Below are 55831 nucleotides of genomic sequence, written 5' to 3'. Positions count from 1 at the left end.
GCCGCGGTGGAGCTTCCGGGCGCCGCCCCGCCGATCTGGGTGGCGTCGGCGGCGGAGCTGGACGCGGTGACCTTCGCGCCCGACCACTCGCCCTGCACGAGTTCGGCGCCGTCGACCGGGTAGTCGGGGACCAGATTGTGGGTGCGCCGGGCGTCGCCGGCGGCGCGGACCGCCGAGTTGTGATTGTCGACCCGGCCGAAATCGGTCTCGCGATCCATCGGGGTGTCGGTCACCAGTACGGGCTGCGGCGGTAACCCGGCACGTCGCGCGTCTGCTTCGAGAAGCACTGGTGCCGTGGGGTTCTCACCGTCTCGGCGCACGCGCTCCAGAACTTCGGGACCGCCTCGGACGACGGGGATCGAATCCAAGGGTGTGGTGTAGGCGCCGGGGAATCCGGGTGGTGCGCCGGTGCCGCTGCGCACGTCGACGGGGGTGCCGGGTGGCGGCACGTCGACGCGGTAGATCTCGACCGCCGGATAGGTGGGCAGCAGATCGTTGTCGACCACCAGCCCCGCATCCGCCGCGCGCGGCCCGATGTTCGCGCCGAACGAGGCCACCTTGGTGAGCCCCGGCGAGCCCTCGATCGCGCGGTGCGCCAGTATCGGACGGGTGGAACGCGACGTCTCGGGGTCGAGGTCGTTGCGCAACACCAGGATTCCGATGCCCTGGTCGGCGAGGGTGGCGGCGAGACCGGTCGACGGCCTGCCGTCGGCGATCAGCCGCTGCACCGAATCCATCGCGCGAATCGTGCCCGGCGGATTGAGCGGAACCGAATCACGCACGGCCCATGGGGTACTCGCCAGGGCTTGCAGCGGTTCGTCGCGGGTGAGTCCCCAGATCTGACTGCCGAACGGCGCGCCGGGAACGACGAGCGCGCGGGTGCCGGCGGCATTGTCGGCCAGCCAGTCGGCGGTATCGGTCCAGTAGGCGGGCACCCGGTCGTAGGCGCCGCGCGGGGCGAGCCTGCCGGTCCACGCCAGTGAGGTCGCGAGGGTGAGCGCGGCCAGGATCAGCGCGGCGACCGCGACCATCCGATCGCGCTCGGGATGGGCAAAAGAGCTGCGCCACACCGGCATCGGTACGGAAGCGGGCAGGGCGACACGGCCGAGCAGGTGCGCCAGCCCCACCACGAGTGGCAGCCGGATCAGCGGTTCGAGCTTGTGCACATTCCGTAGCGGCGCACCGCCGGAGTCGAGGAAGATCCGCACCGATTCGGCGAACGGCCCACCGAGCGTCCCGACGTACCCCGCACAGATCCCCGCCAGCCCCACGCACAGGATCAGCGCGAATCTGCCCCGATACGGCATCGACGACCGCGCGAGTCCGGCCATTCCCGCCGCCGCGAGCAAGCCGGTCGCCAGCACCGCGGCGGGCTGGGTCACCAGCACCGCACCGGCGATCCGCTCCGGCGAGACGAACGGTGTCCAGCTATCGGTCCCGCGCAGCACCTCGCTCAACGCCGCCCACTGCGTCGTCACCCCCGACGACTCGATGAAATCGAGGAACGGCGGACTCACCTTGCCGAGCAGTAGCAGCGGCACCACCCACCAGAAAGTGGCAAGGACCAGCAGCGGAATCCACGCCCGGGTAAACCGCCACCACTGCCGATTCGGTCGATAGGTTGCCCACCACAGCGCCGCGGGCAGAAACGCCGCCACCGTCGCCACGGCGTTGACCGACCCCATCAACGCCAACGCCAGCGCACTTCCCGCGGGGGAAAGCGGGCCGCCCCGGCGCATCGTGGGGTTCTCTGCATCGGACGCCGCACGATCTCCGGGCGCGTCGGGCTGCGCCGATGTGCTCCGCCGCGCGTTCACGGCGACGCCGAGGGCGGCGGGCGCGAGCAGAACCCACGGCGCCAGCATCATCGGCAAGGTTTCCGAGGAGATCGAGCCGAGCGTGGTCAGCACTCGCGGCGACAAGGCGAAAGCGATCGCCGCGATCACGCGTGACCCGCGCGAGCCGATGCCGAGCGTTTCGCACAGCTTGACGATTCCCCAGAACCCGGCGAGCAGCAGCAACGCCCACCAGACGCGCTGGGTGACCCACGCGGGCAGGTGCAGGAGGTGCCCCGCGGAGAAGAAGGTGCCGTGCGGGAAGAAGTAGCCGTAGGCCTGGTTCTGGACCTGGCCCATCGGGGCCTGGCTGCTCCACAGGTGAGACGCCCGCGCGAGGAAACCGAGAGGGTTCTGCGCGAGGTCGTATTTGGTGTCGGCGACGGTGAAGCCGGGCGCCTGCGCGAAGGTCAGTACGAAGGCGGCTACTACCGAGCCGACGAGCCAGCGCCAACCAAGTGGCGCCCTGTCCGGTTGCCCCGATGCGGGGCGCGACGCGCGGGCGTCAGCCTCAGCGGCTGCCGTATTCAGGGGCGTTGAGCAGCGAGGAGTCTTTGTCACCGCTGCGGTCGATCGAGGGCGCCGTGTTCTGCTGGACGGCCGCCGTGATGGCGAAGACGGCGATCGCGCTCAGCAGGGCGCCGCCGACCGCGCTGGCAACAGCCGGAACAGCAAACTTCATCGCGCACTCCAATACGCTCGGCGTCGGGGCCTGTCTCCGGTCAACCTAGCAGGTCTAGCGGGCTCGGTCGGTCGTTGGGCAGCTCGCAACGCAGGGCGCCGAGCAGGGTGCGAAGTTTGGCGGTGGTCTCGGCGAGTTCGGCCAGTGGATCGGAGGCCGCCACGATCCCGCCGCCCGCGCTGGCTCGAAGGACGCGCTGATCGGCCGATAGTTCGCCGCCGCGAATCGCCACGACCCATTCGCCGTCGCCGTCATCGCCACACCAGCCCACCGCCCCGCCATAGAACCCGCGCCACGGTTCCTCGGTGGTGATGGTGTCGAGTGCGGCGGCGAAGGGCGTGCCGTTGACGGCGGGCGTCGGGTGCAGCAGCAGTGCCAGGTCGAGTGCGGTGGTCGACGTATCCCGCAGCACGCCGTGGATGGGCGTGGCCAGGTGCCAGACCTGTTCGGTGCTGAGGAGTTCGGGCGCGTCGGGGATGTGCAGCTGCGCGCAGACCGGCGCCAGTTGCTGACGGATCCACTCGATCACGAAGGCGTGTTCGTCGTGATTCTTGGCGCTGGACAGCAGTGCTCGGGCCTGTGCCGCGTCATCGGCGGGGTCGGCGAGGCGGGGGAGCGTGCCTGCCAGCGGATGCAGGCTCACGCGATCGCCGTGCCGGGTGACCAGCACTTCGGGCGTCGCGCCGATCAGCGTCTCGCCTTCCCGCCCCGCCGCGGACAGGTCGACCGCGTACACAGCGGCATTCGGATGCCTGGTGAGCAGGTGTCCGGCCAGCACCTCCGGGTCGAGCGGCGCGTCGGCCGCCAGCACCATCGACCGCGCGGCCACCACCTTGCGCAACTCGTTCGCGGGGTCACCGAGCTGCTCGACCAGCTTCGTCACCCGCGCCACATGCTCTGGTGCACTTGGCATCTCGGCCACCACCCGCACCCCGGGCAACTCCGGCAGTGCGGCAGGCCGCCACGGACCCGCGGTGTGCAGCACGCTCTCGGGCTGCCAGAGCGCGGCCGCCGCCCGCGGATCGAACGGCAGCGCGCCGACGATCAACTTCGGGGCGGCGGTCTGACGCAACGCCTCGACCGCCTGCCGAGGATCCGAATACGTCGCGCGCACGCCCGAGGTCCGCAATACCGCGTCGGGTCGAGCGAGCAGGAATTCGTTCATGGTGTCTCGACCATAACGCCGCGACCGTGGCCCCGATCCGGGAGAGCGACCGAACTCTCAGTGCTCGGCGCCACCACGAAGCCCAAGCGTGGCGAACCGCTACTGCTCCGGCGGCACCAGGAAGACCGGCCGATGACCGTGCTTGAGCACCGCTTCGGCGACGCTGCTGTGCAAGAGCGCGCGCAGCCCCGTAGAACCGCGCGTACCGGCGACGATGATGTCGACGTCGAGCTCATCGGCGCAATCCACGATGGCGTTCCAGATCGTGGTTGTGCACTCGGCGGTGCGGGGTTCGGCGTCGATTCCGGCCAGTTTCGCCAGGTGCACACCCTCGGCGTTGATCTTGCGGGCGTCGGAGTAGGCGATGTCCTCCATCTCCTCGTCGGGCACCCAGTCCGGCTGCATCACCCCGGCGAGCCCGGAGATGCGCGCGGCCTGGCGCACCATCGGTTCCCATGCGGTGAGCAGAATCGCGCGTTCGGCGGTGAGAAACCGCCCCGCGTACTCGATGGCTCGTTTGGCGTGTTCGGAACCGTCGTAGGCGATGAGCATCCGATCGCATGCCATGACGACCTCCTGCGCTGGTCGGAGCGGTTTTTCCATCAGGTTACCCCCGGATGGCGGGTATCAATCCGAACCGCGGTGGTGGGGTTCGCGCCGGGAGCGAGCTACCGTGGAGCGCATGCGGAAATCGCCTGTGGTCGTGTTCGCAGTCCTCGCCGCCGTTGCCACCGCCTGTTCGGGAGGTTCGTCGAACGAGACGTCGCCCGCGGCGAGTAGCAGCGCAGTGGCTGCCCCGTCTGCCGCCGGGGATCCGGGTTCGCCCGCTTCAGCGACCCCTACCCAAAGCAATTGTGGCGCAGACTATCTCGCCAAACTCTCCCAGCGAGAGAAGCTCGCCCAGTTGCTGACCGTCGGCATCACCGGTTCGGCGGACGCCTCGAACGTGGTGAGTTCGGAACAGGTGGGCGGCATCTTCGTCGGCAGCTGGACCGATCCGAGCCTGCTCGACCGCGCCGCGCTCGACGCGGTGAAGGCTCAGGCCAAGGTGCCGCTGATGGTGACCATCGACGAAGAGGGCGGGCGTGTCTCGCGCGCGAAGAACGTGATCGGTGCCGCGCCGTCGGCCCGCGAGGTCGCGCAGACCATGTCGCCGCAGGAGTACTACCAGTTCACCCTGACCAGGTCGAAGGCGCTGAAGGACGCAGGCATCACTGTCAATTTCGCGCCCGATACCGATGTGAGCAGCCAGTCGGCCGACAGCGTGATCGGCGACCGCTCCTACAGCGACGACCCGAAGGTCGTCTCCGAATTCGCGGGCGCCTACATTCGCGCGTCCAACGAGGTGGGCCTCGGCTCGGTCATCAAGCACTTCCCCGGCCATGGTTCCGGTTCCGGCGACTCGCACACCGGCGCCGTGACCACCCCGCCGCTGGATCAATTGCAGGACTCCGACCTGGTGCCGTTCCGCGACCTGGTGAACTCCGGCGCGGCGGTGATGGTCGGTCACCTCGACGTCCCCGGCCTGACCGAGCCCGACGTGCCCGCCAGCATCAGCCCGGCCGCGATGACGCTGCTGCGCGAGGGCAAGGGCTACGGTGCCCCGCCGTTCGACGGCCCGATCTTCACCGACGATCTCAGTGGCATGGCCGCCATCACCGCCCGCATGTCCATCGCCGACGCGGTGGAGGCCACGCTCGTCGCGGGCGCCGACAATGCGCTGTGGATCAGCAGCGATGCGGTGCCGCAGGTGCTCGACCGTTTGGAACAGTCGGTCTCGAGTGGCAAACTGCCCGCCGACCGGGTCGACACTTCCGTCCTGCGGATGGCGCGCTACAAGGGCGTAGCGCTGGGCTGCTGATCGCACCCGGCGACTGTGCGGCAAATGAACGCGGGTGAACTTACCTTGGAGTAATATAGGTGGTTCACCCTGCGGTAGGAGAGTGGATGGCAGGCGGGACCAAGCGACTTCCCCGGGCGGTTCGCGAGCAACAGATGCTCGACGCCGCTGTCGAGGTGTTCGCGCGCAAAGGCTTCCACGACACGTCGATGGATGCCATCGCCGCCGAGGCGAAGATCTCCAAACCCATGCTCTACCTTTACTACGGCTCCAAAGACGAGCTGTTCCGCGCCTGCATCCAGCGCGAGGGTCTGCGTTTCATCGAGGCCGTCGCGCCCGCGGGCAACCCGCAGCTGACCCCCCACGAACAGGTCCGCACCGCGCTGGAGGGCTTCCTCGATTTCGTCGACCGCAATCGGCAGTCCTGGCAGGTGCTCTACCGTCAGGCTATCGGTCAGCAAAATTTTGCCTCCGAAATCGACAACGCCCGTGAGCGGGTCATCGAGCTCACCGCGAAGCTGCTGGAATCCAGTGCCAAGAACGCCGACCCCGGCACCAATTTCGAGGTCGTCGCGGCGGCGGTGATCGGCGCGGGCGAGGCCATCGCCGACCGGGTGGCCAGCGGGCGGATCGAAGTGGCCGAGGCTGTCGACCTGCTCGACGATCTCGCCTGGCGCGGTCTGGCCGGTCGGAAGAAGTCCGAGTAACTGTTGCGGTCTGCCCGTCTGGCTGCGATTGTGCAGCGTTAGACGTAAATGGCAGACGGGGTGGCAGTGTTCGGAGTGTTGAAGCCGTGTGCGCACGGCGCGGCTGGATATGGCATCGACCCGGGGCAGTGGCAGGCGCATATGTGCGGGCTGTGTCTGGGTCTGCGGGACGGGCACGGTCAGTTGGCCCGCGCGGCGACCAACACCGACGCGATCGTGCTCAGTGTCCTCACGGAGGCGCAGGCGGGGGCTGGTGTGCGTACGACGGCGGCACCGTGTCCGTTGCGGGGGATGCGTCGCGCGTCGGTGGTCAGCGCGAGTGCGCCGGGGGTGCAGTTGGCGGCGACGGCGTCACTGTTGTTGGGGGCGGCCAAGATTCGCGACCATGTCGATGACGGTGACGTAGCGGCCATCGCCCGCAAACCGATGCGCGGGGTGTCGAATACGTGGGCGGCCCGCGCGCAGCGGCAGGCCGATCTGATCGGGCTCGACGTTGCGCCCATGCTCGCGGCGATCGCCTCGCAGTCCGCACTCGAAGCGCGAGCCGCCGGCTTCGTTGCCCCGATCTCGCCCGCGACTCACGCTGAACGGGGGCGATTACCCGGTGCGCGGTCGGCCGATGCCGATGCGGTGCGCGATGATCGGCGCATCCAGGCGGTCCAGATGATCACCCTCGACGAACTCACCGGGCCTACTCAGCTCTGCGCCGCGACACTGTTCGGGCATACCGCGACGTTGGCGGGACGTCCGGAAAACGTTGCGGTGCTGCAGGAAATCGGTCGCCACGTTGGGCGCATCGCGCATCTGGCCGACGCCATCGAGGATCTGGAGCGCGACCGGATCCGTGGGCGCTTCAATCCGCTCGAGGCTACCGGCACCGATCTGCCGCGTGCCTACGATCTGTTGCGCGAGAGCGAATCTCGTATCCGGCAGGCCGCGTCCGAAGCCGAGCTCGACCAGCTGCCGACGGTGCGCTGGGCGCTGCTCGATCCCCTTGCCGACTTGCTGCGCAGACTCGGTCGTGGTCTCGGCATCGCGGTCGGTCACGCGTGCCGCAATTCGGCTACCGCACAACAGCACTCGCCCTACGAGTTTCCGTCGCCGCTGGAGAAGCGCCCGGAGCGGCCGGGCAAGTTCGGGGCGGTCGGTCAGTTCATCGGCGTCTACTGCACCGGTCTTGCCTGCTGTGTCGACCACACCAACCCGTGCACAGGTCGACGCAACGTTGCCTGGCGCAAGAAGTGCGACTGCTGCGATTGTGCGGACTGCTGCAGCAATTGTGGCGATTGCGGCAAAGGCGACGGTTGCTGCTGCGACGGTTGCTGCTGCGATTGCAACTGTTGACGAAAAAGGCTCGCGCGGTGGCGAATCCGCCGACCGCGTGAGCCTGTTACCGTCGAAACCCTACTCGCACTTGACGACCGGGATCGGGTCGTACTTCACCGTTCGGGTATGCCGCGATACCTGCGCACCGGACTTGGCGTCGGTGATCACCCTGGTGTCGGAGATGGTGAAGCCGGGCGCACCCTCGGAGGCGATGCAGTCCTTGCCCTTGGGCAGCACTACCTCATTGGGTTCGGTCGGCTTCGACTTCTCGCCCGTAATCGATTCCACGTTCACGGTTTTGGTGCCCCACAACCGCACGGTGATGTCGGATCCGGTGGCGACCGCCTGAATGTAGACACCGGTCGTGCCGGTATTGCGGAATGCCAGGTCGATCGCCCCGTCGAACACGGTCGCTTCCCGTGCGGCCGGGTAGCGCGAGATGTAGTAGCTGTGCTCGGTGTGTCCGCCGTCTTCCATCCCGGCGAAGTAGGCCGCGTTGTAGAGCGTGGTGGCGAACTGGCTGATGCCGCCGCCGACCGCGGTACTGGGCCTGCCCTTGTCGATGATGCCGGACTCCACATAACCTTCCGCGGCGGTGCGCGGACCGGTGAACCCGTTGAGCGAGAACGTATCTCCCGGCTTGATCACCGCACCGTCGACCTTGGCGGCGACCGTGCGGATGTTCACCCCGGAGGGTCCACTGAAGCCGCCGGTGGTGAACTCGCCGATCGTCTCGTTGACCCCGAGCGCGCTCGCGGCCTCGGTGGTGAGCTTGGGCTCGATGCGCTGATACACCACCGGGCTGGTGCGCGGACCCGACTGCGTGAGCAGGGCAGGTAGCTTCTCCAGCGTCTTCGGCCAGTCGACCTTCTCGCCGACCACCGCAGGCACGACGGTCGGCTTACCCGCACCGACGGTGAAGGTGGCGTCCTTGGGTTCCACCTCGGACTTCGCCAATTGCGGTGCCAGCACGGCGATTACGGCGTCGTTGTCGATCTGGGGCGCCAGCCCGCCGTTGCCGTCGGGCACGAAGCCGAGCACCTCGGCGATCTGATCGGGGGTCAGCGTGGCCGTAACGTCCTTGCCGGACACGGTGATCGGTGACGCGACAGCCGGCGTCGCGATCTCGCGCAACGCCGCCTGCACGGCATCGGCGCGCACGGCGACCGGTGCGGCCACCACGGGCAGATCCAGTTCGCTGCTCGCGGCCCAGCGGTCGGTGATGGTGGCTCGCGCGCTCTCGGTGTCGAGCACGCGGCCCGGTACCGGCGCGACCGCTACGGGCCTGCCGTTCTCGAACCGCACGGTGCCTTCGACGGTCGGATTGTCGTGGACGCGGAAATTCGCGAGCTGTGCGTCCAGGGCCGCGGTGTCGACGATGCTCGCCACCGGCACCTCGCGGGTGCCGAACAGTGAGATCAGTCGGCTCACCGGGTTCAGGCGCTGGCTGCCGACGGCGGCCCAGGTGCGGTCGTAGTCCACCGACAGACCGGCTGCGGCGGGTACCATGCTCGCCTGCACATCACCGATCTGCACGGGTAGCGGTCGTTCGGCCTTGGGTCCGAGCTCGGTGTGCAGCAGGGCGTCGGCTTCGGCCTGATCCATCCCGCCGATCTCGATACCGGCGACGACGACACCGCGCGCTACCTCACCCGTGCTCAACGCGAGGTCGGCCAGGTAGGCGGCGGTGCCAACGGCCAGCACGGCGCCGACCGCGATCCCGATCCGCTTGACCAGCTGCTGGTTGTCCGGCGGGGTCGGCGGCTGTGCGCCTGCCGGGCCGGGGGTGGGTGACCAGCGATCGCGGGTCACGGTGTTCAGAGGCTGGGTCAGGGCGGTGGTGTCCGGATCGAAAGTGCGATGTGAATCGAGCAGCTTGCGTAATCCGACCTCGCCCCTTCGGTCGGCCGGTTGTCCGGCGGTCGACTCGCTGGGCACGGAGGTCCTTCCGTTAGGTTGGCCCCGATGTTTGCGGGGTCCGGCCCGAGGGTAACGCGCTTCGGCGCGCTCGGCAGCTCGGCAACCGGGTCAGAGGAAGCGAAAGGCTCCGTGTAGTTGCCGGGTCGGGGGTCTGGCAACTACACGGAGCCGATCTGTTTATCGTGGCCCAGAGCGGGGCGTTACAACCCATCCGGAAGAATTTCGGCGGGTGGGCCGACGCCGCCCTCCGGCACGACGCGACCGCGCGAGACAATCGACGTGAGAATCGACACCACGGGGCCGGACAACGAGGAGAACTGATGCAGCTGGGAATGATCGGCCTCGGCCGGATGGGCGCCAATATCGTGCGCCGTATCGTGCGCGACGGGCACACCGCCGTCGGCTACGAGCGCCACCAAGGGCCCATTCCCGAGCTGGAAGCCGAGCTCGGCGGCAAGTTCAGCGGCACGACCGACCTGGCCGAGTTCATCGGCAGGCTCGAAGTGCCCCGCGTGGTGTGGGTGATGATCCCCGCCGGTGCCACCGGTGCGGTGATCGAGAAGGTCGCCGAGCTGCTCGAGCCGGGCGACATCATCATCGACGGTGGCAACAGTCGCTACCACGAGGACATCAAGCGCGCGAAGGCATTGGAGCCCAAGGGCATTCACTACCTCGATATCGGTACCTCGGGTGGCGTGTTCGGCCTACAGCGCGGCTACTGCCTGATGATCGGCGGGAACAAGGCCCAGGTCGACTACCTCGAGCCGCTGCTGGAGACCATCGCCCCCGGCTACGAGTCGGCCCCGCGCACCCCTGGTCGTACCGGTGAGCCGTCGCAGGCGGAGAAGGGGTACCTGCTGTGCGGTCCGCACGGTGCGGGCCACTTCGTGAAGATGGTGCACAACGGCATCGAATACGGTGCGATGGGCGCCTACGCCGAGGGTCTCAACATCCTGCAGCACGCCAACGCGGGCTCGGAGTATCTGCACGGTGAGCACTCCGCCGAGGAGACGCCGATGGAGCACCCCGAGTACTACATGTACGACCTGGACATCCCGGCCATCACCGAGGTGTGGCGTCGCGGTTCGGTCGTCGCCTCCTGGCTCCTCGATCTCACCGCATCGGCGCTGGTCGCCGACCCCGACCTGGACTCCTACGGTGGCCGCGTCTCCGACTCCGGCGAAGGCCGCTGGACCGTCGACGCCGCCATCGACACCGCGGTCCCCGTCCCGATCCTCTCCGCGGCCCTCTACCAGCGCTTCTCCTCCCGTGGCCAGGCCCTGTACGCCGACAAGATGCTCTCGGCGATGCGAAAGGCGTTCGGCGGCCACAACGAGCTGCCACAGAAGTAGCCAGACGCGCATATTCCGAAAGGCGTTCGGCGGCCACAACGAGCTGCCACAGAAGTAGCCAGACGCGCATATTCCGAAAGGCGTTCGGCGGCCACAACGATCTCCCACAGAAGTAGCCCCTTATACGCCCGCAACCGGCTTTCGTCGCCAGACGGAGGCCGGTTGTCGCGTTTTCGGGTCGATCCGGGTGGATCGAAATCCTCGGATGTTACCCGCACCGGAGAGTAAAACGATGATGTTCCACAAAATGAGAACACGTTCCTATTTTTCAGGACAAGCGTCCAGTCTGACCTATACCTTGTGGTCAGAAGGGGGAAGCCCACCTGATGAGGAATTAGCTCCGGCCGTCTCGGCTGGGGCTTTGGAGGAAAAACATGTTCCGGACTTCGCGTATCGCCGCGGGCGTCGCCACCACCGCTCTGGTCGTCGCCGGTGTCGGTGTCGGCCTTGGATCCGGCGTTGCCGCCGCCGACGCTGACTGCGCGGTGAGCAGTCACGCGCAGAAGAGAGACGCGAGCACCGTCGGCGTCACCCACGTCTACGACAAGGTCGCCAGCGCCGAGCAGATCGGTGTCGGCACCTCGGTCACCTACAAGGTGATCGTCGGGACCACCGGGATCGGCAACCCGTATGTCAACACCATCACCGACTTCCCGCCGGTCGGCTTCGGGGCGCCGACCAAGACCACCATCACCGCCTATCACGCGGTCGGCGGCCAGGTCACCGAGGACGTCACCGCCACGCCCAACGCGGGCGGCTGGAAGGTCACGAGCACCGGCTGGTTCGTCAACTCCGGCAACCCGGTCACCATGACCATCACCTACCCGGTGCCGAGCGGCATCACGGCGGGCCAGATGGTCACCAGTGGTGGCGTCGGGGTGGCGGGCACCGTGGGTGTCAGCAATGAAATGCCCGGCCTCACTGCCTGTTTCACCGCGCGCGGCGCCAACGCGGGCGAGACCGTGATCGGCAGCCTCGGTGACAACGGGCTTGGTTCCGATGATGGCCAGCTGAGCTCCACCGGCTCGCTGAGCGACATCATCTCCGACGTGCTGCGCAATCTGATCGGTAGCTGATCGCGTAGCGCGTGGTGCGCCGGGACGTCTCTCGCGCTGCCGTCCCGGCGCACCATTCTCCTTCTGTGTCGCAAGCTGTTTCGAACTCTGTGAGGACTCGTGTTCACCTGTAAGCGGACGGTGCTCACCGCGCTCGCTGTCATCGCGCTGTCGGTCGCTTCGATCGGGACCGCCGGTGCCGACGGATCGAAACTGGACCGGATCGAGCGGCCCGGTCAGCGGCAACAGACGCTGCACGTGTACTCCGCGTCGATGGACCGGGTGATTCCGCTGCAGGTCATCACGCCGCACGACACCAGCGCGCCACGGCCGACCCTGTATCTGCTCAACGGCGCGGGCGGCGGCGAGGACATCGCGAACTGGTACAACCAGACCGACATCGTGCAGTTCTTCGGCGACAAGAACGTCAACGTCGTCACGCCCGCGGCGGGCGCCTTCTCGTATTACACCGACTGGCAGCGCGACGATCCGAAGCTCGGCCGCAACAAGTGGCAGACCTTCCTCACCGAGGAACTCCCGCCGATCATCGACGCCACTCTGAACACCACCGGCGTGAATGCCATCGCGGGCCTGTCGATGTCGGCTACGGCGGTGCTCAACCTGGCTATCGCCGCCCCGGATCGCTACCGCGCCGTCGGTGCCTACAGTGGCTGCGCCTCGGTCGATGACCCGATGGGCCGCGCCTACATCGACCTCGTTCTCGCCCGTGGCGGAGCCGACCCGGCCAACATGTGGGGTCCACCCGGCGACCCGGCCTGGCGTGCGAACGACGCCTATCTCAACGCGGAACGGTTGCGCGGCAAGGCAATCTACCTATCCAGCGCGAACGGCCTGCCCGGACCCGCAGAAACTCTCCCGCCCGGTGCGACGCCAGGAAAGGTCATCGGCATGACCGACCAGATCCTCCTCGGCGGCGCCATCGAGGCGGCCGCCAACTTGTGCACCCAGCGCCTAGCCGCTCGCCTCGCGGAATTGAACATTCCCGTCCACACCGAATTTCGCTCGGCGGGCACCCATACCTGGCGGTACTGGGAGCAGGATCTACACAAATCCTGGCCACTTCTCGCCGCGGCTATCGGTGCGAACTGACATTCGAATTGCTTCTAGCACTGGGTAATTCAAGTGGTCAAGCCCCCGGAAGCTATGGCTAACGCTCGGATCGAGGCACCCGATGTGGCTATTAGCTTTGCTCAGATTTCCCCCGAAAGGCTTGCTATGCATCGTCGAATGATCCGAGTCCTCGTCGCGACCGCGGCTGTCGCCGGTATCGCGGCAGGCGCGTCCCCCGCGCTGGCCGCCCCCGCCCAACCGGCCGTTATCGCCGAATCGGGTTCCGCCGGAACCGGTTCCGCGCTGGTGGACATTCCGCTCGGGTTCCTCGAGCTCATCATCTGTGGACCGTGGGCGTCCGCCGAGCCGCATCCGAATCCGATGTGCCGCTGAGGTCTGACAACGAACGGCGGGTGGTCTCCGGATAACCGGAAACCACCCGCCGTCGCTGTGATCAGTGCGGACTAGCGCTCGATGATCGCCACCACACCCTGGCCGCCCGCGGCGCAGACGGAAACCAGCGCGCGGCCGGATCCCTTCTCCGCCAGCATCTTCGCGGTCGAGGCGACGATGCGGCCGCCGGTCGCGGCGAACGGGTGGCCCGCGGCGAGCGAGGAGCCGTTGACATTGAGCTTGCTGCGGTCGATGGAGCCGAGCGCGGCGTCGAGGCCGAGGCGCTCCTTGCAGTAGGCGTCGGACTCCCACGCGGCCAGGGTGGCCAGCACCACGGAGGCGAAGGCCTCGTGGATCTCGTAGTAGTCGAAGTCCTGCAGGGTCAGGCCGTTGCGGGCAAGCAGGCGCGCGACCGCGTAGGTGGGCGCCATCAGCAGGCCGTCGGGACCGTGGATGTAATCCACCGCGGCGACCTCGGAGTCGACCAGGTGCGCGAGCACCGGCAGTTTGTGCTCGGCGGCCCACTCGTCGGTGGACAGCAGCACCGCCGACGCGCCATCGGTGAGCGGGGTCGAGTTGCCCGCGGTCATGGTGGCCTCGCCCGCCTTCACGCCGAACACCGGCTTCAGGGTCGAGAGCTTCTCCACGGTCGAGCCGGGACGCAGGTTGTCGTCGCGGGTCAGGCCGAGGAACGGGGTGATCAGGTCGTCGAAGAAGCCACGGTCGTAGGCGGCCGCCATGTTCTTGTGCGAGAGGTAGGCCAGCTCGTCCTGCGCCTCGCGGGCGACACCGAATTCCTTGGCGGTGATGGCAGCGTGCTCACCCATCGACAGCCCGGTGCGCGGCTCGGCGTTGCGCGGGATCTCGATGCCCAGCATCGAGGGACGCAGCTGGCCGACCAGCTTGAGCTTGTCCTTGGTGGTCCTGGCGCGGTTGGCGGTGAGCATCCACTCGCGCATGTCCTCGCTCACACCGATCGGCGCGTCGGAGGTGGTGTCGGAGCCGCCGCCGATACCGGACTCGATGCGGCCGAGGGCGATCGCGTCACCGACGGTGACGATCGACTGCAGGCCGGTGCCGCAGGCGAGCTGCAGGTCGTGGGCCGGGGTGTAGGGCGAGAGCTTCGAGCCGAGCACGCTCTCGCGGACCAGGCTGTGCTCGCCGACGCGCTTGAGTACCGCGCCGCCGACAACCATGCCGAGCCGTTCGCCCTGCAGCCCGAACCGGCTGACCAGCCCGTCGATGGCGGCGGTGAACATATCCTGGTTGGACGCCTTCGCGTACGCCTTGTCGGAGCGCGCGAACGGGATGCGGTTGCCGCCAACGATGGCAACCGGGCGCTGGGTCTTGGCGGCCTTGGCAGTGTTAGCTGCAGCCTTGGCCGTCGCCGAGCGGGCTTTGCTTGTCACTCGAGTTCTCCATGGTCTCGTCGGTTCCGGGTAACGCCGGCCGGTGGAACAGGCCCCCGTGCGGGTACAGCGTCGTATCGGTTTACATTAAACTTACTCCGGAGTAAGTTCGTTGTCGACACCGTACCCGCAAGTGTGCGCTCATACGGGGGACACTGGGCGGAGCACGATCACACAACTCGTCGACCACAGAGAAGGTAGGAACAGTGGCAGCCAAGAGCAAGGGTGCACCGAACCTCTACGGATCTTTCATCCACTCCGCCCCCGGCGCGTTCCTCGCGAGCAAGCTGGGCCTCCCGCAGCCTGCCGAGCTGCGCCGCTACCAGGCCGGCGAGCCCGCTCTGCCGGGCCCGGTCCTGCTCGGTGGCAAGGGCCGCCTGGCCGAACCGGTCCGCGTGCTGCTGTCGGATTACACCGTCGCGGACTCGCTCGACTCGGGCACCAAGTACGGCGCGCTGGTCTTCGACGCCACCGGCATCGACTCGATCGACAAGCTCGCGCAGCTGTTCGAGTTCTTCCAGCCCGCGATGCGCAACCTCGCCCCTTCGGGCCGTGTCGTGGTTCTCGGCACCACCCCCGAACTGGTCGGCTCGGTCGACGAGCAGATCGCCCAGCGCGCGCTCGAGGGCTTCACCCGTTCGGTCGCCAAGGAGCTGCTGCGCGGCGCCACCGGCCAGCTCGTCTACGTGCACCCCGAAGCGGGCGCCGCCGCGACCGGCCTCGAGTCGACCCTGCGCTTCCTGCTCTCGGGCAAGTCGGCCTTCGTCGACGGCCAGGTCATCCGGGTCGGTTCCGCCGATTCGGTCGCCCCGGCTTCTTGGGACAAGCCGCTCGCGGGCAAGGTCGCTGTCGTGACCGGTGCCGCGCGCGGGATCGGCGCCACCATCGCCGAGGTGTTCGCCCGTGACGGCGCCACCGTGATCGTCGCCGACATCCCCGCCGCGGGCGAGGCGCTGTCCGACACCGCGAACAAGGTCGGCGCCACCGCGCTGGCCCTGGACGTCACCGCCCCCGACGCCGCCGAGCGCCTGGCCGACTTCGCCACCGAGCGTTTCGGCGGCATCGACATCGTCGTCCACAATGCCGGCATCACCCGCGACAAGCTGCTCGCCAACATGGACGAGGGCCGCTGGAACTCGGTCATCAACGTCAATCTCGCTGCCCCGCACCGCATCACCTCCGGGCTCGTCGCCAAGGGTGTGCTCAAGGAAGGCGGCCGCGTGATCGACGTGTCCTCCATCGCGGGCGTCGCGGGCAACCGTGGCCAGACCAACTACGGCGCGTCCAAGGCGGGCGTCATCGGCATGGTCGACGCCGAGTCCCCGCTGCTGGCCGCGAAGGGCATCACCATCAACGCGGTGGCGCCGGGCTTCATCGAGACCGCGATGACCGCCGCGATCCCGGTCGGCACCCGTGAGGCGGGCCGCCTGATGAGCTCGCTGCTGCAGGGTGGCCAGACGATCGACGTCGCCGAGACCATCGCCTACTTCGCGAGCCCCGCGTCGAACGCGGTGAGCGGCAACGTGGTTCGCGTCTGCGGTCAGAGCCTGATCGGCGCCTGATGACCCAGACCATCACCCTCACCGAGGTTCCCAAGAACGGCGGCCTGTACGCCAAGGCGGCGCTGGGCGCCATCCCGCTGCCCGCCGCGCTGTCGGCTCGCAAGCCGACCCTGCCCGACCGTCGCGTCGTCGTTGACGGTGTGCGGGTCGACCCCGACCACTTGGCCGCCTACTGCCATGCCACCGGCCTGCGTTTCAGCGACACCCTGCCGCTGACGTACCCCTTCATCCTCGCGTTCCCGCTGATGATGGAACTGCTTGTGGCGCGGGACTTCCCGTTCACAGCGGTCGGTGCGCTGCACTTCCAGAACGTCATCGAGCGCACCCGGGAGATCTCGGCCGCCGAGCCCCTCGACTTCTCCGCACACGTCGAGAACCTTCGCGAACACCCGAAAGGTCTTCTGGTAGACGCGATCACGGAGATCCGGGTGGGCCGCGAACTTGTCTGGCGTCAGGTATCCACCCTCCTGCACCAGCAGCGCACCTCCCTCTCCGGCGGTCCGAAGCCGGCGCCTCCCGCCGACGAGGTCCCGCCGCCCCCGCTGCGCGTGCAGCGCGTCGATCAGAAAATGGTCAACCGCTACGCCGCGGCCTCGGGCGACCGCAACCCGATCCACGTCTCCGGAATCGGCGCCAAGGCAATGGGTTTCCCGCAAACCATCGCCCACGGCATGTGGTCCGCCGCCGCGATCCTCAGCGCCATCGAGGGCCGCGTCCCCGAAAAGGCCACCTACGCGGTCAAATTCGGCAAGCCGATTTTCGTCCCGTCCCCGGTGAACATCTACGCCGACCAGGTCGGATCCGGCTGGGACCTCTCCATCCTGCACCCCAAAAAGGGCTACCCCCACCTCACCGCCACCTTGCGCTGAGGTCTCCACCGACAAGGCCCGCACACTCCAGGGGGGTGTGCGGGCCTTGTTGTACTGTGAAGCGCAAAGGTGTGTCTAGTGTACAATTGACTTGATTGTCAATGGCAGACTAGACTATAATTTATGACGAAGCGGAACGACCTACTGAGGAAGATCGGCGATGCGGCGAAGTCTGCACGGCTGACCTGGGAGGTCGAGCGGGAGGGCGGTAACCACACCATCTACAACTTGGGAGGCAAGAAGATCCCGATCGGTCGGCATGCTGAACTCGGCAATCGCTACGCTGAGATGGTCTACAAACAGTGCGAGGAAGTACTCGGAGAAGGATGGTGGCGGAAATGAAATACACCGCCCATGCGGAGCGTGATGGACGCTTCTGGCTGATCCATGTGCCCGAGATCGACCAGTGGACTCAGGCGCGAAACCTGCGGGAGGTCGAGTCGATGGCTCGTGACCTGGTTGCCACGATGCTGGAGGCGAATCCGAATTCGTTCGAAGTCGAAGTCGAAGTCGAGTTGCCTGAAGCGGTTCGAGCGGAGTGGGAAGAGTCGAAGCGGCTGCTGACCAAGGTCGATGAAATCAAGGCCTCCGCGGCTGCTGCTGCCCAGCGGGCCGCCCGCAGGCTAGCTGACGAGGGCTTGACGCTGCGGGAAATCGGACAGGTCCTCGGCGTCTCCTTCCAGCGTGCGGGCCAACTCTTGAATCGTTAGGGCGCGGGCGGAGCTCCTTCGTCCTCACCTACGAAACCCTCAACATTCCCGACCGTATTCAGGTCTTCTACGAAGGCGGGCAGGTGCTCGACACCGGCTATGTCGGCGACAACGCCAACCAGGGCACCGGATCTCGGGTCGTTTCGTTGCCCGCGGGGTCGTCCTCGACAGTGAGCGTTCGGGTCACGGGACCGAATGACACCCAATGGGAGTACACGGTCAACTGCCCGTCGTAGCGACCGTCCATCCGGACCGAGATCGCAGACGCGGAGGGGCCGCATACCTGAAAAGGTATGCGGCCCTGAGTAAACAGCTATCCGGCAGACAATCAGCAGCACATTTTCCGGTACGTGCTGCGCGCGGCGGGAGAACTATGAATCTGGCTGCGCCTCAATCGTTTACGCGTCTGAACCTGTTACAGGTTTTCACGGTGATATCAATCATGGACTAAGCCGAGCGGTAACTGGGTACACAGCAAGGTTCGGCACAGGCGCGGTGATCTGCCTCGTCCTTTCGCCGCGGGGGCCAAGCCACGGTTCGTGCGATTGATCGATTGTCCAGCGGCAATGATCTTGTTCGAGTTCCTGCTCGCGGTGCTGAACGGCGGTCTTCGAGCAATCGATATGAGATCCCCGAAACGAGTCCTGTCGCCATGCGCGCGACGGGCAACCGCGCAGCAATGGTTCCGCGAATGCCCCGAATGTCGCGGGCTATGGAGGCGTCGCCGACCGTGTTAGAAATTTTCAGTCGGCAATAAAGTCGGCAATCATGGTTAACACCAAGGGGTTTCACTTCATGAAGAAGATTCGCACGCTCAGCTTCGGCATCGTCATCGCCGCCGGGATGGCCATGTTCGGCACGGGCATCGCCACCGCGGACGAGGTCCCGCCTGCTGCCACCGACCCCGCCACCGGCGGCACGGGTGAAGAGGCCGCAACCGGTTCGGCCGACAGCCTGGCTGCGATCCTGAAGGCGCTCACCAGCGGCTCGGCAGCGGCCGAGGACCCGGCAGGCACCGACACCGGCACCGATGTCGCCGACGAGACCGAAACCGGCACCAGCGGCACGGGTGATGAGGCCTCGACCGGTTCGGCCGACAGCCTGGCCACGATCCTGAAGGCGCTGACCAGCGGTTCGGCAGCGGCGGAGGAGGAGGCGGTGGAAACCCCTCCGGCTGCCTGACGTAGTACGCAATCGACGAATGCCCCGCGATGAGCGGGGCATTCGTCGTTGAGCTCAGCTGTGCCTGGCTGCCCGAAGTCCGTTGACGTAAGCGGCGACAATCCGCAGATCACCTTCGGACAACCCGGAGAGATCGACGATTCCCTCGGTGGATTGCGGTCGAACTTGCTCCGTCTCGATCGGGTCCAGCCCTGCCTGCGTCAGCAGCGGTTCGGCATAGAGGCCGACCGCCGCCGCCATGGCCTGCAAGGTCTCGGCCGTGGTGCTGGCGGGGACCTTCTGGCCGCGCTTGTATTGGGTCCCGTTCTCGACCTGCGTCCACAGGCTCGTACTGATCCGTGCTGCTTTCGCGGCGCGGTCCATCGACATCTCGCGCTCCTTGCGAGCAAGTCGCAGGGTGGCGCTGACCTCGGCGGGGACCACCGCGCTCCGTTGTCTCACCATGCATCGAGGGTAGCAGATTGTTTGCACTTATGCATGAAGTGCATGTAGTCACCAGCTGCGAACTTGCGAATCCAACGTCGCCGCGGCTGGTAAATCGTAACAGGGAAAAGGTGAGTTTGTTTGTGGGGACTGGTGACTGGGTACGGCGGCTTGCCGACTCGGCTTGACAGGCTGGTTGCAACAACGTTGCATACAACGTGTGTCCGATTGTGGGTCCCAGTAGGAGCCACTACTCGACACCGCCCCGGGCGCGCCACCCATTTCGGCCGCGTAGCAGGGTACGACCGGGGCTCCGGCCCGCTATCGACCGAAGGAGCAAGTACATGGGCCCATACGATGCCGTGACGGCGTCGAACCGCATGCGTGAGGATTCATGCGGCGTGACCCCCTTGGACAGGTGGCTCGACGACACCCACCTGTACCTGGATCGAGATGCCGCGCGGGACCTGGCCCGAATGCTCGGCGACATCCCGGAGCTGGCCGAGGACTTGTCGGACGCGCGCACGCGCCAGACTCGATTCGGCGCGGTGGACTACCGCACGCGCAATGGCGCACGGGAACAACGTCTTCCGTTCAATCCGGCCGCCGCTCGCGCGGCCGACCATCTCCAGTCGGTTGTGGTGGCTTGGGTTCGCTTGGTCTGCGAGCAGCGCGCCATCGACTACACCGGGGTCGCGAGCATCGGTGGCATGGCGGAGTGGTTGCAGCGCAACATCATCGCGCTGGCGATGACGGAAGGTGTGGAAGCCGCGCCTGCTGAGATCGCCGCGGCGATCGAGGCCGCGGAAGCGGTGGTGTGTCCGCCGGTCGATCTCGCTCCCGCCGACGCGGCTCTGGTCTTGCGCGCCAGGGCTGTTCGCCTCCATGCGGCCGCGATCGGCAAGCTCGCCGAGGAACTGGGTGACGGTTTCCGGAGCCTCACGGCTCGGCGTGTGCGCACACTCCGCAAGGCCGGCCTGATCAGCCCGGTCCCGGGACCCTGGTCGCCGGACTGGCCGGAGCTCTTCATCGTGGGTGAGGTTCTGGATGCGCACCGTGCCCTTCCGTCGCGGCAACGGGCGAAAGATGCATAGCGAACAGAGTGACCCAGCGGGGCGTCGGCAGATTGTTGCCGGCGCCCCGCTGGCGTTGCAGGCACCCGAACCGGCTCGATCCAGGAGCCCAAAGGGCTTAGGCCGCACGATATTCGGGACGGCATGGCTGCCGTCCGGTTTCGGAATACCCATCCCTACCTGGGATTCAGCGCCGTCTGAAAGTGAGTGTTGACAAGTTGTGGCCGATGACGCAAACTAGTGCCAGCGGGATTCGTCGTGTCCAAAAGTAGTTAGGCACACCGCGATTCGATGCCAGCGAGCGCTGACCCCGCGGATCCTGACCGGGATCTGGGTTCACGTCAACGCTAGAATGGACGCGTGCTCTCGACCGAGAGTCTCGACATTTCGGCTGCTGGGTGAGGTTCTCCTTGTGTCAGATGCATTCGATGCATTTACTCCCGACGATGCAGGTAAGCCCATCGGGGAGAGGTCTACTCGTGAAGGCGGGCGGCCCCGAGTAGACGACTCGATACCAGGTAGAAGGAACCGCGTCGGCCATGTCGACCTCTCCGACATCTGTGTAGAAGACCTCCAGGTCGTCGCTGGTGCGGTGGATCGTTGGCGTTCGCTCCGGCCGCCGACCCTTGTGACGCGTCCCACCTCTCGGTGACCTGACACGGCATCTGACACCGTCTCCGGTGGTGATGATGCGACGGGTCGTGGTCAGTTCCGAGTTGTGAGAGTTGTGTATTGCCATGGGTGATGAAGGTGAGTCGGATGCTTCGATGCCTGGCCGACAAGATATCGCGGTGCAGCGCAACGGGTTCAATGCCCAAGAATCTGCATTCAATCAAGGAATCCGGGTCGATTCGGCCGTGGTCTTCGACTTCGTGTCGTATTGGTCGGTAGCCGACCGTGCGGTCCTTATCCAAGCTGACCTCTCCGGTCATGTTCGAAACGAAGTCATCGCACACGCCGTCGCCCACATCGAGATGGCCGAATCACGCGAACTGGCAGCAGCACTCGACGGCCAGCGATGGCGCGGCCGGATCGAGATGCAGGTCCACGATGTTGTCGCACACCGTCTCATCCCTGTCGCCGACCTGCGTGACGCGATGGAGGTCGGCGACAACCTCACCGATGTCGCGGCGCTCCTCGGTGTCACCGAGTTCCTGCTCGGTTGGCGACTACAGCACCTGGCGAACGAGGAATTCGCGGTGATACCGGTGCACCTGCTGAACCGCCTTGGTTGGTTGCCCGGGATGCCGTCGGAATACCCCTACCGGTGCTTGCGGCCGACATCCAGCTCAGGCGAGATGCTGCGCCAGCTGGCGCCCGGCCGTCACCACCGGTAATCAAGTCCCACTGAGCCCTCGTTCCGTGAAAACGGCACGGGGGCTTTGTCGTTGGCGCTAACAGCCGACTTCGAACTCATGCGGCAGGCCCCCGGACGCGAACACTTTCCTCCAGCGGGTTCAGAGCCGGCCGCATGCCCGCCCCTGACGCGCCCGTCTCCCGCAGCTCGCTGTGGTCGAAAGGCGTTGTCGCAGCGCAGGGGCGCAACGGTCCCGTCCCGGCGGAGCACTCCGCCGGAACGGGACCTCCACTCACGACCCAGAGAGGTACGAACATGTCATTGTGGTCTCCGAAAGGATCGCCCCGCACGATCGATGTACTCGTGGTCGGCGGAACCTGGAATCCTGGCGGCGACGGTGTCACCGGTGCCTTCACCGACGCGCTGAACGAGGCGATGTTCACCCCTCGGATGGTCCCTTATCCCGCCGACTACGGGTCCCATGTGAGCTACGCCGAGAGTGTCGCCGAAGGTAAGCGTGCGCTCCTGGCCGCTATCGACCGATCGCCGAACCCTGTTGTGCTGGCGGGATATTCGCAGGGTGCGGCGGTTGCCGGCGACCTCGCGGCGGAGATCGGCCGCGGTGAACATCCGGGTCGTGAGGTGATCGCCTGCGCGCTGATCGCCGATCCGCGTAGACCGGCGGGCAAGTACCTCGGCGACACCGATCCCGGCGGCTACGGCGTGGTCGGCGAGCGACCGATCGACGGCATCCCCGCCTATTGGGCCGCGGCACCCGGTGACCCCATTACCGCACTGCCCGCGGGCAATCCCTTGCGGACTATCGCGGATCTGAGCGCCTTCTTCAGCTTCGCCAGCGCGAACTCGGCGGCCCGCTGGGCGCAGCGAATGCTCGACACCGCCACCCGAAAACAATTGCAGCGCTGGTGGTCACCGTCGAACTGGAGCCACTGGACCGGCGCTATCGCCTACGCCCGCGGCTACCTGTTCGACGGACGGCACACCAGTGACTACGTCCGCTACGGCCACGCCCGCGCACTAGCCCAGGCGCTGAACCGCGATATCGCCGAAGGGCGCATCTGAGACCCGCGAAAACCTGTGGGAAGGAACACATCATGAGAATCAGCAGCACCCCAGAGCCAGCGCTGGTCCGGTCGGTACTCGTCGCGGTCACCGGTGTCCTCGCCTATCTTCTCGGTCGCGAGATCGACGCAGCGTGGATCGAAACACTGCTAACCCTTTACGGATTGGCGACGCCGGTGATCGCGGGCGCACTCATCAGGCCCGCTGTAACCCCGGTGACCGGATCGGCGGGTGAACCCGATGGCATCGTGGTTAAGCCCTGAATTCGTGCAGGCGACCGGCATGGCACTGGCCACCGTCATCGGCGCGGTGACCGCGTGGCAGGCCCGCGAAGTCGCCAAGTTGCGCGAGCGGGTGGTCGCGCTCGAAGAGCAGGCCGCCGACGATCACCTCCGTTTCCGTGACGCGATCCGGCTGATCCGCGCACTTCAACGCCACATCGACGAACTGCTCGGCTTCCTGCGCCTGCACGTCCCAGGCATGGAGCCCCCGGTAGCGGATTACAAGATCCCCGCCACCCTCCAAGAAGAAATCTGACGGCGACCCCGCCGTTCCCGAACTGCATGCGGTCGGCCCCCGGAGAACACTCGACACGGTGCGGGATTCGAGCCCGCCGCATGCCGCGCTCCTGACGCGCCCGTCTCCCGCAGGTGGTCTGCGGTCGTAGACGTCGCCGCTGCGTCAGGAGTGAAGGTCCCGCCCTCGGCGCTTCCCCTCGTCCACGAGGGCGGGACCCCAAACCTTCACTCACACAAGGAGATACCCATGGCCTGGACAGGCGACCCGGTATGGCTGGCCGATGTGCTGCGCGATGCCGGGCTGGATGTCATCGAACACGAAGGCTGGCGCGAGCGAGGCCACGGCGACTTCCGTGACCTGCGCGGCGTGCTCTGCCACCACACCGCGGGCGGCGGCAAGAACGACTGGCGCATCGTCCAGGACGGCCGCGCCGACCTCCCCGGCCCCCTCGCCCAGCTCGTCCTCGAACGCGACGGCACCTTCCGCGTGATCGCGGCAGGTGTCTGCTGGCACGCGGGCCGCGGCTCCTGGCCCGGCTGGCCCACCGACAACGCCAACTACCACGTGATCGGCATCGAAGCCGTCTCCCGCGGCGACGGAACCGACTGGACCCCAGCACAACTCGACGCCTACAAACGCGGCTGCGCGGCCATCCTTGCCCGCATCGGCCGCGACGCCGAGGACTGCGTGGCCCACCGCGAGTACTCCCACGAAGGAAAAATCGACCCCGCCGGTATCGACATGGACGAGTTCCGTTGCGAGGTAAAGGCATTCATCGACGGAGAGGACGCTCCGATGAGCGCATCCGAAGTAACCCAGATCCAGGATTTCATCACCGCGTTCTGCGGCCCGATCGGCACCGACGTCAAGGACATCCGCGAGCAGCTGTGCGGTAGCCAGCAGCGCGACGCGGGCATGTTCGCCGGCTGGGAACAGCTCGACGGCATGACCGTAGTCGACGCCCTGGCCGACATCCTGGACCGCCTGAAGGCCCTCGAATCCCCACTCGAATGAACGGTCGACAATGTCTTTCGAAGATGTACGAGATGATGCGCAATTCGTGCGCTTCGCCGACGGAGAACTGGAAGGTCGGCAACCCAGCTATGACGACGGCGCGCTGTCGGTTTCACGTCCCGGCCGCCTAGCCCCGGTCCTTCAATGGTCGACGATGGCCAGCGGCGCTGGGCAAGCGCTGGGTAAGGCGATGTTCAAGACGAAGGCTTACGCAGGGGGCGGCGAGGTCGAAGAAGAGCATGGACCGACCGATGCCGGAGGCTTCCTCTCGACAGCTCCGGTCGGCTCACTATTTCCATTCCTGCAATGGAACAACTGGTACAACATTTACAAAGGTACGCGCAACGAAATCGAGGCAGCCGGTGGTGAAGCTGCGATCTCGGAGCTGGCAGGAGCCGTAACCGGACCCGTGAGCGCCGCTGTCACCGGTGCTGCCACCGCGTTGAACAGCACAGTAACCACAGTCGTGCAGACCCTGTCGTCGGCATCGAACGACCTGCGGCAGACCGCTCCGAGGGCCGTTCAGCCTCAGATACGTTCTCTCGAACAGCGTGTGGGCCCGGACATCGACCGGAGCACGACCATCAATGTGATCAATCCCCAATTTTCCGCGCCGAAGCTCACCAATGACCCACTGCGCGACCGACTTTCCACCTATCTCAGCCACGTGCGCTGACATGCCTGTGCCCGAAGAGTGAAGGGGGGTGATGAAAGTGCTCAACACCGTTGTCGACGTCCTCGAACTGCTCAGCGTGGTGCTTCCACTGCTGCTTCCACTGCTCGGACTGTAGTTCTATCCGTGAACCGAATATTTTGGAGAATCTCGTGCCAAGTTCCGATGATCCCAGTGGTCTCGCCGAACAGATCATTACCGAACTTCAGGCCTTGGTCAGTCGGCTGGCGACCTTGAGGGCAGATGTCAATGTGCTGGCCAACCTGGCTCAGGGGGTTGCGATGACGGTTGCCGACGCAATCCCGGCGCCGGAAGCCCCCGCTGGAACCCTCGAGGCTGAGGTGGCAGTCGGCCCGGCGCCGGAAGCGGCGTAATGACTTACCCCACGCCGGGGGAGTTCCCCGATTTCGAGCAGTTCATGGTCGACCTGTTCACTCCGATCGCCACCACTGTCACCACGTTGCCCGCGACGTCGTCGGACCTGCAGTCCACGCTGCCCTTGATCTGGGTGCGTACCACTGGTGGAACGCTCGACATCAACGCGATCACTTACAAGGCCAAAGTCAGCGTCGTAGCCTTCGGCGTCACTCGCACTCAGGCGCAGCAGCTTTCGGTGCAGATCCGCACCGCATTGCTGGAGGCTCCGGCTAGCCACGTCAACGGTGTCCTCGTCGACTACACCGAGGAGATCGTGGCCGAGGAACCGAAGTTCCATCCGCCGATCCTGCGACGCAGCCGCGGTCTGTCAGAGGTGCCCGACCTCGACCCGCTCAACCAGATGGTCGAGATCGCCTTCTGTATCGAAGCCCGCCGCCAGTAGAGGTCAACTATGGCCCCTGGCGGGGCTTTCGCCGGTACCACTCGGTGCCGGCTTCTTTCAATTGTGCCCGCACTCACGGGCGCCCGAATGGAGACACATGCCTGCCACCAACCTCACCGCGCTGAAGAACGCGCAGCGGTCGCTGCTGCTCAAGCCGCTGGACGCGGCCGTTTTCATCGCACCCCACTACACCGCGGCGCCGTCGGCACTGACCGACGCTACCGGTGCTCTGCAGACGCTTCCGCCCGCTTACCAGCCTGTCGGCCTGATCGACAAGAAGACCGGTGTGGCCTTCGCCCGCGGCATCACCGCGGCCCCGATCGAGTCCTACGGTGAACTGCAGCCGGTGCGCAACGATGTCACCAGTGACATCACCACGATCGAGTTCCAGCCGCAGCAGACCACCGCGCTGACCCTGAATCTGGCTACCGGCACCGCCCTGACGGCCATCAAGGCCAACGCCACGTCCGGCGAAGTGTTCTTCGCCCAGCCGGCATCCGAGGAGATCACCTACTACTCGGCGATCATCATCGGCAAGGACGGCAACGACGCCAGCCCGATCTACGTCTACAAGGTGCTGCCGAAGGTCGCGGTCAGCAAGTACGGCGGCGAGCAGTGGAACCCGACCGAGGTTCTCGCCCAGAAGCTGACCATGGTCGCGTTCAAGGACGACACCGCCGGCTACGCCATCGCCCACGGCTTCGGCGGTTCGGGCTGGAAGAAGATCCTGGCCCAGACCGGTATCCCCAACGCGGTGTAATCCGCCCCCGGCCGTTCTCCGACGGCCTCTTGAACTCCCGAGTCCCTGGCTCGGGCGTGGGGCGTGTCATGTGTCTCCGGTCATGGTACGCCCCACACACATTCCTTATCCATTCTTGCCGGAGAAGAAAGCGGGTCCACCGTGTCCGCCATCCCCACCGAGTACCCCGTCACCATGACCGACGGCGTCAACGACTACATCGTTTCCAGCGCCTCCGAATACGTGAACGCCGTCTTCAAGCTCGGCCACGCCGAGAAGGCCGAAGTGGCGAAGACCTCGCAGCGCCGCATTTCGAAGTCCCAGTAACACAACATAATCCGGAGAATTGACATCATGGCATCCACGCCCGAAGCGGCCGACCAGGACAAGGTCGGCGGTCGTTTCTACGAGCTGCAGCAAGAGCTCGCCCCGCGCCGACGTGCGCCTTACCGCCTGACAGACAACATCGCGATCGCGCCGGTGACCCGCAGCCAGGTCCTTGCCCTGCGCCGGACTGCCAGCGATGACGAACAGATGGCCATCGTGTTGGGCGACCAGTACGAAGCTGTCGAGAACCTGTTCGCTGATCGGCCGCTCGACGAGTGGTATGCCTTCCAGAAGGACCTCTACGCTCACCTCTTCGGCCAGGGCTCCTCGGAGCTGCCGGGGGGATCGCAGGGCTCGTAGAGTTCTGGGAACGTTTCGGTGCCGCGCTCGACTACGACTTGCTCGAGCGCGGCATCGACATCCGGGACTGCTTCGGGCCCACCACAATCCGCAACCGCGATTGGCGCACCATCTGGGCCTTCAAAGACAGGCTGCCGCACGGTTCGCAATACCGGTCGGCGCTGGCGATGGACCAAGAGCTCGCCGAGCAGATGCTCGCCGCTGAACAAGCCGAGGACAAGCTCGATCTGTACGAGGAGAAGGCCGAGTCCACCGGTCCCACGCCGGAGGGCTACACCATCGACAGCTACCTGCTGCTGTCGATTATCGACGCACTCCAAGGTGTGCAGGCCGCAGTGATCGCAACCGCCGGGGGCGACCCGCCTCGGGTTTCGCCGATGCCCCGCCCCGTCACCGCGGTGGACCTCGTCCGCGACGCTCAACGAGATGAGTCGATGCAAAACCTCATCGACGAGTTCACTGCATCCACCTGGGAGGACGAATGATCTACTCCGCAACTCTGCCGGCCCAAGCTGCCGGCGGGGCTGACACCACCACCTTGGCCGGGGTGTATTCCTCGGCCTTCTACAGCGGCGACACCGTGACCGACGTCCAGCTTGTCGCACCTCCGTCGTACGCCACGATCGCCGGTGCCGCGACCAACAACGCCACTTTCGCTGTTCGACAGCTCCGCAACGGTGTTGTGCTGCAGACCTTCGCGAGTCTTACGCTGACTGCGGGAACGAACCTGGCTGCGGAGATCCCGGTTACCATTCCGCTCACCTCGCAACCCGTGCTGCGTGCCGGTGATGTCCTCGATGTGCAGATGCGTCAAAACGGCACCGGTCAAATGCTCTCTGCGGGTTTGCATCTGTCTGTCTTCGTGAGCTGATTGCCCTCGACTCCTGTCGGGCATCAAGAACGATCGATCCTCGAAGTGTCCGGTAGCTTGTGCGTGTATGAGTGTCAATTCGGTTCCAAGACAAGCAGTTCCGCTCGCGTGGGAAGTGGCGATGGCAGCGACAGCCACCTTGACGTTCGTGTGCTGTCTATGGCTCATGTGGGCAGATGTGACAGCGTTCGATGACATCCAAGTGGTGATCCCTGTCGGGGTCGCGTTGGTATTGCCGGTGCTGGCGTGGTTGGTGCTTGCTCTCGTAGGCCACATGAAGTACCCGGGTTGGCGGCGGTTGGGGCTACTGGTGCCCATATTTATCGCGGCAACAGTGGCATTGACATGGGCTCAGGTCCCTGGTCGGATCGGCTGGATGATGTCGCGAGGTGCCATGGATCATGCCGCCGCCGCGTGCGACCAACTCGACAGTGGGCGGTCGGGAGTTCCGTATAAGAGCGAAAAGATCGGCGCCTACACGTTCCATCACGTCGAGCGCGAGTCCGATGGGGCATGTCAATTCGACTTGCTCAAACATTACCCGTGGGCCCGTAGCGGATTTCTCTACCTACCGAATGGTAGTCGCGCGGACGGTGAATATGGCCATGACTATGTGCATCTCGGAAATTCGTGGTACTACTACCGGCTATGAAAGGAAATAGATCATGTCCAGGGGAGAAACCGGCGAATCTCGCGACGGCCGGAAGTTGCTGAGGGACTTTATCAAAATGCCGCCTCCCGTGGACGTACGCGAGGTTTCGCGACGCCGGGACGCAGACGGCGACCTTCCGGAGCCGGGTCCGCTCAAATCGCAGATCGTCCAACTGGCCGCCGATGCCGAGTACGACTACTACAAAGCGATGGTGCAGCGGAATAACGGCATATTTGAGGCGGAAGCCGGCAAGAAGAACCTGGTGTCAGTACGCCACGAGACGAGCACCTATGCCAACGATGGTAAAGGTGTTTACGACGATACCGCTGTACTGCTTTGGGTTGATGACGGTGGCACGAAACATGTCAGTCGTTACCGGGTGAATACCGACCCCACGGCGAAATACCTCAATGACAAGTATGCAACTGAAGATGTAAATAACGACACCCTCAGGGAATTGGGTCGGCTTCCTGCAGGTAGCTACTATCTCGAGCATCGATGGGATCGCAAGAAGAACTCAACAGTCGGTGACGGCAATGTATTCGGAATGCCAGCGGGTGCAGAGGCGCAGGCCGAGTACGACACGGATCGCGATGGCTTCTTTTACGAAAATTCCTGGGGGAAAGGTGGGGAGTCCATGTTCTGGCATAGTGGGCGTACCGGCGACGTTGCCAGCGCAGGATGCCAAACTATGCATCCCGACGATTGGGCTCGCTTTGTAGAGGATATGGATGCATCGGCGGTTGATGCCTACAATCCCTTTACCGACCCGATTTCCCTACGCTACACGCTGGTTAATGAGGACCCATCTAAGGGTAATGTGCCATACCCGAGGACGGCCGCAGGCCCCGTGAGTTCGGACTTGTACAGCGGCGGCGCTTCCAATGTCCAGGGCTGGATTTTGAACAGGGCGGCTGAGTCTCTGGGTAGACTCGGGGAGATTTTCACCGGCAATCGATTCGCGGCGGGCGGTGACGTGAAGGGCCCTGGCTCGTCGATCGGTGACAAAATTCCTGCCTACCTGTCAGACGGTGAGTTCGTCATGAATGCCCGTTCGACGACGGTGAACCGTCCATTTCTGCAGGCTCTGAATGCGGACCCCTTCTTCTTGCAAAAGATGCTCGAACAGCGGTCGGCGCAGTCCAGTAGGGGGCAAGAATACACGCACGGCGCTCCATCGGGTCAGCCTGGCACAGTGAATATTTCGATGTCGAGCCAGGATGATGTTGTCGCAAGATTGAAAGTTCTCGCGCAGCAATGGGAACTAATGCACGCCAGTTGATATGACAGCCGTCATCCTTTCCCGCATATTGCGGTGAACTCGGGGATGGTCAGCGGATGGGTCCTTCTATAGGCCGTCCGCCCAACTATCTGACGTCGGTTCGATAAGGCTACGTCGGAAATTCAAGATGCCCGCAGCAGTAGAGGAATATCCCTCCTGCTCGGCGAGGCCGCGTATAGAATTGAGGTGGATCCCGTGGCGTCTAATGCTGCGATGATCACGGTGACCGGAGTCGATGGTTCGCAATGGACGATCGCTGGTCACGGTAGTGGTCGTGAGGGTGTGGAGTTGTCTACGTCGCCGACAGGGCTGTACGACGCACCCGTGACGACGATTTGGAATCAGTCGGCGTTTCAGGCCGGCTCGTCGTTCGGTGGTTACCGGACGAACAAGCGCGATGTGGTGTTCGCGGTCAACGTGTTTCAGGCCGCGGGTGGTTCGTGGGAGGCGGTGGATTCGGCGTGGCGTAAGGCGTGGGCCTATGACCGTGACACCACGTTGACGATCACGACCGATTTCGGTACCCGGTCGTTGAAGCTGCGGATGTCGGAGCAGCCGGACTTCAAGCCGGACAAGGATCCGCATCTGAAGTCCATGGGCAAGGTCGTCATGACGTGTACCGCGGGCAATCCGTGGTGGGTCGAGTCTGATGTGACCGGCACCTGGACTGCCACGCAGGACACCACCGGAGCGGGCATCAGCCAGTCCGGGACCGTCACCATCGCCAACCCCACCGATCAGCCGATGTGGCTGAAGTGGGTGTGTTCGGCACCGGGCAAGTGGACGGTGCCCGATTTCACTTGGGGCGCAGACGATCGTGATCTCGGCCGCGTGATCACCCTGCCGCAGACGACAGTCGGCAAGGATCTGACGGTCGATACCGATCCGATGGAAGAGATGATCGTCGCCAAGGACGGCTCTCAGATCTGGGCGCTGATGAACGGTGTCAGCTTCTTGTACCCGGTCCCGCCGTACACCCCGTCCACTGAGGTGCCGGTCTCGGTCAGCGGCGCTCCGACTGGAGCGTCGGTGCTGGTCGTGCAGCCGCGCAACTGGTCGCGTCCGTGGGGGCTGCAGTGACGACCGCCACCGAACTACCCACGATCTACGCCAAAGCGCAGGCCGCCAAGGTAACTCGTAAACAACAGCGGTTCTCGCGACCGCTGATCCGGCTGTGGGACGGCGACTGGAACCTGCGCGGGAAATGCGGGGCGGAGATCAGCGCTGATTTCCGGTGGATCCTCAACCAGGCCGGCACGGGCGTGCTGGTGCTTCCGTATGACTATTACCTGGCCAAATGGGCGGTCGATATCAACGGCCGCGTGAAGAAGAACGTGCACATCACCGTCGACAAAGACGGTGCACGGTGGGATGGACGGCTGGAGAAGGCGGTCATCAAGACCGACGCCCAGGGCGTGACCACCGTGGAGTTGCTGTTCATGCACTCCTACCAGGATCTCAAGCACATCTACTGCTGGTCGAACCCGTTTCTTCCTGAGCACGTGCAGTTTCCGCGGCAGTTCCTGCTTGCCGGTCCCAGCGTGTGGACCCTCAAGACGGCGTTGCACCTGAACCTGCTTCGCCTCGAAGGCGGTCTGTGGACGCTGCCCGATGATCCGCTGGATCCGAGCGAATGGGGCACCCTCGATCAGTCCAGGTGGGGCGTGGTGGTGAAACCGACTGCGTTCCACGAGGATACGTCGCTGTGGACGATCTTTGGTTCCCGCTTCCAGAGTTTCCATGAAGCGTCCGCGGGCACCCTCGAAACCGCGCAGTTGGCAGTAGTGACCCGACGCTGGCTCACCGGCGATCCGGAGCCATGGCCCGGCGCTGTGGTCCGGCACGGGTGTTTGGTCGTCGACATCGTCGACAAGTCCGGGTTCTGGACCGGCACCAGCACCGGCGGCGACATGTGGGACGGTCTCGAGCGAACCGTGCAGGTGTTCGACAATTCCTGGCTCGATTACAGCCCCGACGTGCTGCCGGATCAGAATGTGCCCGAGCTGTACAAGAACCCGGGCTGGATGGGCACACTCCCGTCGAACCCGTGGGTGGTCTATCGGCAGAACGAGAACTCCGGCATCCAGACCTCGCAGTTCGTGGTCAACCCGGCCTCGGCCGTGCAGGTGCTCACCGGCGGTCATTCGATGCCCGGTGTGAACGAGGCGATCTCGTCGGCGATCCAGGTCGTGGGCTTTCTCATCGCCGGTGCGCTGAGCGAAATTCCCCTCGGGGGTTCGATCGCCGGCGGTGCGGTGAACGCGGCTACCGCGGTGGCGAACACGATCGCGACGTCCTTGTTGTCGGACACACTGCTGGCGTGGCAGCGACACCGCTCACCCAGGCGAGCGCTGAATGCGGGTTGGTCGCACTACCACGAGCATTTCGAGAACAGCTCCGACCGGGCCTACACCCTCGGTTCGCTCCTCACCCTCGGTGAGGGTATGTGGAAGACCCGCCAGCACTTCACCCATAAGTTCATCGTCGCCAATGGCGAGCCGTACCTGATCGGTGATCAGGGCCGTGGGCACTTCTTCCTCGGCGATCGTGTCGGTTCCACAGTCAAGGGGATGCCGGAAGGGTCGATCTACGTCGATCAGGTCACCGAACTCGAGCTGGCCTGGTCGCGGACCGCGAGCCCTGCCTGGCAGGTCACTGTGGGCTCAGATCGCGACAGCGATATGCCCTTCGCCAAATCCATGCGTGTGGTGGCCGACATCGTCGATGACATCCATGCGCTCGCCGTCCAGATGTAGATCCGGAGAGAACATGTCCATCCCTTCGCTCGAGCAGTGCAATCCCGACGATCCCCATGAAGCGTTCGTGTGGGCCCTCGTCGGCCTACCCGGGCCACAGAACTCGCCACTGCTCGTCCATCCCGATGTGCTTCGGCAGTGGTCGAAACACCTGTGGGACCTCGGTTTCCGTCACTACGCCGATGAGCAGACCAAGGAATACCATCCACCCGCACGCGGAGTCACCCATTGGCTCAACGGCGCCGGCCAGTGGGCGGAGAAGGGCGCTGCGCGCCCGCCGGAGACCTCCGCGCCCGACGTCACCGAGCTGACGCCAGAAGAGCGGGCTCACCTGGTCGAACAGCTCCGCGAATCCGGTGAGCTCAAGCATCTGGTCGATCCTCGCGAACTCGACTTCAACCACGCGAAAATTGGTGCTGCGCCGACTATCCCGGTCGAGGCGGACCAATGACCAGTCCGGATAAGTCAGTACCGTCCGGCTCGTATACCGGGGGGTCGATTCGCAACATCCAGAAAGTGACATGGGAGTCGGCGCGAGCGACGATTCTGTCCAGCGTCATGGGGTCCTTCGCCGGAGTCGAAGCGATCGGCGCGAACATGAACGCGGCGAACAACGAAGCGATCAACGCGGCAAACGAGGCGCGAGCGGGGGCATCGTCTGCGAAGTCCTCGGCGAGTTCGGCGCAAAACACCTCGACCGCGAACGCTTCAGCGATCTCGGACCTGCAGACCAAACAAACCCAGGAACAGGTCGGTGGTGCCTCGGCATCTGAAAACTTCCAGGCCTGGGATGACACCAAATGGACTGTCGCCAAATGGGTATCCGGCGCGGGAACCGTTTCCGACATCGTTGTCGCCGACGATCAGGCGGGGATCTCCAAGAGTGGAAACACCGGCACCGGTGCTGATCTCGCTCTGCGAAAGACCCCCCTGATGACCGACGACCAGTCGGTATCGATGGTGCTGGGCCGACCCAATCAGGCCAGCACGTTCCTCGGCAGCGGGCTGCTCATCCGGGCTGCTGTGGACCTGTCGACATTTGTCATCGTGCAGGTCGGCGCGGGGCGGATCTGGCTTCAGCACGCCACGCTCAGCGCCGGCGCCCTGAGTACCACGACCTGGGCGGAACAAACCGGCCTGACACTGAGCGTCGGTGACACCGTCACGGTCACGGCGTCTGGGCCGTCCTACGAAGTGTTGGTAAACGGCATCGCCAAACTCACCTTTCGCGACACAGCAGTCAGTTCCCCAGTGGGTGCCAACAACCGTTGGGTCGGCTTCTTCAGCGCATGCAACGTCGCCGACGTCTGGGACGGTTCGAAGGAGTTGTCGTTCGGGTTCGATCTGGACTCGTTCGCCGCCGCCGACACAACACCTCCGGCGGTTGTCGGGACGGGTTGGTCACTGTGTCGTCAGAACACCGCGGTAGCGCCCATGACCGTTGGATCACTGAAATATGGAGCTGTTTTCGACACGGCTCGCCAAGCAAGCAATGTCAATATCATCGACCTTCCGTCCGGCGCGGTCCAAATCATCAAGCCCGGCTGGTACGTAATGAGCGTCAGCGCGTTCTGGGCCAGACCTTGCGGAACGGCGTACAACTACAACGTCTCTCTGTGGACTGCGCCGAGTCCGGACGGACAGTGGAAACTCGCCCGCCAGGGTGGGGCGACCGCAGGTAGTGCAGTCCTCCACTCGGCGGGCACGTTCGTCGTGTTCGCTGCGGCCGGAAGCGTTTGGTCTCCAGGCTATTACATCGCCGGAGTCAACGAGATGAAAGGTGACCCCCTGGGTCACGACACCTATTTCGACGGCACACTGTGCTCCTTTTCGTGAGCGTGTGATCACCGGAAAACAAGAACCGCGGGTCCTTCTTGCGACTCGCGGAGTCGTGGCCGCGTAGGCCGCGTTCATTCAGGAATTGGACCACGCCACCGGACTGTTCCGGGCGGCGCTCGCTGTGCTGCGCAGCGTGATCGAAGCGGTCGAGCACGGTCGTGTCCCCGGAACGTACCTCGCCACCAACTCATGGCGAGGTCGAACACAGCAGAGGAAACCTATGACAACAGCACTCGATCCCGGATATCTCGGATACCAGCCGAAAGTTGAACCGCTCAAGCTCACCACCGGTGCCAGCTTCGTGCAAACCATCGAACCCTCGGGCGGCGCCGTATTTCCCACCGGGACAGCAGTCTCGATCGTAATCACTGCTCCAGGTGGGGCGCCGCTCGGTACCTGGGCGGCCACTGTCACCACTACCGCGGCCAAATGGACCGTTCCGGCTGTCACGTGTGACGCCATTCCCACGAACTCGCGTTACACGATGTTGGTCACTTATCTGACCTCCCCGGTCACCACCTACGCGTGGTACGTCGGCTCCGTCATCCGCAACTGATTCCTCAGCTGTCGGACAGCGAAATTCTTTCCAGAACAACCACTCTCAAGGAGTCCTACCATGGCTATTGCAGTTACCTCTACCAAGAACGCGCTGTGCGCCGCCTACGCCAACATCGCCTCTACGGTTTACGTTTCCGTCCACATCGCTGACCCCGGCACCAACGGTTCGAACGAGGCTTCCGGCGGTTCGCCGGCGTACGCGCGCGTCGCAACCACGTGGAGCGCTCCGGCCAACGGCCAGATCTCCGGCAGCCAGGTGACCGTGAACCTGCCCGCAGGCACCTACACCCACGCCGGCCTGTGGAGCGCGCCGACCGGCGGCACCTTCATCGACAAGGTCGCCATCGCCTCCACCACCCTCGGTGCGCAGGGCACTCTGCTCATCACCCCCACCTTCGCCATGAGCTGAATCGGCACTTCGGTGTCGAAAAGCACTCACTCACAATCAAATCGGAGGCCGCTATGACGGCACCTACGCAGGTGCTCACGGCAAGCCTGCCGACGCCGCCGACTGCGGTTATCGCCGTCCCCGGGGCGCCGACGATGGTGGTCGACGCACCGCGGCCACCCAGCTCCATGATCGACGGAACCCGAATTCCAGACGTTCCGCCGTTCGTCTACGCCACCTTCACCGGCAGCGAGGTGAAGTCCGCGATCCTGAGACCTTTGGCTACCGCCAGGGCTGTAGCGGGAGCGGAGGGAGAACTGCGCGCGGTCGCATGGCCGTTGTCGCAATGGATCTCGCCCGTGCTCGGTGACAGCGGGACCGCAACCGCACGGGTGGCTGTCGGCGCCGGTGGTCGGGTCGTCGTTTCCGCGGCGTTCGATGCCGGCAGTCGCACGGCGGCCAGCGGTGCGGTGTTCACTTCCAGAGCTGACCTCTCAGCCGAGGTTGTCCCGAATCTCACGGCCTCTGCGGGATTCGGTACTACCGGCATCTGCGCGACAACACGAATCGGTCCGATCCCGATGGCCGCCAGCGGCACCGGCACGTTCTCGATGGCGGTAGCACCGCCGTTCAAGCCCTCGGGCATGAGCAAGGGCGGTGACCAGCCGCTTGGCGGAAATTGGTCCGACATCACGGGTTGGTACGCCGACACTGCAGCCTTCCCGGGTTCGACGGTCAATGGCAATGCGCTGATCGCTCAAGGGACCGCGCTCAACATCGTGGTGTCGGCCAGCATCCCGTATGCGATCTATAGCGGCTTCGGCGGTCCTCGCCAGGCGGTGCGACTACTGATCAACAATGTGGTGGTCGCCACTGGTGCCGAAAAGACCGGGTGGACAGGAACGATGACCGCGACCGCCACTGTGCGAGTCGACTCGGGTGATCGGGTGACAGTTCAGGGTTGGTCCACTCATGGTGCGACGGTGCGTGATGGGACCGCAACCCAGATCCGGATCGTACGAGCATCGGCCTAGCGGACGCACAGCAGCACGCGGGTTCGCTGGGTACCGGGAACCTTCGGTGACTAACGACTCGTGGGCCAGACCGAGTCTAACGACATGCCGGCTCAATCTACGGACTGCGCAGCGCATCCCAATCTCGTACCTTTATCGCGGCCAAACCCGCGAATATCGATCCGAATGGCCCGCATCCCGACTTCTTGGGATGCGGGCCGTTTGTCGATATCTATTACCTATTGGCAACCGAGGCCGATTTTGCCTCCTCTTTAGCGCACGGCAACTGTCTCGGTGTGGCGCTTCTATTTTGCAGAAATCGGATGGCGCTGCCTCCGAGTATCAAATGAATGTCGAGGTATCGTGCGGTGGCTCCTACTACGGATGCAGAAAAGCAGAAGGCGTTGTTGGCGCTGGGTCTCGACCCGGCGACTCTGGCTAACCCAAATAGCAGCGAGGTGGTCGACAACGAGAAGAAGATCGCGGAAGACCCGGTCTTATCGCAGATTGTAAATCCTAAATCGGGCGCGCAAGCCGGTCAAGGATCAAATCCTGGATCCGCTGGAGACAGTTCGTCCAATACTTCCAACCTCGATCGAATGCAGGAATTGGGGGTGTGGCCAACTGGCGAGCTGCTCAACACCCAATCGACTGTTCCGGGGCCCGCGGCAGAGGATTCCAACGATGCCACGCTGGCCCTGCTCTACTCGAACGCGAACTTACCGGCAAATACCTTTCAAACTCCGGAGCGTGCGTCGGTATCAGACTTTCCGGCATATAACCCGAACACTGTGGGTCTGCTCCCGCCGACCCCGCAACCCGCCCGCACGCTGCAAGGCTACGACCCGTCGAATGATACCCGTTTCGAACTCACCCTTCCCGCGCAGCAGCCGACTTTCGGGGCCGATGACCCTTACCCAGCCTCGAAGGCACGCCTTGACGACGTAGACGGCGAACCTCGGTTCGCAGTTCTCAACGGTGCCAACAAGTACCTCTACACGGTTGACAGTGAGGGCAACCAGGTTAGAGACAACGATCCGAATGGATCGCTCAATGTCTCGATCGGCGGCGGGATCACCCAGCCGACAGGAAACCAGGCTGCTCTCAGCCTCCTCACGGTCGGTACCGGATCGATTCTGGCGAGGTCGGCGGCTCAAGGTGCGGCGGTGGGTACTCTCGCGGGTCCTGGTGGCGCGGCGCTCGGCGCGACGGTCAACGTGCTCGCGGCGCTCGCAACCGTCTACGCGTACGAGAAGTTCACCGACGATCCTGACGAAGAGAAGGAGCCGGAACCTCCAGCTCGTGTCGACCCCGGCCTGCTGCCGGACTACGTCGATCCCACAAAAGTCAATTCGACTCCTGGCTTGGGCGAATCCGGACCAGCCTCAGCAACACCAGGCGATCCACTGACTGTTGACACTTCAGTCGCTCCCGGCTCCCCTTCGGTCGCGCAACCCGCGCAGCCCTCTCGCCCGAGCCCAGCCGATGACCCCGAAACAGTTCACCAACAGATCCTGTTCCCCAGCGAGAAGGAGGGCCAGCCCGGAGTCCCCGTCGAGGGTACATACTGGAGCGGCAACTCACTTATATGGGCGAACGGAAACCCTGCGGGCAAGAAGCCCGGCACTTTCGCCCCGAACCCGAATAAGCCAACCGAGCTCAACCTCGAGGCTGTTCTGTACAAGCTCTTGGAATCGGGTATCGACGACATCGACGAAGAGCACCGGCCACCGATCATGGGAGCCCTCGCGGTCCTCCAAGGCACACTGCTCTACCGGCAGACATTTCTTGCCGGGATCGAACTCCTCGGAAGCCCGTTCGGCGCTGACACCGCCAAGCTCACCAGCCCTAATAAGAAGGTAAGGGAGGACGAGTTAAAGAGGCTGAGCGACCTCGGTGCACCGGACACCTTGCTGAACGCCGCGATCAAGACGTGGTGGCTCGCCAAGGCGCCCGTCGATCGAGCCAAGGAACTACTTGGCGAGGCAGGGGCGATCGCCATGCTCGAAACCGACGGGTGGATAGTGAACCCCCGTCCCAAGGGCAACTACACCCATGACATCGTTGCCGTCAAAAACGGTCAAGTCATGGTGATTGAAGCCAAAGGTGGCGACCCCGGCCCGCCGCGCCCCGGCGAAGCGACCGTTTCTGCTGGACCTGGCAGCGACACCGATATCCGTGCTCAGCAGATGACCGACCCGTATCTATGGCAAAAACTCAAAGAAGACGCTGAGAAGGATCCAGAGTTCAAGAAGTGGCTCATCGACCACGAAGTGTGGACGGCCATTGAGAACGAAGATCCTTCCACCGTGGGTTACCGACTGATCAAGGTCGACACCGACGGGAATATCATCGTTTACGGCTCGGAGCAGATACCAACACGTGAGGGCATTCCCGCCGAGACCGCTATTGGTCAAACCACAGGCAATGGGCCTGGCCCTACCCTGCGCGGAATCTCTCAACCAATCCCGCAGGCCAACCCGATTGCGTCGGCGGGAAACATCCTGGACGGATTGCTCGCTCAGGCCGGTAGTTGGATCGGTGGGCTGGTCCCGACCGGGTTGCAGGATGTCACCGCGATCGCGCACCTCACTGTCCCGGTACCTGCGGTGCCTGCCCTGCAACCCGGACTCTGGTCGGCACGCAAACCGGCCAACGAATCGCTGACAGTCAGCGTCATCCAGCAGGTCCCACCCGGGCAGTACGTGTCGGACGTAGAGCGGCTCCGCTGCATGACCTTCCTGTGAGTGCATGTGAGTGCACGGCTTCTATACGATGAGGGCGGCTTTGACCGCAGCCGTAACCGACCACCAGCACGGACAACGAGAAAGAGCAATTCTACATGCGAGCAGATATCGAACGTGCTGCCCAGGCGGTGCGCGCGGCCGCTGAGTTCGACTGGACGTGGACTGTCAACGATCTACATCCGTTCTGTGACCAGGTCGGTTGGCAGCTCAGCGGCCTAGATGAGCAGGTCCCAGCAGCTACGACCAATCTCGAGGTCAACCGCCCTGATGCGTTGCTTTACGTCGCGGACGTATCTACAACGGAACGGTCGCGTCCGATCGATCAAATATCGTTCCGTGCAAGCGATGTGGTTCTCGGTCAGAACGACTTGGGGCCTGAGCTGGACGAGGTATTCGATGCGCTCGCGCAGCGGGTATTCGAAGTGCTTGGGCGGCGGCCGGTGGATTGGTGGATCGAACCAAGGCGCGGTTTGCGCTGGGATACTCAGAACCTCGTTGTGACTACTACCATTAGCGCAACATCGGTTTACATCGATCTGGTTAGCCCCGCATATCAGAGATGGAACGAAGAAATCGAGCAGAATGCCCATGATGAGTAGAGGCAATGAGCCTTTTTCATCCTGTTGCAGCGGCCTGAGGCTCGCGGTCTTGAACAACACTGATCGCGTTGACCAGCCTGGTGGTCTGTCCGGACAGCAACGTCGCTTCCGCGGGATCTTCGATACTTTGATCTGGGCGACGCGCGCTCCCCACGGCCGCGTAGCCGAGCATGAGCCCGATTGGCCTGCTTCTACGAAGCAGGCTTGTTCCGGCCCTTGTACGGAGTGAGAACCCCCCGTGACGCCTTGGTACCCCCTGTCCGTCAACATTATCCAACCACCGGTGACCAACTCGGTCACGATCTGCCAGATCCAGGCCGCCTTACTATCATGGACATTGCCCGGCAACGCCGGCGAGAGCCACACGATCTCTCCCTCCTGCGAGGCCAGGAACTGCACGTTCATCCCGTGGAGCCGATGTTTACCCGAGTAGAACGGCCGATCCGCGGCGACCCGGTCGATCGCGATCACGGTGCCATCGAGGATCGGATAGCTGTGACCAGCAGCTTGCGGCTCGCAACGCCGATTTCAACCCCGGCGCGTCGAATTCGGCCGCCAATCGGTTCGCCTTTCCGCAGGCAGACCAGCACGAGCATTACTTGTTGGCCCGGATCGAGTGCGCGCCAACGTGATCCGATCTCGCGGCGGGTGCCGCCGGATTACTCCGGCGACGAAGTGCAGGGCGAGGATGACAACGGCAGTTCGGCACGGTAGAACAACAAGGGAACTCTCGGGTACGTGAACGGGTGCGGTAATCAACCCTCTTATCAGGGGCTTCGCCCGTTCGTATGCCGAGCCCGGCGTCAATCACGCTGCGGGGCAGCGGGGCTCAGCACCGGATGAAAATGGCTCATATAAGAGGATGTCTCATGTGGCTGCCCGTGACTTGGCGAGCTTCTTGTAGCAGGTCAGCGTCGCCGCGAGCGTGAGGAAGGCACAGAAGTGAGTGTCCTTGCGGTCGTAGCGAATCGAGAGCCGGTGGTAGCCGCCCAGTCAGGCGATGGTGCGTTCGATGACCCACTGGTGCCTGCCCGGGTGTTGGCTGGACTCGATACCTTTGCGTGCGATCCTGACTCCGATTCCTCGATCGCGGACCCAATCGTGCAGTTCGCGGTGCTCATAAGCCTTGTCCGCGTGCAACTTTCCCGGCTTCCGGCGCCGTGGTCCGCGTCGCGAACAGATCGCAGGGATCGCCCGCACCAACGGCCGCAATGCTGCGGCGTCTGGGGTGTTGGCCGCGGAGACCGCCACGGTCATCGGTATCCCGGCCCGGTCGGACAGAACATGAATTTTCGAGCCCGACTTGCCCCTATCGACCGGATTCGGCCCGGTCATGAGGTCCCCTTTTGCTCGAACCGACGCACCGTCGACCACGACGCGCGACCAGTCGAGCAACCCTTCGCCGCCGAGCTCGTCGAGCACGGCGCACTGTAGGTGCCGCCATAGGCCCGCTTCGGTCCATTTGGTGAACCGGCGATGCGCGGTCGGGACGGTCACCCCGAACGAGGGTGGCAGCATCCGCCACGCACATCCGCTGGTCAGCACGTATACGACAGCGGTGAATACGGCCCGTTCATTGGCCGGTGCGGTACCGCCACCTTGCCGACGTGGGGTGAACTCGGGCAACAACGGCGCCACCAACGCCCACAACTCGTCAGGCACCAGTCGCAGCGACAACTTTGTCGGTCACGACCGAACATCATGCGGCGCTGGCGCTTCCGAAACAAGTCGGGCAAATCACCGCGACATGAGACATCCTCTAAGCCGTCAACAATGTGATGGTAGATGCTCCCAAGTTGGGTGTTGCCAGAAATTTCATCGATCACGGCGTATCTTCAATACGTATCCGGGGTGGCGTGGTCGGCCAAGAAGGATAATTCGGGGACTTGATATCGGATTAATTGTTGAAGTACTGAACATTTTCACATTTTCCCCGGAATGGGCTAGGGGCATTTTCCATGTGACTGCGCTGACTAGCAGGGGCTCGGGGCCACGGTGATCGATCCCCTTCACTGGTCGGCTATTGGTAGCCGAAAATTAGCTTGCTCGTATTCGTTCTAAAGAAAGGAATCGAACAATGTCGAAACTTGTTCGTATCTCAGTGAATTCCAATCCTGAATGGACCACCATTCGGGTGCCTCGGCAGGCTCGGCCGGTTCGTGCGCGCCGTGCGCTCGGCGGCGTCGTCGACTTGCCGCCGGGCTCTGAACCTACTTCTGAAGTCGTTGTCTACAACACGTACTGGGAGGTTCCGAGCAACGCGCTGGCGGGCGAGGAGACCTATCTGATCCGGCGCGGCGTTCTGCCCGACCAGGCGGCCGGCAGCCCCGGTGAGCCGCCGCGCGACGAGCTCAGTGAGTCCGGTATGGCGGGCGCCACCGCGTTTTTCGCGGAGGACTCCGAGTTCTTCTGGATCTATCGCGACTTGTTCCAGTCCGGTAGCGGCTACCCGCCGAACCGGGTCTGATAGACCGGAATCTCGACAGTTTCGCGACGGAACTGGTGGTACTGGAAACCCAGTGCTCGGCCCGCACCCCTGAATAGGGGTGCGGGCCGTTTTGTCGTTTCCGCAGCTCCTGCCGATGATGGATCGGCGAGGTTGGCATCTTCCAACTGCGGAAATTCATCGCTTCGCGCCCTCTGAGGTTTCCTGGCGTGGGGTGAGAGCGACACGGAAGTTGGTCGCACACAACTGCGACGCTGTCGACCACGCCATCCTCTGGAACCTCCTCGCGAATCGGTTGGCCGGCGAGGCAGCACTCGTGCGCCAACTTCTCGTTGACCTGCAATCGACCGGGGATTATTCGCGGAGGTCTGCGGGGGTGGGGACGACTGCTCCGTAGCGGCCCGCGCAATATGATGCTAGAGCATCATAAATCATGATGCTATGATGACATCATGCGGACCACGGTAACCCTTGACCCTGATGTCGCAGCTCTGATCGCGAAGCGGATGCGCGAGACGGGCGCCTCCTTCAAAAAGGCGCTCAACGATGCTGTCCGCGCGACTCTCGCGCCACAGCCGACGCGCGCCGAGGTTCGCGTGCCCACCCGGAGCCTGGGTGCGCCGACGGTTGACCTGAACAAGGCGCTGCAGTTGGCGGCCTCGCTCGAGGACGAGGAGATCGTGCGCAAGTTGGAGATGCGTAAGTGAAGGTTGTCGACCTGAATGTGCTGCTGTACTCGGTCAACGCCGACTCGCCGCATCATGCTGAAGCGCACGGATGGCTGACGAAGGCGCTGAACGGTCAAGAGCCGATTGGTTTCTGCTGGGCGGTTCTGCTCGGATACGTCCGGATCAGCACGAATCCGCGGATCTTCCCCAATGCCGCGTCATCGGTTGAAGCTATCGACGACGTTCGGTGCTGGCTCAGTAGCGAGATGGCGGTGGTTGTCGGTCCGGGAACAGGTCATCTCGAGTTGCTCGACGGCATCCTGCAAAGGTGCGGGACAGCTGGAAACCTCGTGACCGACGGTCACATCGCCGCTCTTGCGGTCGAGTTGGGGGCAGAGGTTGCCACCTTCGACAACGACTTCCACCGATTCGACGGCGTGCGTGTATTCCGTCCCGCGGGGTAGCCGACTGGAAACGGCACCCCGCGCGTTCGGCCGCGGTCAGGCAATACGCCGACGTCGACAGGGATGACGGGCTGTCGACGACGATGCCGTTGAGGTCGGTGATGGTGGCTGGGGCGCGGCGTGGAGTTGGTCGGCGGCTCGATACGACCCCGAACGAGTACCGCCGCCGGTTCCGGATCGGGTGACTCATTATGATCTTGATCGGGACGTTGCCGGTGAGGATATGAGTAACAAGGGGTTTCGGGTATGGGAACGGGTATTGCGGAGGAATGGTCGACGGGCTCGGCTACGTCGGTGTTGTGGGGGCTGACGAACTTGATACAGCTGGTGGTGGGCCTGTTGGCCTGAGGATTTGTCTTGCCCCCTTTCATCGGTCTTCTGTCGGGGGTTGTTCCGCTGTTAGACATCTTGTGCAGCGGAAATCTGTTGCCGTGCTCGGCGACGGGGCCCTGCTGTGTTTACCGCACGGGGATCAGGCGGTAGAGCCACCACGGGCGGCTCGGGAACGCGGGGTCGTAGATGCGCAGCATCATGCGGCGCTCCAGGCCGGTGCTGCGTTCGCGCAGACGCAGGTGGCGCCGGGCGATGTCTTGCGGGCGAACTTCGCTGGTCCACACCGGATCCCAGTCGGGGGACTCACGGCACGATTCGGTGATGGCGGTGACGCGCGGGGTGGGGGCGAGCGGGGCGAGCATGCGGAAGGCATGGACCAGGAGCTGGGCTTCGGTGTGCCAGTCGAGGTAGACCTTCTTCGCCACGGGGTTGAGGAACATCCACTCGAGCATGTTCACGCCGGCGCCGAGACCGGGGAAAAGGCGCTGGTAGTCGGAGTTCGCGGCGAGCATGTCCATGGTGGGGAATCGGGTGAGGCAGGCGGGGTGGGTGAGGCTGGCCAGGTCGGCGAGGTCTTCGGCCGACGGGGCGGTTGCGACGGCGCCGGATTCGACGGCGGGCAGGCCGAGGACCAGGATGTGCTTGCGATACCAGAGCGGCACGTTGAGGCTGTCGAAAAGTCGTTGGAGCATAGCGGGATTCGGGACGAGTGCCCCGGATTCGATCTGGCTGATCAGCAGGGGCGCCAGCTGTGTGCGCGTGGCGAGCTCGGCCCGCGCGAGCCCGGCGGCCAGCCGCCGTTCACGCAAATACACACTGAGCGCAGTGCTGTCAGCCATCCCAACCCCCGAGCCTCACCCCGACCGACGGTAATCCCAGGGTACGCCGGGTGAGTACCCGGATGGCGGGGAACCGGCACTGCTCGGCGGCACGACCGCCAAGCGCGTCAGCGCGCTGGGTCCAGGTGCTCACCGCGTCGAAAGTGGACTGAGCGCGCATGTTCGCTCGGCGTTAATCTCGTCAAGGTTGTCCGTCACCATTCCGTGATAGGAATGGCCGACCCACTTCGAAGGAGATTTTTCATGGATGGCCTGATGTACTTCCTCACGACCCTCGCGGCGCTCTCCAGCGGCTCCGCTTAAACAGAAAACGGCCCGGAGCAAAAGCTCCGGGCCGTCTGCTGATCACGCAAGAACATGGGTAACTCACCGGGAACCGGCTAACTCCCCACGCACCTCCCCGCCAGCCGCGTACCTACCCGGACATGAACCTGAGTCCGGCTTGAATACTCGGAGTGGCGGCACTGCCTAGAAGGCGGCTTCGTCCAGGTCCATGATGTCGTTGTCCAGGTTGGCGAGGATCGCGCGGGTGGCGGTCAGCTCCGGCAGGACGTTGCGGGCGAAGAACTGCGCCGAGGCGACCTTGCCGGTGTAGAAGGCGACGTCGGTGCCGGTGGCGCCGTTGTCCAGCGCGGCCAGCGCGATCTCGGCCTGGTTCAGCAGCATCCAGCCGATGAACAGGTCGCCGACCGACATCAGGAAGCGCACCGAACCGAGGCCGACCTTGTACAGCTCGGTCGGCTGCTCCTGGGCACCCATCAGGTGGCCGGTCAGGGTGGCGGCCATGGTCTGCACGTCCTCGAGCGCGGTGGCGAGCAGCTTGCGCTCGCCCTTGAGGCGCTCGTTGGCGGAGTCGGACTCCAGGAACTTCTGGATCTGGCCTGCCACGTGGGCCAGGGCCACACCGCGGTCACGCGCGATCTTGCGGAAGAAGAAGTCCTGCGCCTGGATGGCGGTGGTGCCCTCGTAGAGCGAGTCGATCTTCGCGTCGCGGATGTACTGCTCGATCGGGTAGTCCTGCAGGAAGCCCGAGCCGCCGAAGGTCTGCAGCGAATCGGTCAGGTACTGGTAGGCGCGCTCGGAGCCGACACCCTTGACGATCGGGAGCAGCAGGTCGTTCACGCGGAACGCGATGTCCTTGTCGGCACCCGAGACGACCTCGGCGATTTCCGGGTTCTGGTGCGCGGCGGTGTAGAGGTAGATCGCGCGCAGGCCCTCGGCGTAAGCCTTCTGGGTGGCCAGCGAACGACGCACGTCCGGGTGGTGGGTGATGGTCACGCGGGGCGCGGCCTTGTCGATCATCTGGGTCAGGTCGGCACCCTGGACGCGGATCTTGGCGTACTCCAGCGCGTTCAGGTAACCGGTCGACAGGGTCGCGATGGCCTTGGTGCCCACCATCATGCGAGCGTTCTCGATGACGTCGAACATCTGCGCGATGCCGTTGTGCACCTCGCCGACCAGCCAGCCCTTGGCGGGCACGCCGTGGCCACCGAAGGTCACCTCACAGGTGGTCGAGGCCTTGATGCCCATCTTGTGCTCGACATTGGTGACGAACACGCCGTTGCGGTCGCCGTAGGTCTCGGTCTCGAAGTCGAAATGGGTCTTCGGGACGTAGAACAGCGACAGGCCCTTGGTGCCGGGTCCGGCACCCTCGGGGCGAGCCAGCACCAGGTGCATGATGTTCTCGAACATGTCGTCGGAGTCGGCCGAGGTGATGAAGCGCTTCACACCCTCGATGTGCCAGGTGCCGTCTTCCTGCTTGATCGCCTTGGTGCGACCGGCGCCGACGTCGGAACCGGCGTCCGGCTCGGTCAGCACCATGGTGGCGCCCCAGTTGCGGTGGGCGATCTTGGCGGCCCACTTCTTCTGCTCTTCGGTGCCGTTGTTGAAGAACACCTGCGCGAAACCGGCGCCGGCGGCGTACATCTGGATGGGCGGGTTGGCGCCGAGCACCATCTCCGACAGGGCCCATGCGACGGCGGACGGGGCGGCCAGGCCGCCGAGCTCCTCGTTCAGCGGGACCTTGGCCCATTCGCCGTCTTCGAGCGCCTTGTAGGACTTCTTGAAGGACTCGGGCATCTTGACGGTGTGGGTGTTCGGGTCGAACACGGGCGGGTTGCGGTCGGCGTCGGCGAAGGAATCGGCCAGCGGGCCCTCGGCCAGGCGGCGGACCTCGGCGAGCATTTCCTTGACGGTGTCGGTGTCCAGGTCGCCGAAGGCGCCTGCGTCGAGCACCTTGTCGATGCCGAGGACCTCGAAGAGGTTGAACTCGAGGTCGCGAACGTTTGCCTTGTAGTGGCCCATGTGAGTACTCACTCTCCATTGAGTTCTGGTGCGGTCGGTGGTGTGCCGTTCCCGCCCGTCGCCGGTTTTCCGCATGCTACTCGCGGGTAACTTATTGACCATATTACCGGTGGGTAATGCTCTCGGCAAAGGGGTGGGCGGCAATGTGATGTGAAAAACACGCGCGGGTGCGGAAACGTTGCTCGCCGTGACCTCGGGGCTACCGTGAGATGTGCGCATCGAGACGACTGTGGGACCGGCCGAGATCGAGCTCGACGAGGTGCGTGATCCGGCATTCCTGCTGGTGATCACCCACGGGGCCGGTGGTGGCGTCGATGCGAAAGACATTCTGGCCGTGCGTGATTCGGCCGTCGAAGCGGGTGGCACGGTAGCTCGGGTGGTGCAGCCATATCGGGTTGCCGGTCGGCGGGCGCCGGGGAACGCGGACAAGCAGGACGGGGCCTGGCTCGAGATCGTGGCGGCGTTGCGGGCGAGATTTCCCGGGGTGCCGGTTGTTCAGGGGGGTCGAAGCAACGGGGCACGGGTTGCCTGCCGCACGGCCGTTGAGGTCGGGGCGAGGGGTGTGATCGCGCTGTCGTTCCCGTTGCATCCGCCGGGCAAGCCAGAGAAGAGCAGGCGAGATGAGCTGCTGGCGCCCGGGGATATCGAGGTCGTGGTGATCAACGGGGGCAGCGACCCGTTCGGCGTACCCGATGCCGCCGATGCCGCCGAAGTACGGGTGATCCCCAAGCAAGCGCACTCGTTCCGAACCGGATTCGACGTCATCGAGGCGACCGTGACCCCTTGGTTCGCCCGTTGGACGGTTGATCACTAGGCCCTCAGGGAGGCATCGCCCGAGAAGGAAAATCCGTCACGGCCTGATGATCTTGATCAGTCGGTGGGCTCGGGGAGGGGGCGTTCGGCTATGAGGAGGGAATCTATGGCGTCGGGGCCTTCGGTGGGGCGGAAGACCTCGTGGGCGAGGGTGATGGTGATGTCGTCGCGGGTGAGGTCGGCGCGGAGGTCTTCGGGGGAGAAGAGGATCTCGGGTTCTTGGGGGCCGCCGTAGCCATCGGTGATGTTGCGGGTGGCGTGGCCGAGGATCAGGAGCATGCCGCCGGGGGCGAGCATGGCGGCGAGCTGGTTCAGCAGGGTGCGGCGCTCGTCGGCGGGGAGGTGGACGAAGACCATCAGGATCAGTTCGAAGGGGCCGGTGATGTCGGCGGCTTCGAGGTCGGTGATGTCGGCTGTTTGCCAGTTCACGCGGGAACGGACCGATCGCGACAGGCGGGCGGCGACGGTTCTGCCCTTGTCGATCCCCACCTGGGAGAAGTCGACGGCCGTCACCTGCCAGCCGTGGGTGGCCAGCCAGAGTGCGTGGCGGCCTTCGCCGCAGGCCAGGTCGAGGGCCCGTGGTAGCGGCGGTGCGACCCCTGACTCATCGGGGAGCAGGGGGATTCTGCGGTCCAGACCGTAGACATGTTCGACGACGGTGCTGTTCGGCGGTGCGCCCCATACCAATTCGCTGCGGGCATACCGCGCGTCCCAATCCGCCGCGCGCATTCCGTCTCCCCGATTCATGGCCGGACTCAGGCGTGCTCGCAGCGCCGCGGCCGCCGGTTGGCCTGGAGTCATGTTAGCCCGTTCCCGGTGAGTTCCCCAGGCGTTCCCGGGACATCGCCGCTGCCCACCCCTATTAGGTAGATGCGTGAGCCAGATCACTACTGTGCGACATCGAACGGGGCGCCTGCGTGGGCACCGGGCCCGCGCCGCCGAAAACTACAGCCTGGTGCGCATGAGGACGACGTTGTACTGCGTGTGGATCGTGGTCATGAAGTAGAGGTCACGGCCGGTTTGGTACGGGAAGATCGACGGGGCGTAGGCGGTGGGCAGTTCGCGCGCGTCGATCAACACCTCCGGGGCGCTCCACGGGCCTACCGGGGAGGACGCGCGGCGCATCACCACGGAGTTGAACGGGTCGGTGGTAAGGGAGACGAACTGGCCGAGGTGCTCGTTGTACATCACCGAGAGCTCACCGACGCCGCCCATGATGGGCGCCGCCGCGTTCACCTCATTGAGCTTCCAGTCGTGACCGTCCCAGTACTCGTAGGCACCGAGGTTCTCGATCTGGGCTTCGGGGACGCGGGCGATGAAGGCGTCGTTGTCGCGGCCGGCGCGAGTGCCGTATTCGTAGACGAAACCGCCGTCCTTCACGAAGCTGTTCATCTGGAAGTTGGCGTTGCCACCCTCGTCGGGGCGGCGGGTGTGGCCGAGATCGGCCCAGGTCTCGCCGTTGTCGGCCGAGGCGGCCAGGCCGGAGAAGCTGGTGGTCCACTCACCGGGCGCGTCCCAGGTCTTCACCGACATCAGCGACATGTACTGCACGCCGTTGGCCGAGATGCCCGCGGTGGGGATGCGGCTGATCTCCAGGAAGGGGATCTTGGGGCTGGGGATCAGGTCGCGCGCCTGACCGATGACATCGCGCACGACACTGTCGAACATGATCCCGTCGGACGGGTTCTGGTCATGGCTGCGGACCAGGATGTTGGAGCGCCACGCCCAGGTGCTGCCCGCGAGCAGGTTGGGGAAGCCAAGGCCCGCGGTGTCGCCGAAGGCGGTGAGCATCTCGCCGCGCCCGTTGTCCCACATGATGCCAAGGTCGGTGCCGAGGACGTTGTAGTTCTGGGTGTTGTTGGGGCTGGCCATACCGGTGACCTGGAAGACCGCCTGGGTGCGTCCGTGCAGGGCGGGCAGGCCGTGGGTGCCGTTGAGAACGGGAATCGGATTGATGGCGTTCGGGTTCGCCACGGCAGGAGGCGCCGCGCTCACCAGTAAGGCCGTAATACCTGTGAGTGCGGACAACAGGGCGAAGCCGGTCTTGTTCACAGGTGTTCGAGCCTCCGGGTCAGGCCGAAATCCAGGCACGTTCCAGGCTTGGAAGTCACGTACCACGCTTCGACTGGTCAGCGAATCGAAGCGATGTTAACAGCCGCTAACAGTGATGTGCGGTACATACCTTCGGTAGTCGGCATGAATTCTCCGGTGGATTGCTTGTCAGTCGCTACTGCTCATGGCCTTACGCAGTAGCAATGGCAGTTGGGCCATTCGCTCGGCGGCGAAGGTGGCCCGTGAACCGCGCTGCCACGAGCGGTCGAACAGGTGCTTGGCGGCCGCCACGGCGTCGCGGTCGCGGGCGGTGACGCGGTCGGCGAGCGCCCGCGCGGCCTTCATCGGGTCGTCGGCGACGTCGGTGATCAGGCCGATCCGGAGCGCGTAATCGGCGTCGATCGAGTCGGCGGTCATCGCCAGTAGCTTGGCCTGGTCGATGCCGATGAGCTGTGACAATGTGGCGGGGCCTGTCATGTCGGGAATCAGGCCGTGGGCGGCTTCCATCACCGAGAATTCGGCCGTGGGGGCGGCGATCCGGAAGTCGGCGGCCAGTGCGATCTGGAGGCCGCCGCCGAAGCAGCGTCCGTGGACCGCGGCGATCACCGGGACGTCGAGGCGGCGCCATGCCCAGCAGGCTTCCTGGAAGGTATTGGTGCCGCGCAAGGGCCGGGGGAGGAATTCTTTGACGATAGCCACCGGATTGCGAGTGGCGGCGGCGATATCGAGTCCGCTACTGAAACTCGGGCCGTTTCCGGTAATGATGACGGCGCGGGTTGTCTTGTGGTCGGCCACTTTTCGGGCCGCGTCGACAAGATCGCGGAGCATTTCCAGGGTGAGCCCGTTGTGTTTGCCGGGCCTGTTCAGTTCGACATAGGCGCGATTGTCGTCGAATCGGACGGTGATGTGGTCTCCCATGTGCCTATCTTACTCGCGAGTCAGTTCGAGTGGGTGGCCACACGGACGATGGTGCGGCATGATCCGAACGCGTCGCGCGTCGTTCGATGCGTGCGGAATCGAGAGGACTCACCGAATGCGGATCTGTCTGATGGCTGCGGCACTGCTCGCGCTGCCGGTGCTGTCGGCCTGCGGCAGTGGCGACGAAGCACCTGCGGTGACTCAGGCCGAGCTGTCGAAGTCGTTGCAGGACAAGGGGTTGACGAATCCCGCGCTGGCCGACTGCGCGGCGAAGGTGTTCTTCGACTCGGGGATGTCGCAGGACGGGTTGCGGGTGATGGTGTCGAACGCGCAGTCCGACGATCCGGCCAAGCTGCTCGGCGAGGGCGACGCGGCCAAGGTGAGTGCGGCGCAGTCGAAGATCGCGGCGGATTGCGTGCGCGTGGGGAGCTGACCCGAGCGCGTATCGATCGCGCCGATTCAAACCCTCGTCGGGGTCGGCTGCCGGTGTTGCACTGGAACAGCCGACGACGAGGAGGAACTGCCGTGACCACGGAGAGAATCGCCGACGAGGTGGAGCGCAACGGTTTCGGCTACGCGCTCACCTCGGTGCGCTACACCGCCTCCTACGGCCCGGAGTTCCAGCACGAGTCGACCTCGTTCAGCCTCGTTCAGCCTCGCGCTGCTCGCCGCGACCGAGTTGATCGCCGCCATCCATCCCGGGCTGTGGCATCCGGCGGTGCTGGCCAAGTTCGGTGCCACGGCCGACCAGCTTTCCGGCGGCCGGTTCGCGATCAACGTGGTGCCAAGGTGCTGCCGCTGGTGCGTGAACTGGAGACCGCCGTGACGCCGGTCGCGGCGGGACGCTGATGACGGTGGTGACCGCTGAGCGGATCGCCACGGCCGGCCAGGCGGAGCTGGCCGAGGTGTTCGCCGCGGGTGATCTCTCGCGTCGACTGCCGCATGAGGAGCTGGATCAGCTCTCGGCCAGTGGGTTGCTCGCGATCACGGCGCCTGCCGAGTTCGGTGGGGCCGACCTGCCGCCGAGCGCGGTCGCCGAGGCGGTGCGGATCCTGGCCGCGGCCGATCCGGACATCGCGCAGGTGCCACACAGTCATTTCGTGTATCTGAACCTGTTGCGGCTGGCGGGAACTCGGGCGCAGCGACGGGACCACTTCGGCAAGGTGCTCGCGGGCGCGCGGATCGCCAATGCGCAGTCCAAGCGTGGTGGGGCGACGGTTGCCGACATCGCGACGGTGCGCGGCCGGTCGATGCTGCGAGTGCGGGCGACGGTGTGCGGGGGCATGGCGGTGCGTCGCCGGTCGATGCTGCGAGTGCGGGCGATGGTGTGCGGGGGCATGGTGGTGCGTCGCCGGTCGATGCTGCGAGTGCGAACGAGGTGTCCGCGGCGATATTCGAAGTAGGCGGAACCGCAGCGCCGCGGCCGAACACCGGCTCGACCACTTCTGGCGCAACGCGCGTACCCACACGCTGCACGACCCCGTTCGCTGGAATACCAGCACATCGGGCGGGCCGTTCTGCACAACCGGCCGCCGCTGCACGGCGTCATCTAGAACCACCAGGAGACAGGACATCCCATGACAGTGACGGTCGTCGTCGGTAACCCGAAACCCGCATCGCGCACGCTCGCCGCGGCGGTGCGGGTCGCGCGGGCACTGCGCCCCGGCACCGAGCCCGCGGTGATCGACCTGGTCACTCTCGGGCCCGGCCTGCTCGGCTGGGGCGACCCGGCGGTGACGGCGGCCGCGCGCACTGTCGCGTCCTCCGAGCTCGTCGTGTTCGCCAGCCCGACCTTCAAGGCCACCTACACCGGACTGCTGAAACTGTTCCTCGAACAGTTCGACGGCGGCACCGGGCTGGCCGGTGTGGTGACGGTGCCGGTGATGCTCGGCGCCGGTCCGGCCCACGCGCTCGCACCCGACCTGCTGCTCGAGCCCGTTCTGGTGGAGATCGGCGGCACCGCCGCGCTGCCGGGGCTCTACCTTTCCGATCGGACTTTCGGCGAGAACGGCGTCATCGAGGAATACGCGCGGCGATGGGGACCCGTCGTCGCGGCACTGACAGACCCGGCCGTCCGGCCGGTGGAGGCAACGAATCATGCATGAGCTCTTGGACTTTCCCGCCGACGGCAACGGCCTACGCCGCGCCTTCGCCAACTTTCCCAGCGGTGTGGTCGCCGTGTGCGCCGAGATCGACGGCACCCCAAACGGTTTGGCGGTGAGCACCTTCGTACCCGTCTCCCTCGACCCACCGCTCGTCTCGTTCTGCGTACAGAACTCGTCATCGACCTGGCCGAAACTGGCAGGCGCGGGCCACCTCGGCCTGAGCCTGCTCGGCACCGACCAGCAAGCCGCGGCCAAAGCACTCGGCGCCCGCAACGGCGACCGCTTCCGCGAAACCGCCCTGCACCGCGGCACCGGCGAAGCGGTGTTCATCGACGGCGCCACAGCCTGGATCGAAGGAGTACCGGAAACCCAGGTCAGCGCAGGCGACCATCTGGTAGTAATCCTGCGCGTGAACCGCGTAGCCGCCCGCGAGGACATCGACCCACTGGTATTCCACGGCAGCAAGTTCCGCACCCTGCACACAGGCTGATTCGGGCCACCTGATCTCGCGAGAACATGGGTAACTCACCGGGTACGAGCTACCGGTACCAGCCAACCCCACCGCCGGCCGCATAAAAAAGCCTCCCCGCGCCTAGGTCTGGCCTAAATACGCGGGGAGGCGGAAGAGCCGATGACGGGAATCGAACCCGCGCCATCTGCTTGGGAAGCAGAAGTTCTACCATTGAACTACATCGGCGAGCAACACCAGTGGCGCACCACCAGTGCCAATCGCGACTGTAGCAGACGTTGCGTCGGGCTTGCCAGGAAACACTGCTCGACGTCGAGATGCCCTGTTCGGCGATGACGGTGTAAGTGCTGAGGGCGGGTGCGCGCCACTCGACGAAAGCCGCGGAGCGGTTGGTGTAGCGGGCGTACCGTGGGCGCCGAGGTCGGTTCCGTTGACCTGGCATCCTTTCTGTCCTATCGTGGCACCTAGTGAAACTCTAGTGGTTCAGAGTTTGGTTGGTGAGACCGAATTCCCAGATCAGAGCCCTTTCGGTGCCCCAAATGTTCGGGTCTTGCTGGGTCGCGCGCACGGCGTTGTCCGGATTCGGCAGCGTCTACACTGGGCCGGTGCTGCTCTCCGATCGTGACATCAGGGCCGAGATCGCCGCTGGGCGTCTCGGCGTCGAACCGATGCTCGAGTCGATGGTTCAGCCGTCGAGTATCGACGTGCGCCTCGACGGGCTGTTCCGGGTGTTCGACAACAGTCGCTACACCCATATCGATCCGGCGCAGCAGCAGGATGAGCTGACCAGCCTGGTGGAGCCGAAGCCGGGGGAGCCGTTCGTGCTGCATCCGGGGGAGTTCGTGCTCGGGTCAACGCTCGAGGTGTGCTCGCTGCCCGACGATCTGGCGGGGCGGTTGGAGGGCAAGTCGAGTCTGGGGCGGCTCGGGCTGCTCACGCATTCGACGGCGGGGTTCATCGATCCGGGGTTCAGTGGGCACATCACCCTGGAGCTGTCGAACGTGGCGAATCTGCCGATCACGCTGTGGCCGGGGATGAAGATCGGGCAGTTGTGCCTGATCCGGCTGTCGAGCCCGGCCGAGCACCCGTACGGCAGCGCCAAAGCGGGGTCGAAGTATCAGGGTCAGCGGGGGCCGACGCCGTCGCGGTCGTACCTCAACTTTCCCCTCTCGCCCGATTCGCTGAGCGCGGTCGAGACTCGCTGAGGGCCTGACGCCACGGCGATACTCAGCACCAGCGACAGCGCGGGCAGGGTGTCGCCGCCGCCGCTGGGCGGGCGCACCCAGTGGCATCCTTCGCGGCTCCAGCGGCCGAGATTGGTCGGCAGCATCACGGCGCTGCCGGTGCCGGGGATATCGATATCGAGCCCCGCGAGCTCGGCGGCCTCTTCCTCGGAGGGCCTGGCGTCGGGTACGGCGAGCACGCTCCAGCGGATCTGGCGTGCCAGCACCGGACCCTCGCAACGTTGCTCGCGTAGCGCCGTGAGCACCTTCTCGGCGCGCGTGGTCGGTAGATGCACCACACAGAGCCGGTCGGTGATCGGCAGCATCACAAAGCCGCCGCGCTCGCGGACGGGTAGCCGGAATTCACGCTGGTAACAACGCACCCAGTCGTCGACAGTTCTGGCTTCCACGCTTCCAGAATCGCGCATGCGGGCGCGCGTGACCACTGCCCCGCACCGCCCTTTCACTGCCTCTGGCAACCGATTCCGCGAACTTGTGGTGTGTCTCACTCCGCACGCTCGTACTCTGGAGGGAGTTGTCCGTCGGATGAGGTGACGCCGTGGTCGGGGAGTGGACAGGGAGAGAGGCCAGAGCTCTTCGCGATGCCAAACGAATGAGCATCCGGGAGTTCGCGGCTCATCTCGGTGTGCACGAACGGCTGGTGTCGAAATGGGAAGCCGGCGGGGTGCGGGTGCGCCCACGTCCGGTGAATCAGGCCGCGCTCGATACGTCACTGGCCCGTTCCGATGATGTTGTGCGCGCGCGATTCTCGACCCTGCTGGCGCCCGCGGGTGATGCCGACCTGCTCGCGTTCGTCGATGCGGGAACTGTCAAAGGTGCTGTGCCCGAGGTGTTGTCGGAGAGGGAGTTGATCATGGCGGCTGCGCACGAGGCCAGCGAACACGCGGCCGCCGCGGAGGGCACGAACGTGGGGGCTACGACGTTGGCCCAGCTCGACGCCGACGTCCGGCGCATCGCCAACGAATACGTCCATGCCGCACCGGCACCGATGATGGTGGAGATGCTGCGGGTGCGCAGGCGGGTGTATCGACTACTCGACGGGCAGCAGAAGCCGGTCGACACCAG

Annotated in this window: 59 protein-coding genes, 1 tRNA gene and 4 pseudogenes (2 of these 64 running past the window's edge); 48 read left to right on the top strand and 16 right to left on the bottom strand. The window is 64.9% G+C overall.

What is annotated here, in order from left to right; all coding sequences use genetic code 11:
* From ACTWPB_RS28450 to ACTWPB_RS28435, 4 genes are all read right to left on the bottom strand, one after another.
* Positions 1-2366, bottom strand: the 5' portion of a protein-coding gene (locus tag ACTWPB_RS28450; RefSeq protein ID WP_446226518.1) for an alpha-(1->3)-arabinofuranosyltransferase domain-containing protein. The gene continues 2113 nt to the left of window position 1, outside the view; only the first 2366 of its 4479 coding nucleotides appear in the window; the start codon lies at positions 2364-2366; its stop codon lies beyond the left edge, outside the window.
* The gene (locus tag ACTWPB_RS28445) at positions 2347-2517 is read right to left on the bottom strand and encodes a DUF2613 domain-containing protein (RefSeq protein ID WP_022566695.1); all 171 of its coding nucleotides are present in this window, start codon (positions 2515-2517) and stop codon (positions 2347-2349) included. Before ACTWPB_RS28445 ends, ACTWPB_RS28450 begins: the two co-directional genes overlap by 20 nt.
* Before the next feature lie 40 nt (positions 2518-2557).
* On the bottom strand, positions 2558-3682 hold the full coding sequence (locus tag ACTWPB_RS28440; protein WP_446223534.1) for an isochorismate synthase: 1125 nt from the start codon (positions 3680-3682) through the stop codon (positions 2558-2560).
* Positions 3683-3781: 99 nt separating this feature from the next.
* Positions 3782-4249: a universal stress protein gene (locus ACTWPB_RS28435; RefSeq protein WP_446223533.1), complete on the bottom strand. Its 468-nt coding sequence runs from the start codon at positions 4247-4249 to the stop codon at positions 3782-3784.
* A 115-nt stretch (positions 4250-4364) separates the two neighbouring features.
* Here ACTWPB_RS28435 and ACTWPB_RS28430 point away from each other — a divergent pair, with 115 nt between their 5' ends.
* From ACTWPB_RS28430 to ACTWPB_RS28420, 3 genes are all read left to right on the top strand, one after another.
* The gene (locus ACTWPB_RS28430; protein WP_446223532.1) at positions 4365-5543 is read left to right on the top strand and encodes a glycoside hydrolase family 3 N-terminal domain-containing protein; all 1179 of its coding nucleotides are present in this window, start codon (positions 4365-4367) and stop codon (positions 5541-5543) included.
* 86 nt (positions 5544-5629) lie between these two features.
* Positions 5630-6229, top strand: a complete 600-nt coding sequence (locus tag ACTWPB_RS28425; protein WP_446223531.1) for a TetR/AcrR family transcriptional regulator — start codon at positions 5630-5632, stop codon at positions 6227-6229.
* 48 nt (positions 6230-6277) lie between these two features.
* Complete coding sequence (locus tag ACTWPB_RS28420) at positions 6278-7573, top strand: DUF5685 family protein (RefSeq protein WP_446223530.1); 1296 nt, start codon at positions 6278-6280, stop codon at positions 7571-7573.
* Between the two features lie 60 nt (positions 7574-7633).
* On the opposite strand, the gene ACTWPB_RS28415 is transcribed toward ACTWPB_RS28420, so the two are convergent.
* Positions 7634-9493, bottom strand: coding sequence for a VanW family protein (locus tag ACTWPB_RS28415; RefSeq protein ID WP_446223529.1), 1860 nt, complete (start codon positions 9491-9493; stop codon positions 7634-7636).
* 302 nt (positions 9494-9795) lie between these two features.
* On the opposite strand from ACTWPB_RS28415, the gene gnd reads away from it, so the two are divergent.
* The 4 genes from gnd (at position 9796) to ACTWPB_RS28395 (ending at position 13346) form a co-directional block, all read left to right on the top strand.
* Positions 9796-10827 (top strand): phosphogluconate dehydrogenase (NAD(+)-dependent, decarboxylating), encoded by a 1032-nt coding sequence (gnd, locus tag ACTWPB_RS28410; protein WP_446223528.1) that lies wholly within the window; start codon positions 9796-9798, stop codon positions 10825-10827.
* 374 nt (positions 10828-11201) lie between these two features.
* Positions 11202-11903 (top strand): hypothetical protein, encoded by a 702-nt coding sequence (locus tag ACTWPB_RS28405; RefSeq protein WP_446223527.1) that lies wholly within the window; start codon positions 11202-11204, stop codon positions 11901-11903.
* Between the two features lie 120 nt (positions 11904-12023).
* Positions 12024-12992, top strand: coding sequence for an alpha/beta hydrolase (locus tag ACTWPB_RS28400; RefSeq protein ID WP_446226517.1), 969 nt, complete (start codon positions 12024-12026; stop codon positions 12990-12992).
* Positions 12993-13130: 138 nt separating this feature from the next.
* Complete coding sequence (locus ACTWPB_RS28395; protein ID WP_446223526.1) at positions 13131-13346, top strand: hypothetical protein; 216 nt, start codon at positions 13131-13133, stop codon at positions 13344-13346.
* A 71-nt stretch (positions 13347-13417) separates the two neighbouring features.
* Here ACTWPB_RS28395 and ACTWPB_RS28390 read toward each other — a convergent pair whose 3' ends face one another.
* On the bottom strand, positions 13418-14755 hold the full coding sequence (locus ACTWPB_RS28390; protein WP_446223525.1) for an acetyl-CoA C-acetyltransferase: 1338 nt from the start codon (positions 14753-14755) through the stop codon (positions 13418-13420).
* Positions 14756-14961: 206 nt separating this feature from the next.
* Here ACTWPB_RS28390 and ACTWPB_RS28385 point away from each other — a divergent pair, with 206 nt between their 5' ends.
* The 5 genes from ACTWPB_RS28385 to ACTWPB_RS28365 all read left to right on the top strand — a co-directional run bounded on the left by ACTWPB_RS28385 (position 14962) and on the right by ACTWPB_RS28365 (position 19078).
* A complete protein-coding gene (locus ACTWPB_RS28385) occupies positions 14962-16317 on the top strand; it encodes a 3-oxoacyl-ACP reductase (RefSeq protein ID WP_446223524.1) in 1356 nt (451 codons plus the stop codon).
* The gene (locus tag ACTWPB_RS28380) at positions 16317-17186 is read left to right on the top strand and encodes a MaoC family dehydratase (protein ID WP_446223523.1); all 870 of its coding nucleotides are present in this window, start codon (positions 16317-16319) and stop codon (positions 17184-17186) included. Before ACTWPB_RS28385 ends, ACTWPB_RS28380 begins: the two co-directional genes overlap by 1 nt.
* A 123-nt stretch (positions 17187-17309) precedes the next feature.
* Entirely contained in the window at positions 17310-17528 is a 219-nt protein-coding gene (locus tag ACTWPB_RS28375) for a hypothetical protein (RefSeq protein WP_446223522.1), read from the top strand.
* Positions 17525-17896 (top strand): type II toxin-antitoxin system HicB family antitoxin, encoded by a 372-nt coding sequence (locus ACTWPB_RS28370; protein WP_446223521.1) that lies wholly within the window; start codon positions 17525-17527, stop codon positions 17894-17896. The genes ACTWPB_RS28375 and ACTWPB_RS28370 overlap by 4 nt, the downstream gene beginning before the upstream one ends.
* A 768-nt stretch (positions 17897-18664) precedes the next feature.
* Entirely contained in the window at positions 18665-19078 is a 414-nt protein-coding gene (locus ACTWPB_RS28365) for a hypothetical protein (protein WP_446223520.1), read from the top strand.
* A 54-nt stretch (positions 19079-19132) separates the two neighbouring features.
* On the opposite strand, the gene ACTWPB_RS28360 is transcribed toward ACTWPB_RS28365, so the two are convergent.
* Positions 19133-19522 (bottom strand): hypothetical protein, encoded by a 390-nt coding sequence (locus ACTWPB_RS28360; protein WP_446223519.1) that lies wholly within the window; start codon positions 19520-19522, stop codon positions 19133-19135.
* Between the two features lie 380 nt (positions 19523-19902).
* Here ACTWPB_RS28360 and ACTWPB_RS28355 point away from each other — a divergent pair, with 380 nt between their 5' ends.
* The 25 genes from ACTWPB_RS28355 (at position 19903) to ACTWPB_RS28235 (ending at position 40111) form a co-directional block, all read left to right on the top strand.
* A complete protein-coding gene (locus ACTWPB_RS28355; protein WP_446223518.1) occupies positions 19903-20595 on the top strand; it encodes a hypothetical protein in 693 nt (230 codons plus the stop codon).
* Between the two features lie 746 nt (positions 20596-21341).
* Positions 21342-21911, top strand: coding sequence for an ImmA/IrrE family metallo-endopeptidase (locus tag ACTWPB_RS28350; RefSeq protein WP_446223517.1), 570 nt, complete (start codon positions 21342-21344; stop codon positions 21909-21911).
* 275 nt (positions 21912-22186) lie between these two features.
* Positions 22187-22954, top strand: a complete 768-nt coding sequence (locus ACTWPB_RS28345; RefSeq protein ID WP_446223516.1) for an alpha/beta fold hydrolase — start codon at positions 22187-22189, stop codon at positions 22952-22954.
* Between the two features lie 32 nt (positions 22955-22986).
* Positions 22987-23217 (top strand): hypothetical protein, encoded by a 231-nt coding sequence (locus ACTWPB_RS28340; RefSeq protein WP_446223515.1) that lies wholly within the window; start codon positions 22987-22989, stop codon positions 23215-23217.
* Positions 23195-23491 carry a hypothetical protein gene (locus tag ACTWPB_RS28335; RefSeq protein WP_378920377.1) on the top strand — a complete coding sequence of 99 codons (297 nt, stop codon included), beginning with the start codon at positions 23195-23197 and terminating at the stop codon, positions 23489-23491. The genes ACTWPB_RS28340 and ACTWPB_RS28335 overlap by 23 nt, the downstream gene beginning before the upstream one ends.
* Before the next feature lie 228 nt (positions 23492-23719).
* Complete coding sequence (locus ACTWPB_RS28330) at positions 23720-24487, top strand: peptidoglycan recognition protein family protein (RefSeq protein ID WP_446223514.1); 768 nt, start codon at positions 23720-23722, stop codon at positions 24485-24487.
* 10 nt (positions 24488-24497) lie between these two features.
* The gene (locus ACTWPB_RS28325) at positions 24498-25163 is read left to right on the top strand and encodes a hypothetical protein (protein WP_446223513.1); all 666 of its coding nucleotides are present in this window, start codon (positions 24498-24500) and stop codon (positions 25161-25163) included.
* A gap of 149 nt (positions 25164-25312) precedes the next feature.
* Positions 25313-25534: a hypothetical protein gene (locus ACTWPB_RS28320; RefSeq protein WP_446223512.1), complete on the top strand. Its 222-nt coding sequence runs from the start codon at positions 25313-25315 to the stop codon at positions 25532-25534.
* Positions 25534-25980, top strand: coding sequence for a phage tail termination protein (locus tag ACTWPB_RS28315; RefSeq protein WP_446223511.1), 447 nt, complete (start codon positions 25534-25536; stop codon positions 25978-25980). The genes ACTWPB_RS28320 and ACTWPB_RS28315 overlap by 1 nt, the downstream gene beginning before the upstream one ends.
* 97 nt (positions 25981-26077) lie before the next feature.
* Complete coding sequence (locus ACTWPB_RS28310; protein ID WP_446223510.1) at positions 26078-26740, top strand: phage tail tube protein; 663 nt, start codon at positions 26078-26080, stop codon at positions 26738-26740.
* A 141-nt stretch (positions 26741-26881) separates the two neighbouring features.
* Positions 26882-27046 (top strand): hypothetical protein, encoded by a 165-nt coding sequence (locus tag ACTWPB_RS28305; RefSeq protein ID WP_446223509.1) that lies wholly within the window; start codon positions 26882-26884, stop codon positions 27044-27046.
* Between the two features lie 27 nt (positions 27047-27073).
* Positions 27074-27406: a hypothetical protein gene (locus tag ACTWPB_RS28300; RefSeq protein ID WP_101465246.1), complete on the top strand. Its 333-nt coding sequence runs from the start codon at positions 27074-27076 to the stop codon at positions 27404-27406.
* Between the two features lie 38 nt (positions 27407-27444).
* The gene (locus ACTWPB_RS28295; protein ID WP_446223508.1) at positions 27445-27891 is read left to right on the top strand and encodes a hypothetical protein; all 447 of its coding nucleotides are present in this window, start codon (positions 27445-27447) and stop codon (positions 27889-27891) included.
* Complete coding sequence (locus ACTWPB_RS28290) at positions 27888-28277, top strand: hypothetical protein (protein ID WP_446223507.1); 390 nt, start codon at positions 27888-27890, stop codon at positions 28275-28277. The genes ACTWPB_RS28295 and ACTWPB_RS28290 overlap by 4 nt, the downstream gene beginning before the upstream one ends.
* Positions 28278-28344: 67 nt before the next feature.
* The gene (locus ACTWPB_RS28285; RefSeq protein ID WP_446223506.1) at positions 28345-28929 is read left to right on the top strand and encodes a hypothetical protein; all 585 of its coding nucleotides are present in this window, start codon (positions 28345-28347) and stop codon (positions 28927-28929) included.
* Between the two features lie 13 nt (positions 28930-28942).
* Complete coding sequence (locus ACTWPB_RS28280) at positions 28943-30211, top strand: hypothetical protein (RefSeq protein ID WP_446223505.1); 1269 nt, start codon at positions 28943-28945, stop codon at positions 30209-30211.
* Between the two features lie 324 nt (positions 30212-30535).
* On the top strand, positions 30536-31291 hold the full coding sequence (locus tag ACTWPB_RS28275; RefSeq protein WP_446223504.1) for a phage tail protein: 756 nt from the start codon (positions 30536-30538) through the stop codon (positions 31289-31291).
* Complete coding sequence (locus tag ACTWPB_RS28270; RefSeq protein WP_446223503.1) at positions 31288-32967, top strand: Gp37-like protein; 1680 nt, start codon at positions 31288-31290, stop codon at positions 32965-32967. Before ACTWPB_RS28275 ends, ACTWPB_RS28270 begins: the two co-directional genes overlap by 4 nt.
* Positions 32968-32980: 13 nt before the next feature.
* Positions 32981-33418: a phage gene 29 protein family protein gene (locus tag ACTWPB_RS28265; protein ID WP_446223502.1), complete on the top strand. Its 438-nt coding sequence runs from the start codon at positions 32981-32983 to the stop codon at positions 33416-33418.
* Positions 33415-34803, top strand: coding sequence for a DUF7257 domain-containing protein (locus ACTWPB_RS28260; RefSeq protein WP_446223501.1), 1389 nt, complete (start codon positions 33415-33417; stop codon positions 34801-34803). The genes ACTWPB_RS28265 and ACTWPB_RS28260 overlap by 4 nt, the downstream gene beginning before the upstream one ends.
* 223 nt (positions 34804-35026) lie before the next feature.
* A complete protein-coding gene (locus ACTWPB_RS28255; RefSeq protein ID WP_446223500.1) occupies positions 35027-35362 on the top strand; it encodes an LtfC-like domain-containing protein in 336 nt (111 codons plus the stop codon).
* A 60-nt stretch (positions 35363-35422) separates the two neighbouring features.
* The gene (locus ACTWPB_RS28250; protein ID WP_101465256.1) at positions 35423-35773 is read left to right on the top strand and encodes a phage tail fiber protein; all 351 of its coding nucleotides are present in this window, start codon (positions 35423-35425) and stop codon (positions 35771-35773) included.
* Positions 35774-35826: 53 nt separating this feature from the next.
* Positions 35827-36786 carry a hypothetical protein gene (locus ACTWPB_RS28245; RefSeq protein ID WP_446223499.1) on the top strand — a complete coding sequence of 320 codons (960 nt, stop codon included), beginning with the start codon at positions 35827-35829 and terminating at the stop codon, positions 36784-36786.
* 347 nt (positions 36787-37133) lie between these two features.
* Positions 37134-39512 carry a hypothetical protein gene (locus tag ACTWPB_RS28240; protein WP_446223498.1) on the top strand — a complete coding sequence of 793 codons (2379 nt, stop codon included), beginning with the start codon at positions 37134-37136 and terminating at the stop codon, positions 39510-39512.
* Positions 39513-39607: 95 nt separating this feature from the next.
* Positions 39608-40111 carry a DUF6301 family protein gene (locus tag ACTWPB_RS28235; RefSeq protein ID WP_446223497.1) on the top strand — a complete coding sequence of 168 codons (504 nt, stop codon included), beginning with the start codon at positions 39608-39610 and terminating at the stop codon, positions 40109-40111.
* A 16-nt stretch (positions 40112-40127) separates the two neighbouring features.
* On the opposite strand, the pseudogene ACTWPB_RS28230 reads toward ACTWPB_RS28235, so the two are convergent.
* A pseudogene (locus tag ACTWPB_RS28230) lies at positions 40128-40833 on the bottom strand (transposase family protein).
* A 145-nt stretch (positions 40834-40978) separates the two neighbouring features.
* Positions 40979-41773 (bottom strand): annotated as a pseudogene (locus tag ACTWPB_RS28225) (IS5 family transposase).
* A gap of 439 nt (positions 41774-42212) precedes the next feature.
* Here ACTWPB_RS28225 and ACTWPB_RS28220 point away from each other — a divergent pair.
* From ACTWPB_RS28220 to ACTWPB_RS28210, 3 genes are all read left to right on the top strand, one after another.
* Positions 42213-42578 (top strand): hypothetical protein, encoded by a 366-nt coding sequence (locus ACTWPB_RS28220; protein WP_446223496.1) that lies wholly within the window; start codon positions 42213-42215, stop codon positions 42576-42578.
* A 431-nt stretch (positions 42579-43009) separates the two neighbouring features.
* The gene (locus tag ACTWPB_RS28215; protein WP_446223495.1) at positions 43010-43264 is read left to right on the top strand and encodes an antitoxin; all 255 of its coding nucleotides are present in this window, start codon (positions 43010-43012) and stop codon (positions 43262-43264) included.
* A complete protein-coding gene (locus tag ACTWPB_RS28210; protein WP_446223494.1) occupies positions 43261-43689 on the top strand; it encodes a TA system VapC family ribonuclease toxin in 429 nt (142 codons plus the stop codon). Before ACTWPB_RS28215 ends, ACTWPB_RS28210 begins: the two co-directional genes overlap by 4 nt.
* A 458-nt stretch (positions 43690-44147) precedes the next feature.
* Here the strand turns inward: ACTWPB_RS28210 and ACTWPB_RS28205 are convergent, their stop codons facing one another.
* Both ACTWPB_RS28205 and ACTWPB_RS28200 read right to left on the bottom strand, forming a co-directional pair.
* Positions 44148-44861 carry an MmyB family transcriptional regulator gene (locus ACTWPB_RS28205; RefSeq protein WP_446223493.1) on the bottom strand — a complete coding sequence of 238 codons (714 nt, stop codon included), beginning with the start codon at positions 44859-44861 and terminating at the stop codon, positions 44148-44150.
* 468 nt (positions 44862-45329) lie between these two features.
* Complete coding sequence (locus ACTWPB_RS28200) at positions 45330-47165, bottom strand: acyl-CoA dehydrogenase (RefSeq protein ID WP_446226516.1); 1836 nt, start codon at positions 47163-47165, stop codon at positions 45330-45332.
* A gap of 211 nt (positions 47166-47376) precedes the next feature.
* Here ACTWPB_RS28200 and ACTWPB_RS28195 point away from each other — a divergent pair, with 211 nt between their 5' ends.
* Entirely contained in the window at positions 47377-47979 is a 603-nt protein-coding gene (locus tag ACTWPB_RS28195) for an alpha/beta hydrolase family protein (protein WP_446223492.1), read from the top strand.
* 56 nt (positions 47980-48035) lie between these two features.
* Here the strand turns inward: ACTWPB_RS28195 and ACTWPB_RS28190 are convergent, their stop codons facing one another.
* The 3 genes from ACTWPB_RS28190 to ACTWPB_RS28180 form a co-directional block, all read right to left on the bottom strand.
* Positions 48036-48707, bottom strand: a complete 672-nt coding sequence (locus tag ACTWPB_RS28190; RefSeq protein ID WP_446223491.1) for a class I SAM-dependent methyltransferase — start codon at positions 48705-48707, stop codon at positions 48036-48038.
* A gap of 216 nt (positions 48708-48923) precedes the next feature.
* Positions 48924-50030 (bottom strand): DUF4185 domain-containing protein, encoded by a 1107-nt coding sequence (locus ACTWPB_RS28185; RefSeq protein ID WP_446223490.1) that lies wholly within the window; start codon positions 50028-50030, stop codon positions 48924-48926.
* Positions 50031-50198: 168 nt separating this feature from the next.
* Positions 50199-50948 (bottom strand): crotonase/enoyl-CoA hydratase family protein, encoded by a 750-nt coding sequence (locus ACTWPB_RS28180; protein WP_446223489.1) that lies wholly within the window; start codon positions 50946-50948, stop codon positions 50199-50201.
* 130 nt (positions 50949-51078) lie between these two features.
* Between ACTWPB_RS28180 and ACTWPB_RS28175 the strand changes: the two genes are divergently transcribed.
* From ACTWPB_RS28175 to ACTWPB_RS28155, 5 genes and pseudogenes are all read left to right on the top strand, one after another.
* Positions 51079-51381: a hypothetical protein gene (locus ACTWPB_RS28175; RefSeq protein ID WP_446223488.1), complete on the top strand. Its 303-nt coding sequence runs from the start codon at positions 51079-51081 to the stop codon at positions 51379-51381.
* 119 nt (positions 51382-51500) lie between these two features.
* Positions 51501-51732 (top strand): annotated as a pseudogene (locus ACTWPB_RS28170) (LLM class flavin-dependent oxidoreductase); the annotation flags it as partial.
* 64 nt (positions 51733-51796) lie between these two features.
* Positions 51797-52183, top strand: a pseudogene (locus ACTWPB_RS28165) (acyl-CoA dehydrogenase family protein); the annotation flags it as partial.
* Positions 52184-52525: 342 nt separating this feature from the next.
* Complete coding sequence (locus ACTWPB_RS28160) at positions 52526-53053, top strand: NADPH-dependent FMN reductase (protein WP_446223487.1); 528 nt, start codon at positions 52526-52528, stop codon at positions 53051-53053.
* Positions 53046-53543: a flavin reductase family protein gene (locus tag ACTWPB_RS28155; RefSeq protein ID WP_446223486.1), complete on the top strand. Its 498-nt coding sequence runs from the start codon at positions 53046-53048 to the stop codon at positions 53541-53543. Before ACTWPB_RS28160 ends, ACTWPB_RS28155 begins: the two co-directional genes overlap by 8 nt.
* A 136-nt stretch (positions 53544-53679) precedes the next feature.
* Here ACTWPB_RS28155 and ACTWPB_RS28150 read toward each other — a convergent pair.
* Positions 53680-53750: transfer RNA gene (locus ACTWPB_RS28150), tRNA-Gly, on the bottom strand.
* A 377-nt stretch (positions 53751-54127) separates the two neighbouring features.
* Here ACTWPB_RS28150 and dcd point away from each other — a divergent pair.
* Positions 54128-54727, top strand: coding sequence for a dCTP deaminase (dcd, locus tag ACTWPB_RS28145; RefSeq protein ID WP_067455312.1), 600 nt, complete (start codon positions 54128-54130; stop codon positions 54725-54727).
* Here dcd and ACTWPB_RS28140 read toward each other — a convergent pair.
* Positions 54646-55155: a hypothetical protein gene (locus tag ACTWPB_RS28140; RefSeq protein ID WP_427904574.1), complete on the bottom strand. Its 510-nt coding sequence runs from the start codon at positions 55153-55155 to the stop codon at positions 54646-54648. The two genes, dcd and ACTWPB_RS28140, sit on opposite strands and share 82 nt — an antisense overlap.
* Positions 55156-55358: 203 nt before the next feature.
* Between ACTWPB_RS28140 and ACTWPB_RS28135 the strand changes: the two genes are divergently transcribed.
* A protein-coding gene (locus ACTWPB_RS28135) for a helix-turn-helix domain-containing protein (RefSeq protein ID WP_396894937.1) crosses the window boundary here: on the top strand, positions 55359-55831 show its 5' end (the start). It continues 787 nt past the right edge of the window; the window shows 473 of its 1260 coding nt (coding positions 1-473); its start codon is at positions 55359-55361; the stop codon falls past the right edge of the window.

It is taken from the genome of Nocardia sp. IBHARD005 (assembly GCF_052814245.1).
Note: the sequence above shows the minus strand (reverse complement) of the source record. Positions and strands in the feature narration are given on the sequence as shown.

What these genes read in the sequence shown, in the direction of transcription:
- ACTWPB_RS28445 (WP_022566695.1), bottom strand. Translation starts at nt 2,517, where the DNA reads ATGAAGTTTGCTGTTCCGGCTGTTGCCAGCGCGGTCGGCGGCGCCCTG.
- ACTWPB_RS28440 (WP_446223534.1), bottom strand. Translation starts at nt 3,682, where the DNA reads ATGAACGAATTCCTGCTCGCTCGACCCGACGCGGTATTGCGGACCTCG.
- ACTWPB_RS28435 (WP_446223533.1), bottom strand. Translation starts at nt 4,249, where the DNA reads ATGGCATGCGATCGGATGCTCATCGCCTACGACGGTTCCGAACACGCC.
- ACTWPB_RS28430 (WP_446223532.1), top strand. Translation starts at nt 4,365, where the DNA reads ATGCGGAAATCGCCTGTGGTCGTGTTCGCAGTCCTCGCCGCCGTTGCC.
- ACTWPB_RS28425 (WP_446223531.1), top strand. Translation starts at nt 5,630, where the DNA reads ATGGCAGGCGGGACCAAGCGACTTCCCCGGGCGGTTCGCGAGCAACAG.
- ACTWPB_RS28420 (WP_446223530.1), top strand. Translation starts at nt 6,278, where the DNA reads ATGGCAGACGGGGTGGCAGTGTTCGGAGTGTTGAAGCCGTGTGCGCAC.
- gnd (WP_446223528.1), top strand. Translation starts at nt 9,796, where the DNA reads ATGCAGCTGGGAATGATCGGCCTCGGCCGGATGGGCGCCAATATCGTG.
- ACTWPB_RS28405 (WP_446223527.1), top strand. Translation starts at nt 11,202, where the DNA reads ATGTTCCGGACTTCGCGTATCGCCGCGGGCGTCGCCACCACCGCTCTG.
- ACTWPB_RS28395 (WP_446223526.1), top strand. Translation starts at nt 13,131, where the DNA reads ATGATCCGAGTCCTCGTCGCGACCGCGGCTGTCGCCGGTATCGCGGCA.
- ACTWPB_RS28380 (WP_446223523.1), top strand. Translation starts at nt 16,317, where the DNA reads ATGACCCAGACCATCACCCTCACCGAGGTTCCCAAGAACGGCGGCCTG.
- ACTWPB_RS28375 (WP_446223522.1), top strand. Translation starts at nt 17,310, where the DNA reads ATGACGAAGCGGAACGACCTACTGAGGAAGATCGGCGATGCGGCGAAG.
- ACTWPB_RS28370 (WP_446223521.1), top strand. Translation starts at nt 17,525, where the DNA reads ATGAAATACACCGCCCATGCGGAGCGTGATGGACGCTTCTGGCTGATC.
- ACTWPB_RS28365 (WP_446223520.1), top strand. Translation starts at nt 18,665, where the DNA reads ATGGTTAACACCAAGGGGTTTCACTTCATGAAGAAGATTCGCACGCTC.
- ACTWPB_RS28360 (WP_446223519.1), bottom strand. Translation starts at nt 19,522, where the DNA reads ATGGTGAGACAACGGAGCGCGGTGGTCCCCGCCGAGGTCAGCGCCACC.
- ACTWPB_RS28350 (WP_446223517.1), top strand. Translation starts at nt 21,342, where the DNA reads ATGCCTGGCCGACAAGATATCGCGGTGCAGCGCAACGGGTTCAATGCC.
- ACTWPB_RS28345 (WP_446223516.1), top strand. Translation starts at nt 22,187, where the DNA reads ATGTCATTGTGGTCTCCGAAAGGATCGCCCCGCACGATCGATGTACTC.
- ACTWPB_RS28340 (WP_446223515.1), top strand. Translation starts at nt 22,987, where the DNA reads ATGAGAATCAGCAGCACCCCAGAGCCAGCGCTGGTCCGGTCGGTACTC.
- ACTWPB_RS28335 (WP_378920377.1), top strand. Translation starts at nt 23,195, where the DNA reads ATGGCATCGTGGTTAAGCCCTGAATTCGTGCAGGCGACCGGCATGGCA.
- ACTWPB_RS28330 (WP_446223514.1), top strand. Translation starts at nt 23,720, where the DNA reads ATGGCCTGGACAGGCGACCCGGTATGGCTGGCCGATGTGCTGCGCGAT.
- ACTWPB_RS28325 (WP_446223513.1), top strand. Translation starts at nt 24,498, where the DNA reads ATGTCTTTCGAAGATGTACGAGATGATGCGCAATTCGTGCGCTTCGCC.
- ACTWPB_RS28315 (WP_446223511.1), top strand. Translation starts at nt 25,534, where the DNA reads ATGACTTACCCCACGCCGGGGGAGTTCCCCGATTTCGAGCAGTTCATG.
- ACTWPB_RS28310 (WP_446223510.1), top strand. Translation starts at nt 26,078, where the DNA reads ATGCCTGCCACCAACCTCACCGCGCTGAAGAACGCGCAGCGGTCGCTG.
- ACTWPB_RS28300 (WP_101465246.1), top strand. Translation starts at nt 27,074, where the DNA reads ATGGCATCCACGCCCGAAGCGGCCGACCAGGACAAGGTCGGCGGTCGT.
- ACTWPB_RS28290 (WP_446223507.1), top strand. Translation starts at nt 27,888, where the DNA reads ATGATCTACTCCGCAACTCTGCCGGCCCAAGCTGCCGGCGGGGCTGAC.
- ACTWPB_RS28285 (WP_446223506.1), top strand. Translation starts at nt 28,345, where the DNA reads ATGAGTGTCAATTCGGTTCCAAGACAAGCAGTTCCGCTCGCGTGGGAA.
- ACTWPB_RS28280 (WP_446223505.1), top strand. Translation starts at nt 28,943, where the DNA reads ATGTCCAGGGGAGAAACCGGCGAATCTCGCGACGGCCGGAAGTTGCTG.
- ACTWPB_RS28265 (WP_446223502.1), top strand. Translation starts at nt 32,981, where the DNA reads ATGTCCATCCCTTCGCTCGAGCAGTGCAATCCCGACGATCCCCATGAA.
- ACTWPB_RS28260 (WP_446223501.1), top strand. Translation starts at nt 33,415, where the DNA reads ATGACCAGTCCGGATAAGTCAGTACCGTCCGGCTCGTATACCGGGGGG.
- ACTWPB_RS28255 (WP_446223500.1), top strand. Translation starts at nt 35,027, where the DNA reads ATGACAACAGCACTCGATCCCGGATATCTCGGATACCAGCCGAAAGTT.
- ACTWPB_RS28250 (WP_101465256.1), top strand. Translation starts at nt 35,423, where the DNA reads ATGGCTATTGCAGTTACCTCTACCAAGAACGCGCTGTGCGCCGCCTAC.
- ACTWPB_RS28245 (WP_446223499.1), top strand. Translation starts at nt 35,827, where the DNA reads ATGACGGCACCTACGCAGGTGCTCACGGCAAGCCTGCCGACGCCGCCG.
- ACTWPB_RS28235 (WP_446223497.1), top strand. Translation starts at nt 39,608, where the DNA reads ATGCGAGCAGATATCGAACGTGCTGCCCAGGCGGTGCGCGCGGCCGCT.
- ACTWPB_RS28215 (WP_446223495.1), top strand. Translation starts at nt 43,010, where the DNA reads ATGCGGACCACGGTAACCCTTGACCCTGATGTCGCAGCTCTGATCGCG.
- ACTWPB_RS28205 (WP_446223493.1), bottom strand. Translation starts at nt 44,861, where the DNA reads ATGGCTGACAGCACTGCGCTCAGTGTGTATTTGCGTGAACGGCGGCTG.
- ACTWPB_RS28200 (WP_446226516.1), bottom strand. Translation starts at nt 47,165, where the DNA reads ATGGGCCACTACAAGGCAAACGTTCGCGACCTCGAGTTCAACCTCTTC.
- ACTWPB_RS28190 (WP_446223491.1), bottom strand. Translation starts at nt 48,707, where the DNA reads ATGCGCGCGGCGGATTGGGACGCGCGGTATGCCCGCAGCGAATTGGTA.
- ACTWPB_RS28180 (WP_446223489.1), bottom strand. Translation starts at nt 50,948, where the DNA reads ATGGGAGACCACATCACCGTCCGATTCGACGACAATCGCGCCTATGTC.
- ACTWPB_RS28175 (WP_446223488.1), top strand. Translation starts at nt 51,079, where the DNA reads ATGGCTGCGGCACTGCTCGCGCTGCCGGTGCTGTCGGCCTGCGGCAGT.
- ACTWPB_RS28160 (WP_446223487.1), top strand. Translation starts at nt 52,526, where the DNA reads ATGACAGTGACGGTCGTCGTCGGTAACCCGAAACCCGCATCGCGCACG.
- ACTWPB_RS28155 (WP_446223486.1), top strand. Translation starts at nt 53,046, where the DNA reads ATGCATGAGCTCTTGGACTTTCCCGCCGACGGCAACGGCCTACGCCGC.